Annotated in this window: 59 protein-coding genes (2 of these 59 only partly in view); 20 read left to right on the top strand and 39 right to left on the bottom strand. The window is 68.8% G+C overall.

All coding sequences use genetic code 11. The features are described from left to right. Both ACIQF0_RS21710 and ACIQF0_RS21705 read left to right on the top strand, forming a co-directional pair. Positions 1–105 carry the final stretch of a mycothione reductase gene (locus ACIQF0_RS21710; RefSeq protein WP_401031826.1) on the top strand. It extends 1,269 nt beyond the left edge of the window, so the window shows 105 of its 1,374 coding nt (coding positions 1,270–1,374); its start codon lies beyond the left edge, outside the window; the stop codon is at positions 103–105. 63 nt (positions 106–168) lie between these two features. After that, a complete protein-coding gene (locus ACIQF0_RS21705; protein WP_360047301.1) occupies positions 169–582 on the top strand; it encodes a hypothetical protein in 414 nt (137 codons plus the stop codon). On the opposite strand, the gene ACIQF0_RS21700 is transcribed toward ACIQF0_RS21705, so the two are convergent. Further along, positions 579–983 carry a VOC family protein gene (locus ACIQF0_RS21700; protein WP_401031823.1) on the bottom strand — a complete coding sequence of 135 codons (405 nt, stop codon included), beginning with the start codon at positions 981–983 and terminating at the stop codon, positions 579–581. The two genes, ACIQF0_RS21705 and ACIQF0_RS21700, sit on opposite strands and share 4 nt — an antisense overlap. 48 nt (positions 984–1,031) lie before the next feature. Further along, complete coding sequence (locus ACIQF0_RS21695; protein WP_360047303.1) at positions 1,032–2,207, bottom strand: MFS transporter; 1,176 nt, start codon at positions 2,205–2,207, stop codon at positions 1,032–1,034. A 117-nt stretch (positions 2,208–2,324) separates the two neighbouring features. Here ACIQF0_RS21695 and ACIQF0_RS21690 point away from each other — a divergent pair, with 117 nt between their 5' ends. The 3 genes from ACIQF0_RS21690 to ACIQF0_RS21680 are packed head-to-tail and all read left to right on the top strand — an operon-like array spanning position 2,325 to position 5,240. Beyond that, positions 2,325–2,996, top strand: a complete 672-nt coding sequence (locus tag ACIQF0_RS21690; RefSeq protein WP_360047304.1) for a FadR/GntR family transcriptional regulator — start codon at positions 2,325–2,327, stop codon at positions 2,994–2,996. 52 nt (positions 2,997–3,048) lie between these two features. Continuing rightward, on the top strand, positions 3,049–4,152 hold the full coding sequence (locus tag ACIQF0_RS21685; protein ID WP_360047305.1) for an epoxide hydrolase family protein: 1,104 nt from the start codon (positions 3,049–3,051) through the stop codon (positions 4,150–4,152). Beyond that, on the top strand, positions 4,149–5,240 hold the full coding sequence (locus ACIQF0_RS21680; RefSeq protein ID WP_401031820.1) for a winged helix DNA-binding domain-containing protein: 1,092 nt from the start codon (positions 4,149–4,151) through the stop codon (positions 5,238–5,240). Before ACIQF0_RS21685 ends, ACIQF0_RS21680 begins: the two co-directional genes overlap by 4 nt. Here the strand turns inward: ACIQF0_RS21680 and ACIQF0_RS21675 are convergent. Next, positions 5,237–6,127 (bottom strand): LysR family transcriptional regulator, encoded by an 891-nt coding sequence (locus ACIQF0_RS21675; RefSeq protein ID WP_401031818.1) that lies wholly within the window; start codon positions 6,125–6,127, stop codon positions 5,237–5,239. The two genes, ACIQF0_RS21680 and ACIQF0_RS21675, sit on opposite strands and share 4 nt — an antisense overlap. A 73-nt stretch (positions 6,128–6,200) precedes the next feature. Here ACIQF0_RS21675 and ACIQF0_RS21670 point away from each other — a divergent pair, with 73 nt between their 5' ends. Beyond that, positions 6,201–7,094 carry an EamA family transporter gene (locus tag ACIQF0_RS21670; RefSeq protein ID WP_401031815.1) on the top strand — a complete coding sequence of 298 codons (894 nt, stop codon included), beginning with the start codon at positions 6,201–6,203 and terminating at the stop codon, positions 7,092–7,094. On the opposite strand, the gene ACIQF0_RS21665 is transcribed toward ACIQF0_RS21670, so the two are convergent. Further along, entirely contained in the window at positions 7,018–8,517 is a 1,500-nt protein-coding gene (locus ACIQF0_RS21665) for a cobyric acid synthase (protein ID WP_401032802.1), read from the bottom strand. The genes ACIQF0_RS21670 and ACIQF0_RS21665 overlap by 77 nt on opposite strands. Before the next feature lie 28 nt (positions 8,518–8,545). Here ACIQF0_RS21665 and ACIQF0_RS21660 point away from each other — a divergent pair, with 28 nt between their 5' ends. Beyond that, positions 8,546–9,226: a hypothetical protein gene (locus ACIQF0_RS21660; protein ID WP_360047309.1), complete on the top strand. Its 681-nt coding sequence runs from the start codon at positions 8,546–8,548 to the stop codon at positions 9,224–9,226. Positions 9,227–9,263: 37 nt separating this feature from the next. On the opposite strand, the gene ACIQF0_RS21655 is transcribed toward ACIQF0_RS21660, so the two are convergent. The 8 genes from ACIQF0_RS21655 to dxr all read right to left on the bottom strand — a co-directional run bounded on the left by ACIQF0_RS21655 (position 9,264) and on the right by dxr (position 17,846). Next, entirely contained in the window at positions 9,264–10,493 is a 1,230-nt protein-coding gene (locus ACIQF0_RS21655; protein WP_401031811.1) for an RNA-guided endonuclease InsQ/TnpB family protein, read from the bottom strand. Positions 10,494–10,542: 49 nt separating this feature from the next. Next, the gene (map, locus tag ACIQF0_RS21650) at positions 10,543–11,400 is read right to left on the bottom strand and encodes a type I methionyl aminopeptidase (RefSeq protein ID WP_360047310.1); all 858 of its coding nucleotides are present in this window, start codon (positions 11,398–11,400) and stop codon (positions 10,543–10,545) included. A 10-nt stretch (positions 11,401–11,410) separates the two neighbouring features. Then, positions 11,411–11,539 (bottom strand): hypothetical protein, encoded by a 129-nt coding sequence (locus tag ACIQF0_RS21645; protein WP_330273146.1) that lies wholly within the window; start codon positions 11,537–11,539, stop codon positions 11,411–11,413. Then, positions 11,539–13,329, bottom strand: a complete 1,791-nt coding sequence (locus ACIQF0_RS21640; RefSeq protein ID WP_401031807.1) for a penicillin-binding transpeptidase domain-containing protein — start codon at positions 13,327–13,329, stop codon at positions 11,539–11,541. The genes ACIQF0_RS21645 and ACIQF0_RS21640 overlap by 1 nt, the downstream gene beginning before the upstream one ends. A gap of 18 nt (positions 13,330–13,347) precedes the next feature. Beyond that, positions 13,348–14,199: a GNAT family N-acetyltransferase gene (locus tag ACIQF0_RS21635; RefSeq protein ID WP_330273144.1), complete on the bottom strand. Its 852-nt coding sequence runs from the start codon at positions 14,197–14,199 to the stop codon at positions 13,348–13,350. A gap of 116 nt (positions 14,200–14,315) precedes the next feature. Then, complete coding sequence (ispG, locus tag ACIQF0_RS21630; RefSeq protein WP_036016096.1) at positions 14,316–15,446, bottom strand: flavodoxin-dependent (E)-4-hydroxy-3-methylbut-2-enyl-diphosphate synthase; 1,131 nt, start codon at positions 15,444–15,446, stop codon at positions 14,316–14,318. 50 nt (positions 15,447–15,496) lie between these two features. Next, positions 15,497–16,708 (bottom strand): site-2 protease family protein, encoded by a 1,212-nt coding sequence (locus ACIQF0_RS21625; protein WP_360047312.1) that lies wholly within the window; start codon positions 16,706–16,708, stop codon positions 15,497–15,499. Between the two features lie 7 nt (positions 16,709–16,715). Continuing rightward, a complete protein-coding gene (gene dxr / locus ACIQF0_RS21620; RefSeq protein ID WP_401031804.1) occupies positions 16,716–17,846 on the bottom strand; it encodes a 1-deoxy-D-xylulose-5-phosphate reductoisomerase in 1,131 nt (376 codons plus the stop codon). Between the two features lie 135 nt (positions 17,847–17,981). Here dxr and ACIQF0_RS21615 point away from each other — a divergent pair, with 135 nt between their 5' ends. After that, on the top strand, positions 17,982–18,248 hold the full coding sequence (locus ACIQF0_RS21615) for a GlsB/YeaQ/YmgE family stress response membrane protein (protein WP_191303020.1): 267 nt from the start codon (positions 17,982–17,984) through the stop codon (positions 18,246–18,248). Between the two features lie 60 nt (positions 18,249–18,308). Here ACIQF0_RS21615 and ACIQF0_RS21610 read toward each other — a convergent pair whose 3' ends face one another. After that, positions 18,309–18,959, bottom strand: a complete 651-nt coding sequence (locus ACIQF0_RS21610; protein WP_030479625.1) for a response regulator transcription factor — start codon at positions 18,957–18,959, stop codon at positions 18,309–18,311. After that, the gene (locus ACIQF0_RS21605; RefSeq protein WP_401031800.1) at positions 18,956–20,560 is read right to left on the bottom strand and encodes a sensor histidine kinase; all 1,605 of its coding nucleotides are present in this window, start codon (positions 20,558–20,560) and stop codon (positions 18,956–18,958) included. Before ACIQF0_RS21605 ends, ACIQF0_RS21610 begins: the two co-directional genes overlap by 4 nt. A gap of 185 nt (positions 20,561–20,745) precedes the next feature. On the opposite strand from ACIQF0_RS21605, the gene ACIQF0_RS21600 reads away from it, so the two are divergent. Then, positions 20,746–21,207: a hypothetical protein gene (locus ACIQF0_RS21600; protein ID WP_360047316.1), complete on the top strand. Its 462-nt coding sequence runs from the start codon at positions 20,746–20,748 to the stop codon at positions 21,205–21,207. A 67-nt stretch (positions 21,208–21,274) separates the two neighbouring features. On the opposite strand, the gene ACIQF0_RS21595 is transcribed toward ACIQF0_RS21600, so the two are convergent. The 3 genes from ACIQF0_RS21595 to ACIQF0_RS21585 all read right to left on the bottom strand — a co-directional run bounded on the left by ACIQF0_RS21595 (position 21,275) and on the right by ACIQF0_RS21585 (position 23,804). Beyond that, a complete protein-coding gene (locus tag ACIQF0_RS21595; protein ID WP_401031795.1) occupies positions 21,275–22,084 on the bottom strand; it encodes an ArsR/SmtB family transcription factor in 810 nt (269 codons plus the stop codon). Positions 22,085–22,161: 77 nt separating this feature from the next. Continuing rightward, the gene (locus tag ACIQF0_RS21590; protein WP_401031793.1) at positions 22,162–22,968 is read right to left on the bottom strand and encodes an ABC transporter permease; all 807 of its coding nucleotides are present in this window, start codon (positions 22,966–22,968) and stop codon (positions 22,162–22,164) included. Then, complete coding sequence (locus ACIQF0_RS21585; protein WP_401031790.1) at positions 22,965–23,804, bottom strand: ABC transporter permease; 840 nt, start codon at positions 23,802–23,804, stop codon at positions 22,965–22,967. The genes ACIQF0_RS21590 and ACIQF0_RS21585 overlap by 4 nt, the downstream gene beginning before the upstream one ends. A gap of 55 nt (positions 23,805–23,859) precedes the next feature. Here ACIQF0_RS21585 and ACIQF0_RS21580 point away from each other — a divergent pair, with 55 nt between their 5' ends. After that, positions 23,860–24,399, top strand: a complete 540-nt coding sequence (locus tag ACIQF0_RS21580; protein ID WP_401031787.1) for a TetR/AcrR family transcriptional regulator — start codon at positions 23,860–23,862, stop codon at positions 24,397–24,399. Beyond that, positions 24,374–25,486, top strand: a complete 1,113-nt coding sequence (locus ACIQF0_RS21575; protein WP_401031785.1) for a cytochrome P450 — start codon at positions 24,374–24,376, stop codon at positions 25,484–25,486. The genes ACIQF0_RS21580 and ACIQF0_RS21575 overlap by 26 nt, the downstream gene beginning before the upstream one ends. Here the strand turns inward: ACIQF0_RS21575 and ACIQF0_RS21570 are convergent. After that, entirely contained in the window at positions 25,473–26,606 is a 1,134-nt protein-coding gene (locus ACIQF0_RS21570) for a spermidine/putrescine ABC transporter substrate-binding protein (protein WP_401031782.1), read from the bottom strand. The two genes, ACIQF0_RS21575 and ACIQF0_RS21570, sit on opposite strands and share 14 nt — an antisense overlap. Further along, a complete protein-coding gene (locus tag ACIQF0_RS21565; protein ID WP_401031779.1) occupies positions 26,599–27,738 on the bottom strand; it encodes an ABC transporter ATP-binding protein in 1,140 nt (379 codons plus the stop codon). Before ACIQF0_RS21565 ends, ACIQF0_RS21570 begins: the two co-directional genes overlap by 8 nt. Before the next feature lie 155 nt (positions 27,739–27,893). On the opposite strand from ACIQF0_RS21565, the gene ACIQF0_RS21560 reads away from it, so the two are divergent. After that, positions 27,894–28,151 (top strand): DUF2631 domain-containing protein, encoded by a 258-nt coding sequence (locus ACIQF0_RS21560; RefSeq protein WP_360047324.1) that lies wholly within the window; start codon positions 27,894–27,896, stop codon positions 28,149–28,151. Here ACIQF0_RS21560 and ACIQF0_RS21555 read toward each other — a convergent pair. Next, positions 28,148–29,047, bottom strand: coding sequence for an NADP-dependent oxidoreductase (locus tag ACIQF0_RS21555; RefSeq protein WP_401031775.1), 900 nt, complete (start codon positions 29,045–29,047; stop codon positions 28,148–28,150). The two genes, ACIQF0_RS21560 and ACIQF0_RS21555, sit on opposite strands and share 4 nt — an antisense overlap. 103 nt (positions 29,048–29,150) lie before the next feature. Here ACIQF0_RS21555 and ACIQF0_RS21550 point away from each other — a divergent pair, with 103 nt between their 5' ends. Beyond that, entirely contained in the window at positions 29,151–29,513 is a 363-nt protein-coding gene (locus ACIQF0_RS21550; protein ID WP_401032800.1) for a winged helix-turn-helix transcriptional regulator, read from the top strand. Here the strand turns inward: ACIQF0_RS21550 and ACIQF0_RS21545 are convergent. Beyond that, positions 29,503–31,059, bottom strand: a complete 1,557-nt coding sequence (locus ACIQF0_RS21545; protein ID WP_401031772.1) for a serine/threonine-protein kinase — start codon at positions 31,057–31,059, stop codon at positions 29,503–29,505. The two genes, ACIQF0_RS21550 and ACIQF0_RS21545, sit on opposite strands and share 11 nt — an antisense overlap. 136 nt (positions 31,060–31,195) lie before the next feature. On the opposite strand from ACIQF0_RS21545, the gene ACIQF0_RS21540 reads away from it, so the two are divergent. Together ACIQF0_RS21540 and ACIQF0_RS21535 are read left to right on the top strand one after the other, a co-directional pair. Then, positions 31,196–32,389 (top strand): ricin-type beta-trefoil lectin domain protein, encoded by a 1,194-nt coding sequence (locus tag ACIQF0_RS21540; protein WP_401031771.1) that lies wholly within the window; start codon positions 31,196–31,198, stop codon positions 32,387–32,389. Between the two features lie 117 nt (positions 32,390–32,506). Beyond that, positions 32,507–32,998: a beta-class carbonic anhydrase gene (locus ACIQF0_RS21535; RefSeq protein ID WP_401031768.1), complete on the top strand. Its 492-nt coding sequence runs from the start codon at positions 32,507–32,509 to the stop codon at positions 32,996–32,998. Here ACIQF0_RS21535 and ACIQF0_RS21530 read toward each other — a convergent pair. From ACIQF0_RS21530 to rlmN, 3 genes are read right to left on the bottom strand one after another with little or no spacing between them, the layout of a single operon-like run. Next, complete coding sequence (locus ACIQF0_RS21530) at positions 32,995–33,417, bottom strand: hypothetical protein (RefSeq protein WP_401031766.1); 423 nt, start codon at positions 33,415–33,417, stop codon at positions 32,995–32,997. The two genes, ACIQF0_RS21535 and ACIQF0_RS21530, sit on opposite strands and share 4 nt — an antisense overlap. A gap of 23 nt (positions 33,418–33,440) precedes the next feature. Further along, the gene (locus ACIQF0_RS21525; protein ID WP_401031763.1) at positions 33,441–34,082 is read right to left on the bottom strand and encodes a hypothetical protein; all 642 of its coding nucleotides are present in this window, start codon (positions 34,080–34,082) and stop codon (positions 33,441–33,443) included. 44 nt (positions 34,083–34,126) lie between these two features. Further along, a complete protein-coding gene (gene rlmN, locus ACIQF0_RS21520; RefSeq protein ID WP_401031760.1) occupies positions 34,127–35,233 on the bottom strand; it encodes a 23S rRNA (adenine(2503)-C(2))-methyltransferase RlmN in 1,107 nt (368 codons plus the stop codon). Positions 35,234–35,310: 77 nt separating this feature from the next. On the opposite strand from rlmN, the gene ACIQF0_RS21515 reads away from it, so the two are divergent. Next, on the top strand, positions 35,311–35,814 hold the full coding sequence (locus ACIQF0_RS21515) for a PadR family transcriptional regulator (RefSeq protein WP_401031757.1): 504 nt from the start codon (positions 35,311–35,313) through the stop codon (positions 35,812–35,814). A 1-nt stretch (position 35,815) separates the two neighbouring features. On the opposite strand, the gene ACIQF0_RS21510 is transcribed toward ACIQF0_RS21515, so the two are convergent. Continuing rightward, the gene (locus ACIQF0_RS21510) at positions 35,816–36,793 is read right to left on the bottom strand and encodes an aldo/keto reductase (RefSeq protein WP_401031754.1); all 978 of its coding nucleotides are present in this window, start codon (positions 36,791–36,793) and stop codon (positions 35,816–35,818) included. A gap of 21 nt (positions 36,794–36,814) precedes the next feature. Beyond that, a complete protein-coding gene (locus ACIQF0_RS21505; RefSeq protein ID WP_401031751.1) occupies positions 36,815–37,558 on the bottom strand; it encodes a class I SAM-dependent methyltransferase in 744 nt (247 codons plus the stop codon). A gap of 95 nt (positions 37,559–37,653) precedes the next feature. Here ACIQF0_RS21505 and ACIQF0_RS21500 point away from each other — a divergent pair, with 95 nt between their 5' ends. Continuing rightward, positions 37,654–38,472 carry a VOC family protein gene (locus ACIQF0_RS21500; protein ID WP_360047338.1) on the top strand — a complete coding sequence of 273 codons (819 nt, stop codon included), beginning with the start codon at positions 37,654–37,656 and terminating at the stop codon, positions 38,470–38,472. An 8-nt stretch (positions 38,473–38,480) separates the two neighbouring features. Here ACIQF0_RS21500 and ACIQF0_RS21495 read toward each other — a convergent pair whose 3' ends face one another. The 5 genes from ACIQF0_RS21495 to rpsB form a co-directional block, all read right to left on the bottom strand. Beyond that, positions 38,481–39,335: a phosphatidate cytidylyltransferase gene (locus ACIQF0_RS21495; RefSeq protein WP_360047339.1), complete on the bottom strand. Its 855-nt coding sequence runs from the start codon at positions 39,333–39,335 to the stop codon at positions 38,481–38,483. 68 nt (positions 39,336–39,403) lie between these two features. Continuing rightward, positions 39,404–39,961 (bottom strand): ribosome recycling factor, encoded by a 558-nt coding sequence (gene frr / locus ACIQF0_RS21490; protein WP_090066386.1) that lies wholly within the window; start codon positions 39,959–39,961, stop codon positions 39,404–39,406. Positions 39,962–40,022: 61 nt separating this feature from the next. Beyond that, on the bottom strand, positions 40,023–40,733 hold the full coding sequence (pyrH, locus tag ACIQF0_RS21485; RefSeq protein ID WP_396426237.1) for a UMP kinase: 711 nt from the start codon (positions 40,731–40,733) through the stop codon (positions 40,023–40,025). 126 nt (positions 40,734–40,859) lie between these two features. Next, positions 40,860–41,675: a translation elongation factor Ts gene (gene tsf / locus ACIQF0_RS21480; protein ID WP_093593403.1), complete on the bottom strand. Its 816-nt coding sequence runs from the start codon at positions 41,673–41,675 to the stop codon at positions 40,860–40,862. A 71-nt stretch (positions 41,676–41,746) separates the two neighbouring features. Then, positions 41,747–42,589 (bottom strand): 30S ribosomal protein S2, encoded by an 843-nt coding sequence (gene rpsB / locus ACIQF0_RS21475; RefSeq protein WP_360047340.1) that lies wholly within the window; start codon positions 42,587–42,589, stop codon positions 41,747–41,749. A gap of 373 nt (positions 42,590–42,962) precedes the next feature. Between rpsB and ACIQF0_RS21470 the strand changes: the two genes are divergently transcribed. Next, positions 42,963–43,436: a M23 family metallopeptidase gene (locus tag ACIQF0_RS21470; protein ID WP_401031745.1), complete on the top strand. Its 474-nt coding sequence runs from the start codon at positions 42,963–42,965 to the stop codon at positions 43,434–43,436. 1,652 nt (positions 43,437–45,088) lie between these two features. Here the strand turns inward: ACIQF0_RS21470 and ACIQF0_RS21465 are convergent. Both ACIQF0_RS21465 and ACIQF0_RS21460 read right to left on the bottom strand, forming a co-directional pair. After that, entirely contained in the window at positions 45,089–46,084 is a 996-nt protein-coding gene (locus ACIQF0_RS21465) for a FliA/WhiG family RNA polymerase sigma factor (RefSeq protein WP_396426188.1), read from the bottom strand. Continuing rightward, positions 46,059–47,036, bottom strand: a complete 978-nt coding sequence (locus ACIQF0_RS21460) for a tyrosine recombinase XerC (RefSeq protein ID WP_360047342.1) — start codon at positions 47,034–47,036, stop codon at positions 46,059–46,061. Before ACIQF0_RS21460 ends, ACIQF0_RS21465 begins: the two co-directional genes overlap by 26 nt. Before the next feature lie 157 nt (positions 47,037–47,193). Here ACIQF0_RS21460 and ACIQF0_RS21455 point away from each other — a divergent pair, with 157 nt between their 5' ends. Both ACIQF0_RS21455 and ACIQF0_RS21450 read left to right on the top strand, forming a co-directional pair. Then, entirely contained in the window at positions 47,194–47,724 is a 531-nt protein-coding gene (locus tag ACIQF0_RS21455; protein WP_401031740.1) for a hypothetical protein, read from the top strand. 44 nt (positions 47,725–47,768) lie between these two features. Then, positions 47,769–49,253, top strand: a complete 1,485-nt coding sequence (locus ACIQF0_RS21450) for a M48 family metalloprotease (RefSeq protein ID WP_401031737.1) — start codon at positions 47,769–47,771, stop codon at positions 49,251–49,253. A 24-nt stretch (positions 49,254–49,277) separates the two neighbouring features. Here the strand turns inward: ACIQF0_RS21450 and dprA are convergent, their stop codons facing one another. From dprA to lepB, 6 genes are all read right to left on the bottom strand, one after another. Then, complete coding sequence (dprA, locus tag ACIQF0_RS21445) at positions 49,278–51,116, bottom strand: DNA-processing protein DprA (protein WP_401031735.1); 1,839 nt, start codon at positions 51,114–51,116, stop codon at positions 49,278–49,280. Between the two features lie 545 nt (positions 51,117–51,661). Further along, entirely contained in the window at positions 51,662–53,182 is a 1,521-nt protein-coding gene (locus tag ACIQF0_RS21440; protein ID WP_401031732.1) for a YifB family Mg chelatase-like AAA ATPase, read from the bottom strand. A 1-nt stretch (position 53,183) separates the two neighbouring features. Beyond that, a complete protein-coding gene (locus ACIQF0_RS21435; protein WP_360047365.1) occupies positions 53,184–53,555 on the bottom strand; it encodes a YraN family protein in 372 nt (123 codons plus the stop codon). Between the two features lie 328 nt (positions 53,556–53,883). Next, positions 53,884–54,207, bottom strand: a complete 324-nt coding sequence (locus tag ACIQF0_RS21430; RefSeq protein ID WP_030468024.1) for a DUF2469 domain-containing protein — start codon at positions 54,205–54,207, stop codon at positions 53,884–53,886. Then, positions 54,207–54,998: a ribonuclease HII gene (locus ACIQF0_RS21425; protein WP_360047366.1), complete on the bottom strand. Its 792-nt coding sequence runs from the start codon at positions 54,996–54,998 to the stop codon at positions 54,207–54,209. The genes ACIQF0_RS21430 and ACIQF0_RS21425 overlap by 1 nt, the downstream gene beginning before the upstream one ends. After that, a protein-coding gene (gene lepB, locus ACIQF0_RS21420) for a signal peptidase I (protein ID WP_360047367.1) crosses the window boundary here: on the bottom strand, positions 54,995–55,368 show its end. 490 nt of this gene lie beyond the right edge of the window; the window shows 374 of its 864 coding nt (coding positions 491–864); its start codon lies off the right edge, out of view; it ends in the stop codon at positions 54,995–54,997. The genes ACIQF0_RS21425 and lepB overlap by 4 nt, the downstream gene beginning before the upstream one ends.

Here is a 55,368-nt window from a genome sequence, read left to right as displayed (position 1 = left end):
AGCTTCGGGCTGGACGCGAAGTCCATGGCACAGGGCCAGTACTGGATCCATCCCGCGATGCCCGAACTGGTCGAGAACGCGTTGCTGAACCTGCCGCTGGACTGAAGTCCTTGAACGACAGGACTTCTGCCGCTGCCGCGAACGGGATTCACCGACCAGGATGCAGCGATGACAGACAAAGTCCTCGTCGCCTACACCTCTGAAGTCGCCGCCACCGACGAGATCGCCCGGATCATCGGCACCGAACTCGCGGGCTGCGGACTGCGAGTCATCGTGCTCCCGGTCACCGCGGCCGAAACGCTGTACGGGTTCGGTGCCGTGATTCTGGGTGACGCCGCCACGCGCGATGCGCATCGGTTCGTGCGGCGGCACAAGGTTTCTCTCAAGCACACGCCCGTGTGGTTGTTCCACCGCGGCACGCCCCCGGTGCCGAACGACGTCACGCGGATGGCCCGGAAGCTCAACGCCCACGGGCCGATCAGCTTCGGCGGGGCGGCACCGGACTGGGACCGGGCGAAGGCGTGGGCGCGCTACCTCGCCGACCAGCTCACGGTGCTGCACCGCGGGTTCGTCTCCAACTAGGCCTGCTGGATCCGGACGGTGTTGCCGGCCGGGTCCCGGAACACGCAGTTGCGCACGCCCCACGGCTGATCAGCGGGCTCCTGCACGACGTCCGCGCCACCGGCCTGGAGCTTGTCGAACACGCCGTCGAGATCGGGCGTGGACAGGTTGATGAACGCGTACGAGCCGTTCTCGATCATCTCGGCGATCGCGGTGCGCTGAACGTCCGTCAGCCCCTCGGCCATGGCGGGCGGTTCCAGCACCACGGCGGAGGCCGAACCGACGGGCGCGACCGTGATCCACCGCATCGTGCCCTGGCCGACGTCGGCGCGGACCTCCCAGCCGAGCAGGTCGCGGTAGAACGCGAGCGAGGCGTCGGGATCGGTGTGCGGGAGGAACGTGGTGTGAATGCTGATGTCCATGCCGACAACGCTAGGACCAGCGAGAACGCCGTGCTTCTCGATTCCTGACTAGATGTACCGGGGACGCCCGGCGATCATGCCCAGCACGGTCAACGCGGCCAGCAGGACCAGCTGCAGCGTCAACGACACGGTCCACGTGCCGGTGGCCTCGCGGAGCACGCCGAACGCGAACGGCCCGGAGGCCGCGATCAGGTAGCCGATGCTCTGCGCCATGGCCGACAGCCGCGCGGTGTCCGAAGTGGACTTCGTGCGCAACGACATGACGAGCAGCGCCAGCGGGAACATGCCCATGCCGAACCCGATCAGCACCACCCAGAGTCCGGGCGCGGCGGCGGGCGCCACCAGCATGCCCAGAATCCCGGCGAACGACAGCACTCCCAGCGCCAGCACCACCGGCGCCTGGCTCGAGAACCGGGCGGCGATCGGCGGCACGAACAGGCTCACCGGAACGCTCAGCAGCATCGAACCGGCGAGCAGCATCCCGGCGGTGTTCCGGTCGACGCCGGAGTCGACGAGCATCGCGGGCAGCCAGCCCATGACGGTGTAGGCGAACAACGACTGCAGGCCGAAGAACACCGTGATCACCCACGCCAGCGGGCTGCGCAGCAACGACCGCTTCTCGACGGGCGCGGCCGACCGCACGACCGAAGCCGCGGAACCGTGGCGGGCACCGGCGAACCAGACGACGACCGCTCCCAGCGACAGCAACGCCCACGCGCCGACGGCGAGACGCCACGAGCCGAGCCAGTCCTCCAGCCGAGGCGTCAACGCGGCGGCCAGAGCAGCACCCGCGGACAGCGTTCCCGTGTAGACGCCGGTGATCAGGCCGACCTTCGTGGGGAAGGACGCCTTCACCACCACCGGGATCAGCACGTTGGACACCGCGATGCCCGCGCACGCGATGAAGGTGCCGCCCAGCACGACCCACGGACCGTCGATCACGCGCAGCACGAGGCCGAGCGTGAGCACCCCCAGTGAAAGTCCGATCGCACGAGCCATGCCGAGGCGGCGACCCAGCCAGGGGGCCGCGAAGGCCGCGAAGCCGAAGCAAAGCGCCGGAACGGCCGTCAGCGCACTGGTCCAAGCGGCCGAAACCCCAAGGGCGGCGCGGACATCACCGAGCACCGAGGCCAGACTGGTCACCGCAGGACGGAGATTCGCGGCAGCGAGGGCGACCCCGATCGCGAGCAACGCGGACCCGACCAGCGGAACGTGACGATTCATGACGACCGTCACCCTGCGACCTGGATCGGTGGCAGTCTGTGCGGCAAGAGTCGTCTGCTTCATCGTCACGGGCACCACTATCGCAGACGTAGGATGTTCGGATGAAAGGATGACGCTGTGCCGTTGGCCACTACCCGACGGGCGGGCCTCGTCGACCAGGTGATCGAGCAGATGCGCAGCGCGATCACGACTGGTGAATGGCCCGTCGGGCAGCGCATCCCGCCCGAGCCCGAGCTGGTCACCGCGCTCGGGGTGGGTCGGAACACGGTCAGAGAGGCCGTGCGCGCGCTTTCCCACGCCGGACTGCTGGAGGTGCGGCAGGGCGACGGCACGTTCGTCCGCGCGACCAGCGAGCTCTCCGGCGCGGTCCGCCGCATGTGCGGGACGGAGCTGAAGGAGGTGCTCCAGGTCCGCCGCACCCTCGAGATGGAGGGCGCGCGCCTGGCCGCGAAGCACCGCACGGACGCCGAACTGGCACGCCTCACCGAGTTGCTGCAGAAGCGCGACGCGGCGATGGAGGACGAGCAGTGGGCCGAGGTGATCGAGCACGACACCGCGTTCCACGTGCTGCTCGTGCAGTGCTCGCACAACACGCTTCTAGCCGAGCTCTACCAGGGCTTGACCGAGGCCGTCAAAGCTTCGGTGGCGGCGTCTGTCGACACCAGTCAGCCTGGTACCGACCAGGTGTCGCACACCGGGCTGCTGCACGCGGTCCGGGACGGTGACCAGGAGAAGGCGGCGATCGAGGCGGGCGGTTTCTTCGAGGAGCTGATCGAGAAGTTCTGCTGAGTCGCGCAACCGCGGACAATGGCTGTCCGCATGAGCTCATAGCGTGGGGGCCATGGAGATCACGCCGTTCCGCATCGAGATCCCGCAGACCGACGTCGACGACCTCCGCTCGCGCCTGGCCGGCACCCGCTGGCCGGAGGACGACCTGCCCGGTGTCGGCTGGTCCTACGGCATCCCGCTGAGCTACCTGCGCCCGCTGGCCGAGTACTGGCGCGACGGGTTCGACTGGCGCGCGCAGGAAGAGCTGCTCAACTCCTTCCCGCAGTTCACGACCGAGATCAGCGGGCAGCGCATCCACTTCCTGCACGTCCGCTCCCAGAACCCGGACGCGACGCCGTTGCTGCTGATCCACGGCTGGCCCGGCTCGTTCGTCGAGTTCCTGAACGTGATCGGGCCGCTGTCGGAGGACTTCCACCTCGTCATCCCGTCGATCCCCGGCTTCGGCTTCTCGGGGACGGTGAAGAAGCCCGGCTGGAACGTCCTGCGCGTCGCGTGGGCGTTCGCGAAGCTGATGGAGGGCCTGGGGTACGACCGCTACGGCACGCAGGGCGGCGACTGGGGTTCGGGCATCGCGCAGGAGATCGGCCGGGTGTTCCCCGAGCAGGTCATCGGCGTGCACGTGAACATGCTGCAGACGTTCCGGCCACAGGGCGTGAACGACCTATCGCCGGAAGAACTGCGGGCGCTGGAGTCTCTCGACCACTACCAGAAGGACCTCTCCGGCTACATGCACCTGCAACGCAGCCGGCCGCGCACACTCTCCTACGCGCTGACGGACTCGGCCGTCGGGCAGCTGGCGTGGATCGCGGAGAAGTTCCACGACTGGACGGACAACGAGGGCGCGCCCGAGGACGCGGTGGACCGCGACCAGATGCTGACCAACGTGTCCGTGTACTGGTTCACCGGCACGGCGGGCTCGTCGGCGGCGCTGTACAAGGAACAGTCGGCGACCTGGGGTCAGCAGCAGCCGTCGACGGTGCCGACCGGCGTCGCGGTCTTCCCGCACGACCTGAGCCTGCCGGTGCGGTCGCTGGCGGAGAAGATGATCCCGTCGATCGTGCACTGGACCGAGTTCGACCGCGGCGGTCACTTCGCCGCGATGGAGGAGCCGGACCTTCTGGTCCAAGACATCAGGAAGTTCTTCGGATCACTGTGAGCACAACACTTTCCACCCGCACCCTCAACCGCACGCTGCTCGCGCGGCAGCTGCTGCTGGAGCGGACGTCCATGCCGATCGTGGAGGCCGTCGAGCACCTCGGCGGACTTCAGGCCCAGGCACCGATTCCGCCGTACCTCGCGCTGTGGACTCGGCTCAAGCCGTACAAGGTCGACGCGCTGAGCAAGCTCATCATCGACCGCTCGCTGGTCCGGATGACGTTGTGGCGCGGCACTTTGCACCTGATCTCGGCCAACGACGTGTACCTGATGCGCACGGCGTTGCAGCCGGAGCTCAACAAGTGGGCGAAGATCGTGATGCCGCCGGCCACCCGCGTCGAGATCGACCTCGACAAGCTGGCCCGCATCACGCGTGAGTACATCGACGCCGAACCGCGCACGGTCGCGGAGATCGGCGCGCACCTGGAGGAGCACTTCCCCGAGGCCAAGGCGCGCGAGATGTCCACGCAGGCGCAGATGCTGGTGCCGATGATCCAGGTGCCGCCGCGCGGGATCTGGGGCGTGGGCGGCGTTCCGCAGAACGTCGCGATGGCGTCGTGGCTGGGGCGGGAACTGCCGTCCGAAGCAGCCGTGCCGGAGCTGATCAAGCGGTACCTGCGGGCGTTCGGACCGGCAACGCTCGCGGACATGCAGGCCTGGTCGCGGTTGATCGGACTCAAGGCGCACGCGGCGGACCTCGACCTGGTGGAGTACAAGAACGAGGAAGGCAAGGTGCTGCTGGACGTGCCGGACGGCGTGATCGTGTCCGAGGACGTACCGGCGCCCGCACGGCTGCTGCCCGCGTTCGACAACGTGCTGCTGGGCCACGCCGACCGGAAGCGGATCATGAGCGAGGACGCGCGGTCGCGGTGGGGCGCGGTGCGCAACGGCGTGTTCCCGCCGACGTTCCTCGTGGACGGGTTCCTGCGCGGCACGTGGAACGTGGTGGAGAACAAGGACGCGGCGACGCTGACGATCGAGCCGTACTTCAAGACCACGAAGAAGGACATGGCCGGCGTCATTCGCGAGGCCAAGGCGGTGCTGAAGGTGATGTCCCCCAAGAAACCGCACGTGATCCTCGCGCCCTAGGAAAGCTGCTTGATCACGTCGAGCGCCGCGGTGATGGCGGGCCTGCGCGAAGCCTGGGTCCGCCACACCGCGTACAGCCGCCGGGTGGGCGTGGGCCGCAGCGGCACGGCACGGACGCTGTCCGGCACCTCACCCCTGCCGAGTTGAGGGATCAGCGCGACCCCGATTCCCTTGGCCAGCAACGCGATCTGCGTCCGGTACTCGCTGATGTGGTACGCCACCACGGGTTCGATGCCCGCGCCGTGGAACGTCCGCACCAGCCAGTCGTAGCAGATCGACCCTTCGGTCTGGCAGATCCACCGCTCGCCGGCGAGGTCGGCGGGTTCGAGGAACTCCCTGCGCGACAACGGGTTCGTCACCGGGATCAGCACCTCGGCGACGTCGTCGGCGATGAACACGCGGGACAGCGACGCCGGCACCGGCAGCGGCGTGTTCGCCCAGTCGTGCACGATCGCCAGGTCGAGCTCACCGCGGGCGACGGCCTCGGTGGCGTTGGGCGGGTCGATCTCCGTGAGCCGCACGTCGAGAGCCGGGTGCTGGTCGATCAGGTCCGCCAGGACGCCGGGGAGCAGTCCCCGCGCGGCCGTGGCGAACGCGCCGATGCAGAGGCGGCCGATCGCGGCGCCCCGCTGTTCCTCCAGCGCCACCTCGGCCTCCTCGACGAGCTTGAGGACCTGGCTCGCGGTGTCGGCGAGCAGCCGGGCGGCGTCGGTGAGGCGGACGCCGCGACCACTGCGTTCCAGCAGCGTGGTGCGGGTCTCGCGTTCGAGTTTGGCGATCTGCTGCGACACCGCGGACGGCGTGTAGCCGAGCACCTCGGCCGCGGCGCCAACCGTGCCGTGCACGGCGACGGCGTTCAGGGCCTTCAGCCTTCCCAGATCGAGCATGTAGCGATGCTAAACCCAAAGCCTTAGGAATCGGAACTGGTGCTAAATAGTTGTCGGGCACAAGCTTGATGGCATGAGTCCCCGTCACCTCCTGCTCGCTGTGCTGGTCGCCGCCATCTGGGGCTTCAACTTCGTCGTGCTCAAGGTCGGCCTGGACGAGTTCCCGCCGATCCTGTTCTCCGCGCTGAGGTTCCTCGCGGCGGCGGTGCCCGCGATCTTCTTCGTCGGCCGGCCGTCGGTGCCGTGGCGCTGGATCATCTCGGTCGGGCTGGTGCTGGGCGTCGCGAAGTTCAGCTTCCTGTTCATCGGGCTCAAGGCCGGCATGCCGTCCGGGCTGTCGAGCCTGGTGCTGCAGAGCCAGGTGATCTTCACGACGGTGTTCGCGGCGATCGTGCTGCGCGAACGGCCGAAGCCCGTGCAGATCACCGGCATCGCCCTGGCGGTCGCGGGCATCGGGGTGATCGCGTGGGACTACGGCCTCTCGTCGCCGCTGCTCGGGTTCGCGCTGATCATCGCGGCGGCTGCCTGCTGGGGCGTGTCGAACGTGCTGATGCGGTACGCGCGGCCCGCGGACACGCTGCGGTTCATGGTCTGGGTCAGCGCGGTGGCGGTGCTGCCGTTGTTCGCACTCTCGGCACTGACCGAGGACATGAGCGCGCTCGGCCGCCTGGACTGGAGCGGAGCAGCCGCCGTCGGGTACGTCGCGTGGATCTCGACGCTGCTCGGATTCGGCATCTGGGGATTCCTGCTGCGCCAGTACGAGTCGTCGGTCGTGGCGCCGTTCTCGTTGCTGGTGCCGGTGTTCGGGATGCTCTCGGCGTGGGCGTTCCTCGGCGAGGACCTCAGCTGGCTGCAGGCCGCCGCCGGTGGGCTGGTGCTGGCCGGGCTCGCTATTCCGCTGCTGCTGGGGCGCCGGGCGGCACGAACGGCAGTCCTGCCGGGGCCCCTCGTTCCAGCAGGTCGATGACGGCCGACGTGTCGAGGTGATCGGCGACCAGGTCGCCCAGCAGGTCCAGCTGGGCCTCGCGGGCGGCCTGGAAGCTCACGTCACCCGGTTCGAAGTCACGGCCCGCGCGCTCGGCCGCCCAGCGCAGGAACCTCCGGCGGAACGCGTCGTTCTCCAGCAGGCCGTGCCAGTGGGTGCCGAGGACCCGTTCGGTCTGGGCGCCTTCCGTTCCGATCAACGGCTCCTCGGTGCTGCGGACGACCTGGCCGTGGTGGATCTCGTAGCCGGTGACGGGTTCGTCCCACGCGGTGCCCGACGGCGTGGCGAGGGTCTTGCGCGACTGGAAGCGGATGTCGACGTCGAGCAGGCCGAGTCCGTCGACCGTGCCGCGCCCCGACTCCACGTCGTCCTCGATGCGCTTCGACAGCATCTGAAAGCCGCCGCAGATGCCGAGAACCGGGCCGTCGAAGCGCCGGATCGCCTGGGCCAGGCCTGTTTCCCCGAGCCACGCGAGGTCGGAGACGGTGGCCTTGGAGCCGGGCAGCACGACCAGGTCCGCGTCGGCCAGCCGGGACGGCTCGGTCACGAACCGCACGGAGACACCGGGCTCGCAGGCCAGCGCCTCGACGTCGGTGGCGTTCGAGATGCGCGGCAACCGGATCACGGCGACGCGCAACCAGTCGCGCTTCGGTGGCTGCGGCCTGCCGATCACGCCGTCCGCGTTGTAGGACAACGAGTCCTCGGCGTCGAGCCAGAGTTCCTCACGCCACGGCAGCACACCGAGCACCGGCCGTCCGGTCAACGCCTTGAGCTGGTGCAGGCCCGGTTCGAGGAGCCTGGCGTCGCCGCGGAACTTGTTGACGACGAAGCCGGAGATCAACGCCTGGTCCGCCGCGTCCAGCACCGCGACCGTGCCGAAGAGGTGCGCGAACACACCGCCGCGGTCGATGTCGCCGACGACGAGCACCGGCAGGTTGGCGTTGACGGCCAGGCCCATGTTCGCGATGTCGTTGGGGCGCAGGTTGATTTCGGCCGGCGAGCCCGCACCTTCGCAGATGACGACCTCGTGATCGCGCCGCAGCCCGTCCAAAGTGGACAAAACGGTGCCGAGCAGCTGCTGCTTGCGTTCGCGGTAGCTCAGCGCGGACACCTCGCCGACCGCCTGGCCGAGGACGACGACCTGGGACGTGCGGTCGCTGCCGGGCTTGAGCAGCACCGGGTTGAACCGGACGCTGGGCTCCTTGAACGCCGCCCGCGCCTGCACCGCCTGAGCACGCCCGATCTCGCCACCATCGAGTGTGACGAACGAGTTGTTCGACATGTTCTGAGCCTTGAAGGGCACGACGTCAACGCCCTGGCGTGCCAGAAAGCGGCACAGACCGGCGACCAGGACGCTCTTGCCCGCGTCCGAGGTCGTCCCACAGATCAACATCGCGCCCCGCATGGACGCCAATGCTGCCATCATCACCCCCATGCTCACCGTCGTGCTCATGCACAGCCCGTTCCTCGGCCCGTCGAGCATGCGTCCGCTCGCCGACGAACTGGCCTCCGACGGGATGGCCGTCCTGCTGGTCGACCTGCAGATGACGATCAACGAGGCACCGGTGCACCAGCGGCTGATCGGCGCCTTCGCCGACGCCCTGGAGGACTCCGGCGTCGGCGGCCCGCTGGTGCTCGTGGGCCACAGCGGCGCGGGCCCGTTGCTGCCGTGCTTCGCCGACGCGCTCGAGACGGAGGTGGCAGGCCTCGTTTTCCTCGACTCCGACCTGCCGACGCCGGGCAGGTCGTGGCGCGAGACCGTCGATCCCGCCCTCGTGAACAAGGTCAAGGCATCGGTGCGGGACGGCAAGCTGCCGCGCTGGGACCGCTGGTTCGACTCGGACCCGTTGGTCCTCGTGCCCGCCGGTCTGCGCGAGGAGATGCGTGACGAGGCACCCGAGGTGCCGTGGGAGTTCCTGAAGGAGCAGCGCCCGAGCGTCGAGTGGTCCGGGGCGTGCGGGTACGTGCAGCTGTCGCCGGTCTACGAGGACGCGGCGGCCAAGGCCACCGACCTCGGCTGGCCGGTCGAACGCCTGGAGTCGCACCACTTGGCGGCCGCGACGTCGCCGTCGGCTGTCGCGGCCGCGCTGAAGGCGGTCATCAGCAAACTTTGACTTCCTCTCCGCTGTCGCAGCGGAGAGTCCTACACGTTCAACAACGTGTCGCGCGGAGTGCGCCACACCTCACGGTGCGGGTTTCCTGTTTCGCCGCCGACCGCGACAAGAGCTCGCCTCGTCGTCTTACATCGGCTCCACAGGCCTCACCCGAAGCAGAACTTCGAGCTACCGCTCGACCAGCGGCAAGGATGTTCTTCGCCGCATTGACATCCCGATCGTGGCGGGTGCAGCAGACCTGGCACGTCCAGCACCGGGTCGAAAGTGCCAGGTTCGCAAGCACGTGCCCGCATGAACTGCAGGTCTTGCTGGACGGGTACCACCGGTCGATCACGGCCAGCGTTCGGCCGGCCCTTGCGGCTTTGTAACCCAGCATCACCCGGAATTCGCCCCACCCAGCGTCGGATATGGCACGGGCGAGGCTGCGGTTGCGGACCATGTTCTTCACCACCAGGTCCTCGATTGCCACCAGGTCATGGTCGCGAACCACCCGCGCACTGATCCGGTGCAGGAAATCTCGGCGGACGTTGCGAACCTTGCGATGTGCCGCAGCGACCTTCCGCCTGGCTTTCTCGCGGTTCCTGGAGCCTGGCAGACAACGACTCATGCGTCGCTGGTACCTGGCGAGATTGCGGCCCTTGCGTTCAAGACAGTGGGGATTGGCGATCTTTTGTCCGGTGCTGGTGGCCGCGAAAACGGCGATGCCAAGGTCCAACCCCACCTCACGGTGAGTTTCGGGCATCGGATCCGGTTGAGCGGCGTCCACTGCGAACGTCACGTACCAGCGACCGTCTGGTTCGCGGGCGACGATCACCGTCGTCGGGTTGATGCTCACCAGCTCAATACCGGGCCAAGACCACACGAGCTCCAAAGGCGCGCTGGTCCTGGCCAGCCAAAGCTTCCCGTCGCGCATGCGGAACGCCGAACGTGTGTAGTGAGCAGACTGACGGCCTCTGCGGGACTTGAACCGCGGATAGCGGGCGCGGCCAGCGAAGAAGTTGCCGAATGCGGTGTGCTGGTGCCGCAATGCCTGTTGCAGCGGCACACTCGACACTTCGCTCAAGAACTCGAACTCGGTGGTCTTCTTCCATGCCGTCAGTGCCGCATCGGTCTCTCGGTACGTGGTCGCCGCACCGCAAGTCCGATACCTGGCCTGACGTTCAGCAAGCGCCTTGTTCCACACGAAACGCGCGCACCCAAAAGTGCGGTTCAGCGCAGTCATCTGTTCAGGCGTCGGGTAGGCCCGGCACCGGTATGCCGTCCGCACAACAGCAACGTTGCTGACCGCCGTCTCTCACGAAAGAGACACCTGGAGGTCAGCAAACTGTGAGGATCTCCGAGCCGGTCTCGGTCACGACGATCGTGTGCTCGAACTGAGCGGTCCAGCTCTTGTCCTTCGTGGTGACGGTCCAGCCGTCGTCCCACATCTCGCCCTCGAAGTCCCCGAGGGTGATCATCGGCTCGATCGTGAACGTCATGCCGGGCTCCAGCACGGTCTTCACCGACGGCTCGTCGTAGTGCAGGACCACGAGCCCGCTGTGGAACGTGCGGCCGATGCCGTGGCCGGTGAAGTCGCGCACCACGCCGTAGTTGAACCGGTTCGCGTACGCCTCGATGACGCGGCCGACGACGTTGAGCTCACGGCCGGGCTTCACGGCCTTGATGGCGCGCATGGTCGCCTCGTGCGTGCGCTCGACGAGGAGCTTGGCCTCCTCGGAGACGTCGCCCGCGAGGAACGTGGCGTTCGTGTCCCCGTGCACGCCACCGATGAACGCGGTGACGTCGATGTTCACGATGTCGCCGTCCTCGACGACCGTCGTGTCCGGGATGCCGTGGCAGATGACCTCGTTGAGCGAGGTGCAGCACGACTTCGGGAAGCCGCGGTAGCCCAGCGTCGATGGGTACGCGCCGTTGTCGCACAGGAACTCGTGCGCCACGGCGTCGATCTCGTCCGTCGTCACGCCCGGCACGACGACCTTGCCGGCCTCCTGCAGCGCCTGGGCCGCGAGGCGCCCGGCGATCCGCATGGCCTCGATGATCTCCGGCGTCTGCACCCACGGGTCGGTGCCGCGCTGCGGCGCGGGCTTGTCGACGTACTCGGGACGCACGATGCGCGAAGGCACCTGACGCCGCGGAGATTGCACACCAGGCTGCAGAGGGGCACGAACAGGCATGCGTTCCAGATTAGCCGCCCAGTCGCGTGCTGCCCCGAACCTGGTCCTCCGCCCGCGGCTCCGGCACCCGCGGCGCCGGCAGCAGGATGCCCGCCCGGAGCAGGCGTTCACGCATGGTCAGATCCTTGGTCTTGCTCATCACGGCACCGCCTTGAGGAACCTCGCCGCCACGTCCACGGCTGGAGTTGAAGTCTCTCCACTGAGCACCAAGGTCGCGAACGCGAGATCGCCTCGGTAGCCCATGAACCACCCGTGTGAGTGCACGCCGTCACCGAACTGCGCGGTACCAGTCTTGCCGCGCACGTCTCCGTACGGCTTGAGTTGCGGTGCAGTGCCCGACTCGATGACCTCGCGCATCATCGCGCGCACCGGATCCAGTGCGGCCACGGGCGGTGCGGCGGGCTGTTTGTCCGCTTTGGTCTCCTTGCCGCGCACCAGTTGCGGCACGGGCATCGAGCCCTTCGCGATGGACGCCCCGACCAGCGCCATGCCGAACGGCGACGAGAGCACCTTGCCCTGGCCGAACGCGTCCTCGGCCCGTTCCACGACGTCGGTCGCGGGCGGGACGGAACCGGTGATCGTAGTGAGGCCCGCGATGTCGAAGTCGACGCCGAGTCCGAGCGACAGCGCGGCGTTCGGCAGCAGCTCCGGCGTCATGTCGACGGCGAGCGTCGCGAACGTGGTGTTGCAGGAGAACGCGAACGCCGAGTGCAGCGGGATCGTGCCCTTGTCGAACTCGCTGGAGTTCGGCACGATCCGGCGGCCGTCGATGGTCGTCTTGCCGGGGCACGGCACCGGGGTGTCGGCGTTGACCTTGCCGGACTGGATCACGGCCAGCGCGGAGACAGCCTTCATCGTGGAGCCCGGCGGGAAGCGGCCGGTCAGCGCGAGGGCGCCCTGGGCGTCGGCGGGGTCGTTCTGCGCGACGGCCAGGATGTCGCCGGTCGACGGCTGGATGGCGACGAGGATCGCGGGCTGCGTGACCGGTTCGACGGCGTCCTCGGCGGCGGCCTGGATCGCCCGTGACAGCGCGATGTTCACGGCCTTGGCGGGCTCGGGGGCCTTGGAGTGCAGTTCCTCGACCTCGGTGCCCTGCGCGTCGACCGTGCTGACCCGGAAGCCCGCGTTGCCGGCGATGTCGTTCTCGACCAGCTTGCGCACGGCGGGCAGCACCTGGGTGGCGAAGTTGCGGCTCGGTGCCAGCAACGACGTCTGCGAGCTGAACCGCACGCCGGGCAGTTCGTAGATCAGCGGCTTCACGGACTGGTAGTCCGGGTCGCGCAGCGCCGCCACCTGGTAGGCCTGACCCTCCGGGGTCTTGGCCACTCCGTCGGTGATGGTCTGCTGGGTGATGGCCTTGTCGAGCGGGTTCAGCGCGTCCGCGAGGCTCTTCGTGACGGCCGCGACGTCGCCGGCCTCCTTCGCGACGAGCATCACCGAGACGACGCGTTCCGGTGCGAGCAACGGCGTGCCGTCGCGGTCGAGCACCGGCGCCGGGTCCGGGGTGAGCTCGGCGAGCTTGACGGACTGCTGCGGGGCGAGCTTCGGATGCGCCACCGACGACGCCCAGTGCACCTTCCACGTGTCGCCTTCCTGGCGCACGTCGAACTTGGTCGAGTACGTCCAGTGGCGGTTCTTGCCGAGGTTCCAGTCGAGCGTGACGGACGCCTCCGACGCCAGCTCGCCGTTCTTGCGGATCTGGTCGACCTTGCTGGTCAGGCCTTCCGGTTTGAGCGCTCCCCGGAACTTGTCCAGGGTCTCCTTGGCGTCGTTCGGGTTGTCGGTCATCCCTGCGGCACCCTGCACGTCACCGGACGCGAGCTTCGCCAGGAAGTCGTTGGTGATCTCCGGAGCCCCCGGTTCCGACTTGAACAGCCCACAGCCGCTCACCGTCACCAGCAACACCGTGATCGTCGCGAGAAGTCGCACTCGCGCGAGTATGCCCGTTCAGAAGAGGACAGTGGCGTATTGCCCGACTTGTTCGAAACCGATTCGCCGGTAGGCGGCCTGGGCCACGTGGTTGTAGCCGTTGACGTAGAGGCTGGCCGTGCGGTTGAGGACTCGGGTGAGCCGGTCCGCCACGGCGGCCGTTCCGGCGGTGCCGATGCCCTCGCCCCTGCGGTCAGGACGGACCCAGACGCCCTGGATCTGGCCGACGCGGGACGACATGGCGCCGATCTCGGCCTTGAACACGACCTCGCCGTGCTCGAACCGCGCGAACGCACGGCCCGCGGCGATCAGTTCCGACACACGAGCCCGATAGCCCGCACCGCCGTCCTCGGCGCACGGATCGATGCCGACCTCTTCGATGAACATGGAGATCGCGGCCGGCAGGTAGCGGCCGATCTCGCTGGGACGGACCTGGCGCACCAGCGGGTCCGGGGTGATCTTCGGGCTCGACGAGATGGCCATCAACGGCTGGTCGCCGCGCACCTCGCGGGCGGGGCCCCAGTCGGGCTGGAGCTCGTCCCAGAGCGTCAGGACCTGCTCGGCAGGCCCCACGAGGCTCGAGCACATGCGGCCCCTGCGGCGGGCGCGGTCCGCGAACATGCGCATCGCCGACGCGCTGCCCTTGAGCGGGATCAGGTTCGGCCCGGAGAAGCACAGGCCGTCGACCCGGCCGCGCAGAGGCCGGGAGTCCGAGCCCCACATCTCGCCGCCCAGACGCCACGGGTCGAGGCCGGCCACCTCCACCCTTGCCGCGACCATGCACGCGGCTACGGGGTCGTTGTCGAAGACCCCGCGCACATCGATCAGGTCGCGTTCGTCGAGAACGCGCGCTCCGGCCAGCCTCAGCACGGCTCCAGCGTGCCAGATGAACGGCGAATGTGGCATCAGCCAACAGTGCGCCTGTGCATGGACACACGGTGAGGGGCGGCACACACGTCGTGCGCCGCCCCTCAGTCGTTCAGGTACTAGCCAACGGTGACGGCGGGAGTCCCGCCCTCGACCGGTTCCATCTCCTCGGCGAGGCGCATGGCCTCCTCGATGAGGGTCTCCACGATCGCGTGCTCGGGCACGGTCTTGATGACCTTGCCCTTCACGAAGATCTGGCCCTTGCCGTTGCCGGACGCGACGCCCAGGTCGGCCTCGCGAGCCTCACCGGGGCCGTTCACGACGCAGCCCATGACGGCGACGCGCAGCGGCACCTCCATGCCCTCCAGACCGGCCGTGACCTGCTCCGCGAGCGTGTACACGTCCACCTGCGCGCGACCGCAGGACGGGCAGGAGACGATCTCCAGCTTGCGCGGCCGCAGGTTGAGCGACTGCAGGATCTGGTGACCGACCTTGATCTCCTCGACCGGCGGGGCGGACAGCGACACCCGGATGGTGTCGCCGATGCCCTGGCGCAGCAGCGCGCCGAACGCGACGGCCGACTTGATGGTCCCCTGGAACGCGGGACCGGCCTCCGTGACGCCCAGGTGCAGCGGGTAGTCGCACTGCTCGGCCAGCAGTTCGTACGCGCGCACCATGACGACCGGGTCGTTGTGCTTGACGGAGATCTTGATGTCGTGGAAGTCGTGCTCGGCGAAGAGCGACGCCTCCCACATCGCCGACTCGGCCAGCGCCTCGGGCGTGGCCTTGCCGTACTTCTTGAGCAGGCGCGGGTCGAGCGAACCGGCGTTGACGCCGATCCGGATCGGGGTGCCGTGGTCCTTGGCGGCGGCCGCGATCTCCTTCACCTGGTCGTCGAACTTGCGGATGTTGCCCGGGTTGACCCGGACCGCGGCACAACCAGCCTCGATGGCGGCGAAGACGTACTTCGGCTGGAAGTGGATGTCGGCGATCACCGGGATCTGGGACTTCCTGGCGATCGCGGGCAGAGCGTCAGCGTCGTCCTGCGACGGGCAGGCGACGCGCACGATGTCACAGCCGGACGCCGTCAGCTCCGCGATCTGCTGCAGAGTCGCGTTGACGTCGGACGTCAACGTGGTCGTCATCGACTGGACTGAGACGGGGAACTCGCTGCCGACACCGACGTTGCCGACCATCAGCTGCCTGGTCTTGCGACGTTCCGACAGCACCGGCGGCGGCAGTGCCGGCATTCCGAGCATCACGCCGTCACTCATGGGTTGTGCACCTTTCCGTGGATCACTTATTGCAACCTGATCGGGTTGACGATGTCGGCGGTCACGGTCAGCAGCGTGATGGCGCCGCCGATGAAGATGACCACGTAGGTGAGCGGCAACAGGCGCATGTAGTTGACCGGGGCGCCGGCGGGCTTCCCGCGCAGCTTCCTCAACCAGTCTCGCACCCGTTCGTACAGGTTGACGGCGATGTGACCACCGTCAAGGGGGAGCAACGGCAGGAGGTTGAACACACCGACGAAGAAGTTCAGGCCCGCCAGCATGAGGATGAAGAACGCCCACAGGCCTCGCTCCGCGGCGTCACCGCCCAGGCGGGACGCACCGACGACGGAGATCGGGGTGTCGAGGTCGCGCTCGCCGCCGCCGATGGCCTTGACCACGGCCGGGATGCGCTCCGGGAAGCGCATGAGGCCCTTCCAGGTGTTCACGAACATGTCGCCGGTGAACGCCAGGGACGCCGGGACCGCCGCGAGCGGGCTGTACTCGAAGTTCTGCTGCCAGGTGACGCCGATGGCGCCGACCTCCTTGACCTCGCGGCCGCCCTTGCCGTCCGTCACCTCGCGGGTGACCTTCGGCACGTTCACCGTGAGCGCCAGTTCCTTGCCGTCGCGCAGGACCTTGAACTCGGTCGGGCCGCTCAGGTCACGGGTGATCTTGAGCATCTCGGACCAGGTCGAGATCGGCTTGCCCGCGATGGACGTGACCTCGTCGCCGGGCTGCAGGCCCGCGTCCTTGGCCGGAGCCGGGGCACCGGGCTGGCACGGCGCGGTGAGGCCCACGGTGTGGTTCTGCACGCACGGCGTGATCTCGGCGAGAACCGGCAGGTCCTTGTTGTTCGGCAGGCCGAGCGACATCGCGAGGATCAGCAGGATGACGAAGCCGAGGATGAAGTGCGTGATCGAGCCGGCGGACAGCACGACGACGCGCTTCCACACCTTCTGGTTGTAGAAGGCGCGCTTGCGGTCGTCCGGGTGCACCTCGTCCAGCGCCGTCATGCCGGTGATCTCGCAGAAGCCACCGGCAGGGATCGCCTTCAGGCCGTACTCGGTCTCGCCCTTGCGGAACGAGAAGAGCTTCGGGCCGAAGCCGATGAAGTAGCGGGTGACCTTCATGCCGAAGGCCTTCGCGGTCAGCAGGTGCCCGAACTCGTGCAGCGCGATGGACACCGCGATGCCGGTCGCGAACAGCAGCACCCCGAGGATGTTGATGAATGTGTTCACGGAAAGCTCAGTTCCTTCCAACCAGCTCGCGGGCACGTGCGCGTGCCCAGTCCTCGGCGGCCAGGACCTCCGCGACGTCCGCGGGGTCGTTCTGCCAGTCATTCGCCTCGCCGAGAACCTGGCCGATGGTGTCCACGATCGACAGGAACGACGTGTCGCCGGCGACGAAGGAGGCGAGTGCCTCCTCGTTCGCGGCGTTGTAGATCGCAGGCAGGCAACCACCGGTGGTGCCTGCCTGCCGCGCGAGCTCGACCGCCGGGAACGTGACGCTGTCCAGGGGTTCGAACGTCCACGAGGTGGCGGTGTCAAAGGTACAGGCGGACGCGGCACCCGCGACGCGCTCGGGCCACCCCAGCCCCAGTGAGATCGGCAGCCGCATGTCCGGAGGCGACGCCTGCGCGAGCGTCGAGCCGTCCGTGAAGGTGACCATGGAGTGGATGATGGACTGAGGGTGCACCACGACGTCGACGCGGTCGTAGGGGACCCCGAACAGCAGGTGCGCCTCGATCAGCTCCAGGCCCTTGTTGACCAGGTTCGCCGAGTTGATCGTGACGACCTGGCCCATCGACCAGGTCGGGTGCGCCATCGCCTGCTGCACGGTGATGGCCTCGAGCTCTTTGCGGCTCTTCCCGCGAAACGGCCCGCCGGAGGCCGTGAGCACCAGCTTGTGCACCTCGTTCTGGGTGCCACCGCGAAGGCACTGCGCGAGCGCCGAGTGCTCGGAGTCGACCGGCACGATCTGGTCGGGCTTGGCCGCCTTCAGCACGAGCGCCCCGCCCGCGATGAGCGACTCCTTGTTCGCGAGCGCGAGCACGGCCCCGGTCTCCAGGGCCTTCAACGACGGCTCCAGCCCCCTGGACCCGTCCATGCCGTTGAGGACGACGTCCGCGGGCGCCGCCTCGATCAGGTCGACCATGCTGGTCAGCGTCCTGACACCGGGCACCTCGGCGCCGTTGGCCACGGCGACCGTCTTCACGTCGAACTCCGCCGCCTGCTCCGCGAGCAGGTCGAGCTGACGTCCACCCGCGCCGAGTCCGACGACCTTGAAGCGGTCGCGGTTGCGCCGGATGACGTCGAGCGCCTGGGTGCCGACAGAGCCGGTCGAGCCCAGGATCAGGACAGTGCGTGGAGTACTCATCGCCCCTCATTGTTCCGGAGAGTGCCTGAGAGCCCGGCACAGCCCGTTACTTTGATAACGGAGTGGTCTTGAAGGTGTGAAGTCGCCAGTTCGAGGGCATTCCTCCGACGTCAAGTCGTTGGAAGGAGACTCTCCGTGGGCATCCTCGGATGGATCGTGCTCGGTCTGCTTGCCGGAGCCATTGCCAAGGCCATCATGCCGGGCAAGGACCCGGGCGGAATCATCATCACGATGCTGATCGGCATCGTCGGCGCGATCTTGGGCGGATTCATCGGATCTGCGGTGTTCGGGACCGATCTGGGCTCGTTCTTCGATCTCCGGACCTGGCTGCTGGCCATCGTCGGATCGTTGATCCTGCTGGGCATCTACCGCCTGGTCACGGGTCGACGCAGTCACGCTTAGCCGTACTGACGTTTGAGGCCGTTCGGGTGACACCCGAACGGCCTTTTCGTTTGTGCTAGGTCAGGTCGCGATGCCCGCGTCCCGAGCCAGCAGGGCAGCCTGCACCCGGTTCGTGAGCCCCAGCTTGGCCAGCAACCGCGACACGTACGTCTTCACCGTCGCCTCCGACATGTGCAGCTTCGCGCCGACGTCGGCGTTCGACATGCCCTGCCCGAGCAGCGCGAGCACCTCGACCTCGCGGTCGGTCAGCCCCTCGACGGCCTTCTGGGCCTCCTGCCGCTTCGGCTGGCCGGAGGTCGCCACCATGCCGACGACGCGTGAGGTGACCATCGGCGAGAGGTAGGCCTCGCCGTTGTTGACGGCACGCACGGCGCGGAGAAGTTCCTCGGGTGCGGAGTCCTTCAAGAGAAACCCAGCGGCACCGTCGGACAGCGCGCGCACGATGTTGTCGTCCTCGCCGAACGTCGTCAGCATGACGACGCGCACGGACGGTGCGACGACGCGCAGTTCCTTGGCGCACGCGAGGCCGTCCATGCGGGGCATGCGGATGTCGAGCACGGCCACGTCGACTCGGCGCTCGCGGACGATCTGCAGCGCCTCGCGGCCGTCGCCTGCCTCCGCCACGAGCTCGATGTCGTCGGCGGTGCCGAGGATGGCCTTGATGCCGGCGCGCATCAGCGGCTCGTCGTCGGCGATGAGCACCCGGATCATTGACCTGTCCTCTGCACGTGGATCTTCTTCTCGACCAGCTTGCCGTCTCGGAAGCAGAAACGCACCACTCGGGTGCCCTTCGCGAGGTACGACTGCTCGTCGGTGATGTGGTAGACGCAGCGCGCGCCTGGCGGTTCGGGGCCGGCCTGCGACTTGCGTTCGCCGTCCGCCACCAGGGGTTCGTCGCCTGCCGGGAGCAACGCGAGCACGTCGGCCTCGGACTGGCCCTCCTGGATCCGGTCGAGGTTCTCCTGCGACACGACCTCGGTCACCGGCTGCGCGCCGAGGTAGGTGAAGCCGCCGATGATGGTCGTCAGCACCAGGGACGCGCCCGCGATGGAGCCGACGCCCGCCCATTTGCGGATGCCGCGCGGCGACTCGGTCTCGTCCTGCTCGTCCTCGGGCTCGTCCGGGAGCGGCGTCTCCTCGTACGGCAGCACGGCGGCGATCCGGAAGCCACCGGACGGCAGCGCGCCGACGTGCAGGATTCCGCCGGCCACGCGGACGCGTTCGGTGAGGCCGATCAGCCCGACGCCCGGCTCCTGGACCGGGGAGCCGTTGCGCGACGGGTTGTTCCGCACCTCCACGACCAGGGCGTCCGGCTCGTACTTCACCGTCACCTGCACCGCGGCGCCCGGCGCGTGCTTGGCGGCGTTGGTCAGGCCTTCCTGCGCCACGCGATAGGCGGCGTGAGAGACACGTGACGGCAACGGGTGTGCCTGCCCGCCGCGCACCAGACTGACCAGAACACCGGCCTTGCGCGCGTCGCTCACCAACGAGTCGATGGACTCCGCGGTCCGTGTCGCGGGGTCGTCGTCGGGACCGTCTTCTGCCCGCAGCACGCCGATGATCGACCGCAGCTCCCCCATGCCGGTCAACGCGGCCGAGCGCAGCACCCCGATCGCCTCGCGCTGCTTGTCCCCCAGCGACGGGTCCAGCGCCAGCGCGCCGGCGTGCACGGAGATCAGCGACAGCCGGTGGCCGAGGCTGTCGTGCATGTCCTGGGCGATGCGGCTGCGTTCGCGCAGACGGACCTGCCGCGACAGCATCTTGTGCTCGCCGCGCATGCGGGCCTCGCGGTCCTGCATGGCCTGGATCAGCGCCTCGCGTTGCGCCAGATACCGCCCGACGAGGAACGGCAGGGCCACGCCCACGCCGAAGATCGTGACCAGGATCAGCATCCCGTAGACGGGTTCGATGTCGAGCGGCCGGGAGTCCCAGTCCCACAGCAGCACGACGACGATGAACGTGAGCGTGGTCGACACGACCGCCTTGACCCACGACTCGAGCCGGCGGCCGGCCGTGTAGCTCAGCACGACCATGATCGCCGGTCCGAGGAACGGGATCGCCGCGCCGGCGATCATGGCCGTCGCCGGGAACAGGTGCCGCAGCGGCAGCAGCACGACGTAGACGGCGGCGTACGCGACGATCGTCCAGCCCGTCGCCTTCGCCTCGGCCCACGGCCCCGGCCACACGTCCAGCAGGATCGCGCCGACCACGACGAGCAGGTCGCCGATGAGCCGCACCGGCGTCAGCGCCCGGAACCGGGCCAGGGTGTCGGCGCGGAACGCCTCGGCCCTGGCCCGCACAGCAGTAATCACGCCCTCAAGCTACGAGACGTCCCACGTCCGCGCGGCACGCTGGAGTATCGAATTCACACGACGAAAGTTGACGCCGCGGTCGATCCAGGTCGCGTGGAACCCCTTAGACGAGGTTCGAAGTACCCGTTCCACCCATGATCGTCTCGGCATGCTCCGCCCCCTGCACATCAATCTCAGGGGGAAACATGAGAAAAGCGTTGTGTGTGCTGTTCGCCGCCGCCTTGGCGCTGATGACGTTGCTGGGGACGACGTCAGCAGCGGTCGCGAAGCCGGCCGAGATCAATCTGAGCGGTCCGGCGGAGGTGGGCGCGCCGGTGCCCGACGTCTCGGCTCAGGCCTTGTCGTGCGGCAGCGGCAACATGTGCGCGTGGCCGGTCGGTGACGGCAGCAGCAGCCGCTGCAGCTGGGGCGTCGCCGACCCCGACTGGCAGGGCGGGGACATCCGGTGTTCCTGGTCGGGTTCCCGCGCGGTGCGTGCCGTCGAGAACGCCGGGGCCAGCACGGCCTACGCCAGGGTGTGCCTGTATCCGGGCGCGAACTACACCGGGAGCGTCGCGTACTACGTCGTGCGAGGCGCGGAGGCTCCGAACTTCCCGAACGTGCTGATCCGCTCCCACAAGTGGGTCACCGGGAACACCTGCTGGTGATCTGAAGCCGAGGGCCGTCGCGCCGGTGTCCGGAATGGACGCTCGTCGCGGCGGCCCTCGGTCGCGTTCAGCGCTCCGCGGCGAGCATCCGCAGTCCCAGCGGGGTGATCAGATGCAGGGCGAAGTTCTCCTCGCGTTCGGTCGCGATGAGGCCAGCCTCGCGCAGCACGCCGGTGTGATGGCTCACCGTGGCGGGGGCGACGCCCACCAGCCTCGCCAGCCTGGTGGTGGTGCTCCCGCCGACCACCGACCGCAGGATCGACGCCCTGGTGGCGCCCAGCAGTGCGGTCAGCTGGTCACCGCCCGCGCGCCCGCCGGGCGGCAGGCGGGACTCGGTCCGGATCGGGAAGACCAGCGCCGGCGGATCGGCCAGGGCCACCGGGTGGTGCGGGGCGAAATAACAGGGGATCAACGTGAGACCCCGTCCGTCGAGACGCAGGACCCGGTCGTGCGGGTGGTCGACGGACAGCACGGGCGGATGCCAGCGGGTGGCGGCCCCGAGCGTGCTCAGCAGTCCTTCCGGGCCGCGGTGCAGGTACTGGTGGATCCTGACCGCCGCGTCGGTGCACAGCCCGCCCTCGATGATCGGCAGGTACGGCTCGATCGCGCGGCTGCGGTAGACCCGCAAAGCCTGGCGCACAGCGCTCTGGTCGACGCGAGGCAGATCTTCGAGCAGGGTGTGCAGCGCGCTCCGCAGGTCCCGGTCGTGTGCGGCGAGCGCGCGCACGTGGCGACGCCATGGACCGAAGCACAGAGCGCCCTCACCGTGTTGCAGGACCTGGACGCTCCCGGCGATCTCCCACATCAGGTCGGTTTCCAGTTTCAACCGCGTGTGCGCGACGTCCCGATCAGTGAAATGGATGTGCAGCTGCGGCACGTCGTCCTCCCCCAAGGAACTGGCCTCCACTGGAGAAGTCGTCCGCGCCGAGGCGGAGATACAGCCCTGGCGGGAAGTTAGGCCAGCCGAGCGACAGCCCCCGCCTTGCGAGCGCGCCACGACGCGATGACCACACCGATGATCAAAAGCAGTGCCGTCGCGGTCACCATCAACGTCGACAGCGCCACGATCTCCGGCGAGATCCCGCGCTTCGACGCCTGCGCGTAGACGAACACCGGCAACGTCGTCGATCCGACGCCGGTCAGGTACGACGAGATCACCACGTCGTCGAACGACAGCAGGAACGCGAACGCCGCCCCCGCCACCACCGCGGGCGCCACCAGCGGCAGCGTCACGGTCCGGAAGGCCACGAACGGCGACGCCCCGAGATCGGCCGCGGCCTCCTCCATCCGAACGTCCATTCCGGACACCCGCGACCGCACCACCACGACCACGAAGCTCAGCGAGAACGCCACGTGCGCGAACAACAGCGCACCGAACCCGAGTGGAATCCCGGCGAGCCGAACGAAGAACCCCAGCATCGCCACACCCATGACGACCTCGGGCACCACCAACGGCAGCGACAGCAGCACCGTCCACAGCCCGCGGCCGGGAAACGCGCGGCGCAGTCCGAACGCCGCCAGCGTCCCGATCACCGTGGAGATCGCCGCCGACGCCAGCGCCAGTTGCAAGGTCAGCTGCAACGACGCGAAGACGCGCGTGTCGTCGAGCAGTTCCGCGTACCACTGCAACGAGAACCCGCTGATCCGCGACAACGACCGCGACGAGTTGAACGACGCGATGGCGAGCCACGCGATCGGTGCGTACAAGAACAGGAAGACCAGGGCCACGACAGCGCCGAGCGCCCACGGACGACGGTTCACAGCACGTCCTCCCCACGCCGCCCGCGCAGCACGAGCACGAACACCACCAGCACGAGCAGCAGCACGGCCATCGCCGAACCCAGCGGCCAGTTGTTGCCGCCGCGGAACTGGTCGTCGATCACCGACCCGAACGTCGACTGCTCGACCCCGCCGAGCAGCTTCGGCGTCACGAAGTCACCGGCCGCGGGCACCAGCACCAGCAACGACCCGGCCAGCACACCGCTCAGAACCCCCGGCAGCACCACGCGGAAGAACGTCGACACGCGCCCGTGCCCGAGGTCGTACGACGCCTCCATCAACCGGACGTCGAACCGCTCGCACGCCACGTACAGCGGCAACACCATGAACGGCAGAAAGCCGTACGTCAGCCCGAGAACCACCGCTCCGTGCGTGAGCAGGAATCCACCGTCACGGTCCAGCCCGACCCACCCGAGCACGGTGTTCACGAGCCCTTCGCCGTCCAGCAGCGCCTTCCACGCGTAGATCCGCGCGAGGTAGCTCGACCAGAACGGGATCAGCACCGCCGCGAGCAACGCCGTGCGGTACCGGCCGCCGTGCCGCGCGATGAACCACGCCAGCGGGAAACCGAGCAGCAGACAGGCGACGGTCGTGGCGCCGGCGTAGAGCAGGGTCCGTCCGAAGATCGGCAGGAACGCCGGGTCCAGCGCCGTCAGGTACGCCTGCGCCGTCCACGGCAGCACCGCGCGGGCGACCCCGGTGTTGCGGGTCGCGAAGCTGAACTCGACGACCACGACGAGCGGCGCGATCAGGAAGAACCCCAGCCAGAGCCCGGTCGGGGCGAGGAGGGCGTTGGCCTTCAGCCAGCGTCGAAGCACGGATCCACATCCTGCCACCACCTACCCGGGCGAACATCTGTGTACCGTTGTGAACATGAGTGTTCACCTGCTGCAGACGGCGACATCCGTGCTGCTCAAGGACCCGACCGCGTCCCTGGGCGACGTAGCGCGGGCCGCCGGTGTCGGCAGGACCACACTCCACAAGCGCTTTCCCACCCGGACGGCACTGGTCCGCGCCCTCGCGAGCGACGCGCTGGACCTGATCGACTCGGTGGCGTGCCACGTCGACTTCGGCAGCGACGACGCACTGGAAGACCTCATGACGCGCCTGGTCGCGCTCGGCCCGCGGGTGGAGTTCCTGCTCCGCTTCCCCGGCCTCGACCACGACGAGGAGCTGGCCACCCGCATCCGCGAGATGGACCGGCCCGTGCTCGACCTGATCACCCGGCTGCAGGGCTCCAAGCTGCGCCGCGACCTGCCCGCGTGGTGGATCCTCAACACCCTCTACGCCGGGCTCTTCAACGCCTGGGAGGCGATCAGCGACGGCCGTCTCGCGCCGCTGGACGCTCCCCGGTTCGTGCTGACCACGGTGTTCGAGGGGGTAAGTGATGTTCGAGCAGTTGACCGCACATGAAGACCCGAACCCGATCTACGAACGGATGCGCGCGCTCGGGCCGCTGAGCGGTGACGGTGGCCTCTGGTTCACGACGAGCCACTCGGTGGCCAACACGATCCTGCGCGACCGGCGGTTCGGCATGCGGTTCTCCGACGGGAGCCGTCCGGCCAACGGCAGTCTGCTGGCCGAGTCGTTCCTGGAAGCCGACCCGCCGGACCACACCCGGCTGCGCAGGATCGCGACGCCGGCGTTCAGCCCGAAGAAGATCAACGAGTACCGCTCGCGCGTCGAGAAGGTCGCCGACGCGCTGCTCGACCGCGACGAGTTCGACCTGATCGAGGACTTCGCGGCGCCGCTGCCGATCTCGGTGATCAGCGACCTGCTGGGCGTCCCGGACGCCGACACGGCCGAGTTCGCGGACTACGGCGCGCTCGTCGCCGCGTCGATCGACTCCGGCGTCACCCCGGAGATGGCCGACGCCAACGACAAGGTGCTCGAACTGTTCGACCGGCTCATCGCGCAACGCCGCCGGACGCCGGGTGACGACGTGATCAGTTCCCTGATCGCCGCCGAGGCCGAGAAGAAGCTCGTCCCGCAGGAGATGCTCAGCACCTTGGTGTTGCTGCTGGTCGCGGGCTTCGAGACCACGGTCAACCTGATCGGCAACGGCACGCGCGCGCTGCTCGACCACCCGTCGCAGTGGAAGCTCTTCCAGGCCAACCCGGAACTCGCGTCCGCGGTGGTCGAGGAGACGCTGCGGTGGGCGCCGCCGGTGCACATGACCAGCCGGATCGCGCACGAGCAGGTCCACCGGATAGGCAAGGACGAGGTCGTGACGCTGCTGCTCGCCGCCGCGAACCGCGACCCGGAGGTCTACCCGGAGCCGCACAAGTTCGACGTGATGCGCGTGCACAAGCCGGAGCACCTCGCGTTCTCCAGCGGCATCCACTACTGCCTGGGCGCGACGCTCGCCCGCATGGAGGGCGAGGTGGCGTTCCGCGCGCTGGCCCGCCGGATGCCCGAGCTGCGGCAGACGGGTCCGGTCCGGTTTCGCGACTCGGTGGTGATCCGCGGGATGAAGTCGTTCCCCGTCAGCCGGTCTTGACCTTCGTCCACGCGTCGGCGTAGAGCGCTTCGGCGTCGCCGCCGAGGTCCTTGGTGAACGGGAGTCTCTTCAGCTGGTCCTCCGGCGGGTAGACCACCGGGTCGTTCAGCAGTTCCTTGTCGATCAACGGCTTCGCGGCCGCGTTGGGGCTGCCGTACCGGACGGCGTTGGACAGCGCCGCACCCGCTTCCGCGCCGAGGACGTAGTCGATGAACCGGTGCGCGTTCGCGGCGTGCGGCGCGTCCTTCGGGATGACGAGCAGGTCCACGTAGGACAGTCCTCCCTCGGTCGGGATGGCGTACCCGATGTCGTCGTTGGCGGCACGCGCCTGGAAAGCGTCGCCGGAGTACGACTGCGCGAGCCGCACCTGGCCCGAGGTCAGCGGTTCGATCACGTCGGAGGTGATCTGGCCGAGCTTCTTCTTCAACGACAGCAGGAAGTTCGCCGCGTCGTCGATCTGCTTCGCGTCAGTGGTGTTCGGATCGTGGCCGAGCTTGAGCAGTCCGATCGCCATGCCGTCGCGGGCCTCGTCGAGGATCGAACTGCGGCCCTGCGCGTTCGGCAGGTCGAAGGCGTCGAACCCGGTGACCTCGCCACCGATCTGCGACTTCGAGTACGCCAGGCCCGTGGTGCCCCATGCCCACGGCACCGAGTACCGGTTGCCGGGGTCGTACTCGGCCTCGGCGAACCGCTGCTCCAGGTTGCGCAGGTTGCCGATCGCGTCGTGGTCGAGCGGCTGGAGCAGGCCGGAGCGCAGGAACCGGCGCAGGAAGTTGTCGCTCGGCACCACCAGGTCGTAGCCCGCTTGACCGGACGCGATCTTGGCTTCCATCTCGTCGTTGGTGGAGAAGTTGTCGTACGTGACCTCGATGCCGCTCACGGCCGTGAAGCCCGGCAGCGTCTCCGGCGCGATGTAGTCGGTCCAGTTGTAGAAGTTGAGCTTGGGCTCGTCGGTCAGGTTGACCGCCCTGCCCTCGCTCGGACCGCCGGTGTTCGTGGGCGCGGGGCCGACCGCGCAGGCGGCGAGCGCGAAGAACGCCATCGAGCCCAGCATCGTGCGGCGGGTCACCCGAGGGCTGTCGACGTCCCACAGCCGGGCGATCCGTACCTGCTCAGCCATCGCCCGACTCCAGCAGCACGGTGAACTCGGGGTCCCAGGCCATCCGCACGGTCTGGCCGGGCGCGCCCGCGTCGTCGATGCGCTGGGCGTTCTGCACGAACGCCGTGAGCACGCCACCAGGGGTGTCGACCACGAACTGCGTGGACACGCCCGTGTAGACGACGTCCTGAACGACGCCTTGGAGCACGCACCAGCCCGTCGGCGGCTCGGCGGTCTCGTTGAACAGGTGCACCTTCTCCGGCCGCACCGTCGCGGCGACCTTCTTGCCGTGGCTGATGCCGCCGGAGAACTTGGCGCGCAGGTTCGTGGCGCCGGGAGCCGTCAGCGCGGCGAACTCACCGTCCACACCGGACACCTCGGCGTCGAGGATGTTGGACGTGCCGATGAACCCGGCGACGAACCGGGTCGCGGGCCGTTCGTAGACGTCCTCGGGGTAGCCGACCTGCTCGATCTTGCCCGCGTTCATCACGGCGATGCGGTGCGAGAGGACCAGTGCCTCTTCCTGGTCGTGCGTGACGTAGAGGAACGTCGTGCCGACCTCGCGCTGGATGCGCATCAGCTCGATCTGCAACTCCTTGCGGAGCTTGGCGTCCAGCGCGCCGAGCGGTTCGTCGAGCAGAAGCAGTTGCGGACCGGCGGCGAGCGCACGGGCGATGGCGACGCGCTGCTGCTGACCACCGGAGAGCTGCGTGGGCCTGCGCTTGGCGAACTGCGACAACCGCACGAGCTCGAGGTGCTCGCCGACGCGTTTCTTCAGCTCGTCGCCGCGGATCTTCTTGCGCTTGAGGCCGTACGCGACGTTGTCCCACACCGACATGTGCGGGAACAGCGCGTACGACTGGAAGACGGTGTTGACGTCCCGCCGATAGGGAGGGACGCCCACCATGTCGTTGCCGTCGAGCTCGATGCGGCCCTCGTCCGGGTCGACGAAACCGGCGATCATGCGCAGGACCGTGGTCTTGCCGCAGCCCGACGGGCCGAGCACCGAGAAGAACTCGCCCTCGTGGACGTTCAGCGAGACGCCGTCGACCGCCACCTGGTCGGAGAAGCGCTTGCGCACACCGTGGAGACCGATCTCGACGGGGGCGAACGTGTCCGGGGTGGAGGCCTCGGCGGGAGAGAAGCCGGTCAAGTCGAGGCGCCTTCGCAAGATCGAACGGGTAGGCCTCGAAGAGCCTAAACCCGTCCGACCTCGCTCGTCAGTCGTGCGCGCGCGACCTCACACCTCCGTGCTCGTCGTCATGTGCGACGATGACCTCGTAATCCGGATGAGCAGTGGAGGAAACCGTGGCTACGTCCTCGGAACTGGACAAGCGTCCTGCCGTCGACCCTCACGAGGAACCGTCGCACGAGTGGGGCTGGCACGGCACGTTCCCCAAGGGCACCCGCATCGCGGGCTGGCTCTCGGCGGGCTTCTGCTTCCTGATGCTGATCGGCAACCACCACGGTAAGACCGAGAACATCTTCCTCATCGCCACCGGCGTCACGATCATCGCGTTCCTGGTGTGGGACACGGCTCGCCGCCGCACGTCCTGGCGCCGCTAGAGCGTCTCGAGCACGATCTTGCCCTGGGTGCGGCCCGTCTCGCCCAGGGCATGTGCTTTTCCGGCGTCTTCCAGGGGGAACGTCGCGTCGACGTGCACCTTGAGCTCGCCCGACTCGACCAGCGCCGCGATCGCCTCCAGGCCCGCGCGGTCGGGTTCGACCAGGATCGGACTGGTCCTGATGTCGTCGCGCATCGGCCTGTCCACTCCGGACGGCACGCCGACGAACAACCCACCGGGCCGCACCGACTCCGGTGACGAGCCGCCGACGAGATCGACGAACACGTCGACGTCAGTCCCGGCGTAGTCGCCCACCGTGTAGTCGATCACCTCGTCGGCGCCGATCTCCTTCAGGAACGCGTGCTTGGGCTCACGCGCGGTGCCGATGACGTACGCGCCACGCGCCTTCGCGATCTGGACCGCGAGGTGGCCGACGCCGCCGCCCGCGGCCGTGATCAGCACCTTCTGCCCCGGCTGCACGTCCGCCGTGTCGACGAGGACCTGCCATGCGGTGAGCGCGGCCAGCGGGAGTGCGGCCGCCTCGACGTGGGTGAGGCTCTTCGGCTTCTTCGCGAAGTGGCGGGATGGCGCGGTGACGTACTCGGCGTAGGCGCTCGCGGCGCGCGGGAACCACGGCATGCCGTAGACCTCGTCACCGGGCTTGAGGGTCGTGACGCCGAAACCGACCTCCTCGACCACACCGGAGACGTCCCAGCCGTTGATGAACGGCAAGGTCTGCATCCCGGCCATGCCGCTGCCGGCGCGGGTCTTCCAGTCGACCGGGTTGACGCCGGCCGCGTGCACCCTGACCAGGACCTCCGTCGGAAGCGGCGCGGGCTTGGACACGTCGCCGAGGGTGAGAGGGCCGCCGAACTCGTTCTGGATGATCGCTCGCATGCTGTCAAGCATGGGAGAGTTGGTCACCCTTCGCAATTAGGCACTATCTTGTGCACTAGGTACCTGATAGAAACTAGCTGTGATCAGGGACGTTTATCTCAAGATGTGTCCGTGCCGCGACCTGCTGGACATGGTCGCGTCGAAGTGGACGGCGCTGGTGATCGGTGACCTCGAGGACGGGCCCAAGCGGTTCGGTGAGCTCAAGCGCCGGCTGGAGGGCGTCAGCCAGAAGATGCTCACGCAGACGTTGCGCACGTTGGAGCGCGATGGGCTCGTCACGCGCACGGTCTACCCCTCGGTGCCGTTGCGCGTCGAGTACGAACTGACCGAACTCGGGCGCAGCGTCACCGAGCCGCTGGCCGCGCTGCGGTTGTGGGCGCAGAAGAACTACGAGTCCGTGGCCGAGGCGCGCGAGACGTTCGACAGTTCCGAACCCGTCGGCCTGGAACCCGCCACTAGCCGGTGACGACCCAGCCGTAGGACCACTCCGGCTTCTGGCCCTCGCACTTCGGGTCGAGCGAGTCGAAGTGCGCGCCCTCGAAGATGCAGCGGTACAGCTGCAACGCGGGGACGTCGGCCGGCTTGTCGTTGAAGACGTAGCCGAGGTCCCAGAGCTTGTCGTGCCCTTCGCAGTCCGGCCACGGTGACGTCATGTGGTCGCCCGAGCCCTTCACGCGGCACGCGACCAGCGGTTTGGTCCCCGGTTCCGGGTTCACCAGCAGCCTGCCGAGCCCTCCGGTGTTCTCGGCGGTGAACCCCGCGGGAGGCCCCGCGCCCGGCACTCCGCTGAAGTGGAACGGCGTGCCCTGCTTGATGTAGCGGGTGATCGCGACCGTCTTGCGCTCCGGCTTCGGCTGCGTCGTCTGCGGAGGCAGGGCCTGCGCCTGGGTCGGCTTCGAGGCGCTCGACGGCGCGGAGCTCGACGCCTGGCTGCTGCTCGGGGCGGCGGAACTGCTGCTCGGCGCCTCGCTCGACGACGAGGCCGTGGTGGTCGTCGCGCCGATGTTCTGCTGGGCGGCGGCGATCCCCTTCTGGGCATCGGGTTTGAGCAGGAACACGGCGACGAGCGCGATCACCACGAGCACGGCCGCGGCACCGGCGAACACACCGATCTTCTTGCGGGACCTGGGTTTCTCGTCCCAGTCCGCGTGCGTCGGCGTGTTCGGCGTGACGTAGCTCGTGACCGGTTCGATGACGACGGTCTGCTCGGACGGCGTCAGCGGCTTGACCGTGGTGGTGGCACCGCTGAGTCGTTCCCGCAGTTGGGCGGCCGTGAGCCGGCGGGTGTCGTCCTGGCTGAGCAGCGCCATGATCGTGTCGGCGAGCGGGCCCCTGGTCCGGTGCAGGACCGGCTCCTCGTACATGATCGCGTGCATGGTGGCCGCGGTCGTGTCGCGCTGGAACGGCGAACGGCCCTCGATCGCGTGGAACATGGTGGCGCCCAACGCCCACAGGTCGCTCGCCGGTGACGGCTGCTTGCCCGCGAACAACTCCGGCGCCATGTAGCCGGGCGAACCCATGATGCCGCCGGTCGCGGTCAGTCCCGGATCGTCCATCGCGCGGGCGATGCCGAAGTCGGCGAGCTTCACACGTCCGTCGGGCAGCACCATGATGTTGCTGGGCTTGACGTCCCGGTGCACGATGCCCGCCGCGTGCGCCGCTTCGAGCGCGTTGAGCGTCTGCAGACCGATGTCCGCTACCTCGTCCTCGGTGAGGGCCCTGCGGGTCATGACCTCGGAGAGCGTGGGCGCCTCGACGAGCTCCATGACCAGGTACGTCGCGCCGTGCTCGACGATGACGTCGTAGATGCCGACGACGTTCGGACTGTTCAGGCGGCCTGCCGTGCGGGCCTCCCGGAGCACCCGCTCGGTCTCGGTGGTCCGCAGCTCCTTGAGCGCGACCTGCCGTCCGATGACCCGGTCCTCGGCGAGCCAGACGACCCCCATGCCGCCCCGGCCCAGCTCTCTGAGCGTCGCGTATCTGCCCGCGACCAGCCTTGTCTCTTCCCCCACGAGGCCGCATGGTAGCCGGACGCCCGTGCCGTCCGGTTTCCTGTCCGGTTCTGTCCGCTGACAGTGCGTGCCGGGTTCGCTACCGTTCGAGATGGTCTAGACCGCTTCCCTGTCATCGCGTTGAAGGCGGTCTCTCATGTCTTTTGGCGTGTTGCTCGTGGCGTTGTCCCTGCTCAGTCCCATCGTGGACGACCTGCCGGACGAGTTCCGGCAGCCTTCCCCCGGTTTTTCGGTCCAGTCCGTCGTGTGTGAAGGCGACGGCGTGAGCGGCAAGCGCGTTCAGGCCGTGTACGTGCGCGGCGACCAGTCCGCGGACCGGTATCCGCAGCTCGTGGGTCAGTTCCAGACGTTCGCCGACCAGATCGACAACTCGTTCGTCGAGGCCGCTTCACGCCTGGGCGGCGGCGTTCGGCACGTGCGTTTCGTGACGCAGGCCGACTGCCGCGCGAAGGTGGACAACGTTGTCGTTTCTCAGTCGGCGATGTCCTCCCCTTCGGCCGTCGCGGATCAGCTGGCTGCTCGTGGCTACAACCGCACTGATCGCAAGTACCTGTTCTGGCACGACTCCGACGGCTGCGGCGTGGCGTGGGGCGCGCCGGGCGACGACCGGCCCGGCGCTGAGAACGGCTACAACTCCGGACCTTCTTACGCCGCAGTGGGAACGGGCTGCTGGACGTGGCAGGCCAGTGGCCACGAACTGCTGCACACGCTGGGCGCCGTGCAGCGTTCGGCACCGCACTCCACGGCGTTCGGTCACTGCTGGGACGACCAGGACATCATGTGTTACAACGACGGCGGCATCCCGAACCCGCCCGGCGGCCTGGTGAACGTCTGCCCTGGCGCCCCGGAGAACCAGCTCGACTGCGGCGGTGACGACTACTTCCACACCAACCCCGCTTCTGGTTCGTACCTGGCGACGCACTGGAACGTGGCGCGCAGTCAGTTCCTGACCTCGTCGGGGTCCGGCGCGATCGTGGGCATCGGCGGGAAGTGCGTCGACATCAGCAACTCCGGCACCGCCGACGGCACCGCGATCCAGCTCTGGGGCTGCAACGGCAGTGGCGCCCAGCAGTGGTCGCGCGTCGGGGACACGTTGCGCGCCTTGGGAAAGTGCATGGACGTCAACGGGTCCGGCGTTGCGGACGGGACGGTCGTGCACCTGTGGACGTGCAACGGAACCGGCGCCCAGGTGTGGTCGCGCGTCGGCACCACGTTGCGCAACCCGCAGTCCGGCAAGTGCCTCGACGCGGTCGGCAACTCCTCCGCTGACGGCACGAAGCTGAACATCTGGACGTGCACGGGTGGTGCGAACCAGAACTGGCAGCTGTAGATGTGTCGGCCCCCGCTTGTGTCTGAGTGGGGGCCTTTCTCACCTTTCGGGCGCGGTTGCAGGTATGCGCATACAACAGTTTGCTCACCTATACATCCAGGTGAGAGGACATGAACCATGTCGGTGACCGACGAACTGCTCGCCAACAACGCTTCGTACGCCGCCCAGTTCTCCGGCCCGCTCCCGCTGCCACCGGCCAAGCACGTGGCCGTACTGGCGTGCATGGACGCCCGCATCGACGTGTACCGCGTGCTGGGGCTTCAGGAGGGCGAGGCGCACGTCATCCGCAACGCCGGCGGCGTCGTGACCGAGGACGAGATCCGTTCGCTCGCCATCAGCCAGCGCCTGCTCGGCACGCGCGAGATCATCCTCATCCACCACACCGACTGCGGCATGCTGACGTTCACCGACGACGAGTTCAAGCGCTCGATCCAGGACGAGGTTGGCATCAAGCCCGCCTGGTCCGCCGAGGCGTTCGGCGACCTGGAGGAGGACGTGCGCCAGTCACTCGCGCGCATCACCGGCAACCCGTTCGTGCCGGTGAAGGACTCCGTACGCGGCTTCGTCTTCGACGTGGCCACCGGCGTGCTGACCGAGGTGAAGCCCTAGACGCACACCCAGCAGTAGAGCCGTTCCTCGTTCTTGACGGCCTCCGCGGCCAAGTCTCGAAGCTGCCCCAGGACGTCGGCCAGAACGACGGGATCGAACCCCTCCAGCTCTTCGATCTTCGCCCAGGCCGCCGCGATCTCGTACAGCCCACCGGCCGCGGCGAGCCCGTCCCTGAGCCCGTCGGTGACGGTGAGGACCAGCACCTCACCGTCATCCTCGATCGCCAGGTCGTGACCACACCGCGGGTCCTCGAACACCTCGTCGTAGGGCCGGCCGGTGAGCAGCTCCTCCAGTTGCCCCATCACCACGACGGGATCGAGCGACTTGGTCTCGACCGTCCTGAACGGACTGTTCACCGGCCCGCCGTCGATCGTGGCGGCCGCGAGCTCGTCCGACGGCGCGACGAAGTAGTCGTACATCACTCCCACGGTTTCAAGTCCCCTCAGACGTGCACGCGATGATCGTCGCAGTACATCACGTGCAGCCACTCCCAGTGCCGCCGATCCTCGGTGATCTCGGCGCAGCAGTGCCCTCCGGGGTTCTCGTGCATGTACCGGGGACCGTCCTCGACCAGCTCCCGCAGGCGGTGTCCCCCGAGGTGGAAGGCAGGCGCGCTCCCCACGACGAACACGGTCTCGGCCACGACCTCACCACGCAACAGGTCCCGGTTCTCCCGGTCGTACCGCCGGTCGTAGTCGGGCTCCCGCCCGAACCCTTGGCAGACAACGGTGTGCGGCCGCCCACCCCGAAGCCTGGCCCGCACGTCCTTCCACTCCGACAGCCGAAACCCCAGGCTGTGGTGCAACAGCACCAGATCCAGGAACGGCCCGTCGCTGCGCGCACACTCGGTACTGGTCTGCTTCAACGGCAGGTAGACCAACGTGCGCGGCGACCGCATCGCAAACGCCCAAGCCATGGCGATGGTGCGGGCCGCATCCTTGTCCACACACGACTCAACGCCCGCGTACCCCTCGTACAGCGGCGCATGCTTCAACGGCCGGGCCGGCCGCACCACCCGGTACTCGTCCCGCCCCAGCCTCACCGTGCTGACGAGCGTGCGCCAGCGTTCCCCCTCGAGTTTCATCGCGGGAAACGCTAGAACTCACCACCGGGCCGTGGCGACCGATTTCAGCCTTCGGCGGCGAGCTGGCCGCAGGCGGCCGCGATCTCCTGCCCACGCGTGTCCCGCACGGTGCACTCGACACCCTGCTCACGCACGCGCCGCACGAACTCCCGCTCCACCGGCTTCGGCGACGCGTCCCACTTGCTGCCCGGCGTCGGGTTCAGCGGGATCAGGTTCACGTGCACGAGCTGCCCCAGGTACTTGCGCAGCTTCTTGCCGAGAAGATCCGCCCGCCAGCCCTGGTCGTTGATGTCGCGGATCAGCGCGTACTCGATGGACACGCGGCGTCCGGTCTTGTCCGCGTAGGCACGCGCCGCTTCGAGCACCTCGGCGACGTTCCACTTGGTGTTGACCGGTACCAGCGTGTCACGCAGCTCGTCGTCCGGCGTGTGCAGCGACACGGCGAGGCGGACCTGGAGGTTCTCCTCGGTCAGCTTCTTGATCGCGGGCACGAGGCCGACCGTCGACACCGTCACGTGGCGCTGCGAGATGCCCAGGCCGTCCGGCGCCGGGTCGCAGATGCGGTGGACGGCCTCGAGGATGCGCTTGTAGTTCGCGAGCGGCTCGCCCATGCCCATGAACACGATGTTCGACAGCCGGCCGGGGCCGCCGGGCAGGTCGCCGTCACGCATGGCGGCGGCGCCGAGACGCACCTGGTCCACGATCTCCGCGGTCGACAGGTTGCGCTGCAGGCCGCCCTGGCCGGTGGCGCAGAACGGGCACGCCATGCCGCAGCCGGCCTGCGACGAGATGCACAGCGTCGCGCGGTCCGGGTAGCGCATCAGCACGGACTCGATGAGCGTGCCGTCGTGCGCGCGCAGCAGGGTCTTCGACGTCGCGCCCTCGTCTGCCGTGACCTTGCGCACGACCGTGAACAACGGCGGCATCAGGTCGGCGACGAGCTTGTCGCGCGTGGTGGCCGGGATGTCGGTCATCTCGGCGGGGTCGACGGTCAGGCGGCTGAAGTAGTGGTTCGACAGCTGCTTCGCCCGGAACGGCTTCTCCCCCAGGGCCGCAACGGCTTCCGCGCGTTGGGCGGGCGAGAGGTCGACCAGGTGGCGCGGCGGCAGGCCGCGCTTGGGCGCGTCGAAGACAAGGGGAAGCGAGGTCATAGCACATCTAGTGTCCCACGAACTTCACCAACACAAGACCGTTGCATCGCGATAGATTCCGATATATCGTTAGCGACATGATGATGAAACCACACCACAGAGAGCACCACCACAGGCATCGCCGCGGTCCCTTCGGGGGCGGCGGCAGGGGCGGCCGCCAGAGGCGCGGCAACGTCCGGGCGGCGGTTCTGTCCTTGCTGGCAGAACGGCCGATGCACGGCTACGAGATCATTCAGGAGATCGCCAAGCGCACCGGCGGCGTGTGGAGCCCGAGCCCCGGCTCGGTCTACCCGACGCTGCAGATGCTCGCCGACGAAGGCCTCGTCTCCGCACTGGAAGAAGGAGGCAAGAAGCTGTTCACGCTGACCGAGCACGGCAGGGCGGAGCACACGGCCCCGCCCTGGAACGACATCGACATCCAGCTCGACCCGGTCGACGGCGAACTGCGCACAGCGGTCCGGCTGCTCGGCGCCGCGATGGAGCAGATCTCCCACGCGGGCACGCCCGAGCAGAAGACCCGCGCCGCCGAGCACTACAACGAGCTGCGCCGCAAGCTGTACGCGATCCTCGCCGAGGAGTGACCTACCACCGGTCGTGCACGTGCGGCCGGATCAGCTCGTCGTACACCGCCGCGACGGCCTTGCCGTCCACCGGTCGCAACCCGGCGGCCTGCGAGTTCGCCCGAGCCTGCTCCACGTTGCGAGCACCGGGAATCACCACCGTGACGCCGGACTGGTCCACGATCCACCTGAGCGCGAACTGCGCCATCGTGACACCTTCAGGCACCAGCGGCCGCAGGCGTTCCACCGCCTCCAGGCCCACCTCGTAGGGAACCCCGGAGAAGGTCTCGCCGACGTCGAAGGCCTCGCCGTTGCGGTTGTAGTTGCGGTGATCATCCGCACCGAAAGTCGTCGCCCTGTCGTACTTCCCGGTCAGCAACCCGGACGCGAGCGGCACCCGCGCGATGATCGCGACCCCCGCCTGCGCGGCCTGGGGCAGCACCTCCTCGAGAGGCTTGAGCCGGAACGCGTTCAGGATGATCTGCACGCTGGCCACGTGCGGACGCCTGATCGCCTCCAGCGCCTCCTCGACCTTCTCCACCGACACGCCATAGGCGGCAATCCGTTGCTGCTCAACCATCTCGTCCAAGGTGTCGTACACCTCGTCACGGCTGTACACCGCGGTGGGCGGGCAGTGCAGCTGCACGAGATCCAACGTGTCGACGCCCAGATTGCGGCGGCTCCGGTCGTTCCACGCGAGGAAGTTCTCCCGGCTGTACCCCTCCGCGACCTGCGCCGGCAGCCGCCGCCCCATCTTCGTGGCGACGAAGATCCCGTCGTCCTTGCGCTCCTTGAGGAACCGCCCGACGAGCGTCTCACTACGACCGTCGCCGTACACGTCGGCGGTGTCGAAGAAGTCGACCCCCGTGTCGGCCGCGGCGTGCAGCAACGCGAGCGCGTCGCTCTCGTCCACCTCGCCCCAGTCCGCGCCGAGCTGCCAGCAGCCCAGTCCCACGACGCCGACCTGGCGGTTCAACCTGCCTGCGTTTCGCTTCTCCACGAACCGAAGCCTAGTCGCGGATCACACGATCAGCCCTTTCGGCTTGCGCCGGACGTGCACGCGGTAGCCGACCGGAAAACTCAGTCCGTTCACGGAGGCGATCGCCCGTTCGGCGACCTTCGCGGAGAACTCGATGCGCAGCACGGCCTCCAGGTCCTCCCGCTTCTCGAACCGCCACTCCGCCGTGACGCGTCGCAGCGAGAACCCGTTGTCCGCGAAGAACTTCTCGACCACGGCCGGGTCGTAGCGCGGCTCGTCGGCGCGCAGCCAGGGGCCGTACGGATCGGCCGAGCCGTCCAGGTCCACGATCGCGAGCACGCCGCCCGGCCGCAGCACGCGGTCCGTTTCGCGCAGTCCCGGTTCGCAGCCCGCTCCGAAGAAGTAGGCGGTGCGGGCGTGCACGACGTCGGCGGAGGCGTCGTCGAGCGGAAGTCGTTGCGCGGGACCGGAAACGACACGCGCATTGGCCAAGCCGGCCGTCCGCTGCCTGGCCCGGACGACCAGAGGCGGGTGCGGTTCCACGCCCGTGACGGACTTCGCGGCGCGAGCGATCAGCGGCAAATGGAATCCGTCGCCGCAGCCGACGTCCACCACGTCCCGGCCGCCAAACGGACATTCTTCGCTTAACGCCGCCCAAATCGCGCCGTGGACGTCCTGCGCGCGGTTTTCGACCTCGTAGACGTCAGGCCAGTGCCAGATGTTCGGACTGGGCACGACTTCCGCCGGACGCACCGCGTTCAGCGCCGCTCGCACGAATCCCCTCACGAAGACACTGTAGGGCCTCCATTTGCCGATGACCGTTCGAATTCGTCCAGCTACGGCGTAGCGTTGTGGCACTTCTTTCCCTGCAGGAGGCGGCAGTGTCGATCGCGCCCAACACGCCCCAGCTCGCGCCGTTGCTGTCCGGAAGTCCGTGCTGGGTCGAAAGATCCGTCGACGACCTCAAGGCCGCGATCGAGTTCTACACCGGCCTGTTCGGCTGGCACTACGCCGACGACGACGGCTACACCGTGGCGATGGTGGACGGCATCCCCGTCGCCGGACTGCCGCAGGGTGAACCGGACGCGTGGCGGTTGTACCTGGTCACGCCCCATGCGCGCGCGACCGCGGAGAAGGCTTTCCACCTCGGCGGATCGGTGCTGCGCAACCCGGAGGACGCCGCCGACCACACGCAGAGCACGGTGATCGAGGACCCGACCGGCGCCGTCGTCGGGTTCCGGCACGTGCCACCGGACTGGCGGTTCGGCACTGGCGGCCACGGCGCCTACGCGTGGGCCGAGCTGAACACCCGTGACGGCGCGGCGGCCGACGAGTTCTTCGGCGAGCTGTGCCACTACGACATCACGCAGATCGGCGACGGGCACCGGCTGGACTACGCGTCGTGGTCCGTCGAGGGCACCGAGGTGATCGGCCGGCAGAAGATGGGGCGCGAGTTCCCCTACGGAGAGCGCTCCCACTGGATGGTCTACTTCAACGCCGCGCCCGAGATCGGCACCGACTCGGTGGCCTACCGGGTGCTGGAACTGGGCGGCCGGGTGACCGTCGAGCCCTACGACACCCCGTTCGGACGCATCACCGTGGTCGAGGACCACGCGGGAATGGCCTTCTCCGTGATCGACCAGTCCCGCGTCATCGAAGCCGAGCCGCGCAGCGAGGTGGACGACCCGTTCGACGACTGAACGCCTGACTACTGCACGAAGAGGTGCAGCAGCAGCCAGGAGGCGACGGCGGACGGGAGGAGCGAGTCCATCCGGTCCATCAGGCCGCCGTGGCCGGGCAGCAGCGTGCCCATGTCCTTGATGCCGAGGTCGCGCTTGATCAGCGACTCGACCAGGTCGCCCGCGGTGGCCGTGACGACGAGCACGGCACCGAACAGCGCGCCCTGCCACCACTGGCCGTCGAGCAGCGTCGTCACCGTGATCGCGCCGCCGACCGCACCGGCGGTCAGCGAGCCCGCGAAGCCCTCCCAGGACTTCTTCGGGCTGATCGTCGGTGCCATCGGGTGCTTGCCGAGGAAGACACCGGCCGCGTAGCCGCCGACGTCCGAGAGCACGACTCCGATGATGAACGCGAACGCGCGGCCCGCACCGTCCTCGGGAACGACGAGCATGGCCGCGAACGCCGCGAACAACGGGATGTACGCGACGGTGAACACCGACGCGCTCAGGTCGCGCAGGTAGCCGTCCGAGCCGCCGCGGAACCGCCAGATCATGCACACCAGCACGGTGACCACGAACGCGGTCATCATGCCGGAGCGCTCCAGCGGCCACGACAGCCAGATGATCGCCTGGCCGCCGATCAACGCGGGCCACAGGGCGACGTTGATGCCGGCCTTCTTGAAGGCGTTCGTGATCTCCCACGTCGACACCGCCGCGGCAGCCGCGACGATGCCGATGAAGGTCTCCTTGACGGTCAGCAACGACACCAGGATCAGGGCGCCGAGGCCGACCCCGACCAGGATCGCCGCGCGCAGGTCACGACCCGCGCGCGACGGCTTGGACGTGGGGACGTCCGCGGGACCGCCTGCCACCTGTGCTCCCATCGAGACCTCCGCCCGGCCTGGGCAATCACGCCTGCGGCGACTCGGCCGGGCGAACCATCAGTGGAACATCAGACTTCGAGAAGTTCGGCTTCCTTGTGCTTCACGAGCTCTTCGACCTGCGCGACGTAGCGGTGGGTCAGAGCCTCGAGCTCCTTCTCGCCACGGGCTCCGTCGTCCTCGCCGACCTCGCCGTCCTTGACGAGCTTGTCGATCTCTTCCTTCGCCTTGCGACGGACGCCGCGCAGGGAGACCTTCGCGTCCTCGCCCTTCGACTTCGCGACCTTCACCATGTCCCGGCGGCGCTCCTCGGAGAGCTGCGGGATGACGATGCGGATGATCGCGCCGTCGTTGCTCGGGTTGACGCCCAGGTCGGAGTCCCGGATCGCCTTCTCGATGGCGTTGAGCTGGCCCGCGTCGTACGGCTTGACGACCGCCATGCGAGCCTCGGGAACGGTGATGCTCGCCATCTGGTTCAGCGGCGTCATCGAGCCGTAGTAGTCAATGTGGATTCGGTTGAACATCGAGGGAGTCGCACGACCGGTTCGGACGGAGGAGAGGTTCTCCTTCGCCACCGAAACCGCCTTTTCCATCTTCTCCTCGGCGTCGAGGAGGGTCTCGTCGATCACGACTGCTCCTTGCTCTGCGTGTTCGTGCCCAATTCCCGGTCCTGGAGAGATCCCACCAGGTCTAGAAGGCCGGGCGGCCACCGGGGGTGCTGACCAGAGTGCCGATCTTCTCACCACGCACCGCGCGCGCGATGTTCCCCTCGGTGAGGAGGTTGAAGACGAGGATCGGCATGTTGTTGTCCATGCAGAGGCTGAACGCCGTCGCGTCGGCGACGTTGAGGCCGCGCTCCAGGACCTCGCGGTGGGTGATGTTGTCGAACATCAACGCGTCCGGGTCGATCTTGGGGTCGGCCGTGTAGACGCCGTCGACGGCCTTGGCCATCAGGACGATCTCGCAGCCGATCTCCAGCGCGCGCTGAGCGGCCGTGGTGTCCGTGGAGAAGTACGGCAGACCGGCGCCGCCACCGAAGATCACGACGCGTTCCTTCTCGAGGTGACGCATCGCGCGGCGGGGGATGTACGACTCGGCGACCTGCGTCATCTGGATGGAGGTCTGCACGCGGGTGTCGATGCCGTGCTCGCGCTCGAGGAAGTCCTGCAGCGCCAGGCAGTTCATGACCGTGCCGAGCATGCCCATGTAGTCGGCGCGCGAACGGTCCATCCCGCGCTGCTGGAGCTCGGACCCGCGGAAGAAGTTGCCACCACCGATCACGACGGCGACCTGCACGCCGGACTTGTGGACGGCCGCGATCTGCTTGGCCACTGTCTGGACGACATCGGGATCAACACCGACGCCACCGCCGCCGAACATCTCGCCACCGAGCTTGAGCATCACCCGGTTGTAGCCGTGGCTGCCTTCTTCGCTCACAGGTCCTCTCCTCGCGCTTTTGGCCTGGAAACTTCTGTGGACACGCCAAGGGCGGGGTCGCTGGTGCCTGCAACCCCGCCCTCATGCGAATCAGCTCTGGCCGACCTCGAACCGAGCGAAACGGGTAACCGTCACGCCGGCCTCGTCCAGAAGAGCCTTGACCGTCTTCTTGCTGTCCGTCACGGAAGCCTGCTCGGTGAGCACGACGTCCTTGAAGAAGCCGTTCACGCGACCCTCGACGATCTTGGGGAGCGCGCCCTCGGGCTTGCCCTCCTCGCGAGCGGTCTCCTCGGCGATGCGACGCTCGTTGGCGACGAGCTCCTCGGGGACCTCGTCACGCGTGACGTACTTCGGGCGCATCGCGGCGATCTGCATCGCGGCACCCTTGGCGACCTCGGCGTTGTCACCGGTGTACTCGACGAGCACGCCGACGGCGGGCGGCAGGTCGGCAGCACGCTTGTGCAGGTAGACCGAGACGGTGCCGTCGTAGTCGACGGCCTTGGCCAGCTCGAGCTTCTCGCCGATCTTGGCGGAGAACTCCTGGACCAGCGCGTCCACGGTCTTTCCGTCGACCTCGACGGCCTTGAGGGCCTCGACGTCGGCGACCTTGTTCGCCTTGGCGAGCGCGACGATGTCGTCGGCCAGGGCGATGAAGTCGGCGTTCTTGGCGACGAAGTCGGTCTCGCAGCGGAGCTCGACCATCGCGCCGTCCTTGACGGCGACGAGGCCGTTGGACGTGGTGCGCTCGGCGCGCTTGCCGACGTCCTTGGCGCCCTTGATGCGCAGGATCTCGACGGCCTTGTCGAAGTCGCCGTCAGCCTCGTCCAGCGCCTTCTTGCAGTCCATCATGCCGGCGGCGGTCAGCTCGCGGAGCTTCTTGACGTCCGCGGTGGTGTAGTTCGCCATCGTTTTCCTTCTGCGATGTACGCGCTTAGGTCACGAGGTGCCCGCTTGTCGCGGGCACCTCGTGGGGGAAATCAGGACTGGACGGGCTGCTCGGCCGCGGCCGGAGCCGGGGCCTCAGTCGCGACGGCGGCGTTGGTGGTGAGGAGCTCCTGCTCCCACTCCGCCAGCGGCTCGTCGGCGGCGACCTCGGGCTTGTCCTGGCCCTCCGCGGCGTCGCGGCGAGCACCGGAGCGCTGCATGAGACCGGCGGCGGCGGCCTCGGCCACGACCTTGGTCAGCAGTGCGGCGGAACGGATCGCGTCGTCGTTGCCCGGAATCGGGAACTCGACCTCGTCCGGGTCGCAGTTGGTGTCGAGGATCGCGACGATCGGGATGTTCAGCTTGCGAGCCTCACCGACCGCGATGTGCTCCTTCTTGGTGTCCACGATCCACACGGCGCTGGGCACCTTGGACATGTCGCGGATACCGCCGAGCGTGCGCTCCAGCTTGTCCTTCTCGCGGTTCATCATCAGGATTTCCTTCTTGGTGAAACCCTGGAAACCGCCGGTCTGCTCCATCGACTCGAGCTCCTTGAGGCGCTGAAGCCTCTTGTGGACCGTCGAGAAGTTGGTGAGCATGCCGCCCAGCCAGCGCTGGTTCACGTAGGGCATGCCGACGCGGAGCGCCTCGTTGGCGATGGCCTCCTGCGCCTGCTTCTTCGTGCCGATGAACAGGATCGACCCGCCGTGCGCGACCGTTTCCTTCACGAACTCGTAAGCCCGGTCGATGTAGGTCAGCGTCTGCTGCAGGTCGATGATGTAGATGCCGTTGCGCTCAGTGAGGATGTAGCGCTTCATCTTCGGGTTCCAGCGCCGGGTCTGGTGCCCGAAGTGCACGCCGCTGTCAAGCAGCTGCTTCATGGTTACGACGGCCATGGCCGGTTCGCACCTCATCTGTCGGGACGCGCGAGGTCTCGCCTTTGCGCGTCAGTTCGGTTTTCGCTTCCGGCCGGGTTCGGCCTTCAGCCCTGGTGCCGAAGCCGCCGTTCGTACCCACGGAACATCTCTGCTCCGTCGGGACCGTCGAACGTCGTGACTCGACCCAGCTGGGATCAGCCGGTCGGATCTGCGTTGGCACGCGAAGTCGTCCCGCGCACAGACGGGACGCGCCCAAAAGTCTACTCCCCACCCCCGACAAACCTCGAATCGCCCCCATCTCGCAGGGGGTAGTTGTCCACAACCGGCGAGTAATCCACAGATCCCCAATACCCGCTGGTCCCCGCCACGCCCTCCCACCACCGTTGACCCCATGCCCCTCCTCCCCACCGCACTGCTCGTCTCGACGCTCCTGGCCCCCGCCCCGGTCCGGTTCGCCTGGCCGCTGCCACCGCCCCACTCGGTGGTGCGCGCGTTCGAGGCGCCGGCCTCGCCGTTCGGCCCCGGTCACCGAGGCGTGGACCTTTCCGCGCCCGCAGGCACAGCGGTCCTGGCCGCGGACGACGCCACCGTGGTGTTCGCGGGCGCGGTGGCAGCCAGAACCCTGGTGTCCCTAGAACACCGCAACGGCCTGCGCACCACCTACGAACCGATCGCCCCCACCGTCACGCCGGGCCGCCCGGTGCGCCGGGGCGAGGTGATCGGCCACCTGCAGCCGGGCCACTGCCCGTCCCCCTGCCTGCACTGGGGCGCCCGCCGAGCCAACGCGTACCTGGACCCGCTCCGCCTGCTCAGCACGGGCCGCGTCCGCCTGCTCCCCCTGACCACGCCGTCCCGAGGCGGCTAGCCACCTCCGTCGCGCGGCACTGTCCCCCGCGCGACGCTCCGATCGGGCGCCTGCCGCCGTTCCCACGGCGGCAGAGCAGCGGCGCACCCCGACGCGCCGCCGCCAGCGCCCGCCAGGTGGCCGGGAGACGGCCGTGCGCTCACCCCACCCGTCTCCCGGCCACCTGTTCCCCCGCAGCGCAGTTCCCGCGCCGCCCGCCGCCCGCCCGCGGTCCGACCGTCCGCGAGCGGCTCGCCCGTCGCCACCACGACTCGCCAGCCCCACGACCGCTCCCGTTCGCCAGCCCCACGGCGCCCGCGGTCGTGCACTGCCCAGCTCCCGACTCAGGCGTTCGCCCGTAGCTCGGCTCCCGCGACGCCTGGACACGCCACCGCAGCCCCCCAGCCCCACGACTGCTCCCGTTCGGCAGCCCACGGCGCCCGCAGTCGTGCACTACCGGACTCCCAGCTCAGGCGTTCGCCCGTCGCTCGATTCCCGCGGCGCCTAGACACGCGACCGCAGTCCGACTGACGTCGAGCTGCTCGCCGGCCGCAGGACCGCCGCTGTTCCCGTTCAGCATTCGTGCAGCGCTCGGCGCCCGCCGTCGTGCACTGCCCCGGTTCAGGCGTTCGCCCGTGCTCGAGTTCCAGCGGCGCCTGGACACGCGACCGCAGTCCGCTGTCGTCAAGCCGCTCACCTGTCGCCACCGCAGCTAGCCAGCCCTACGACCGCCGCTGTTCCCGTTCCACATCCGCTCGGCGCACCGGTCGTTCGCTGCCCGACTCCCGGTCACCCCCGCCTGCCTCCCCGGCCCACCTGTTCACCCGTTGCCGGTTCCCGCGACGCCTGACCGCCCGCGGCGCGACCGCGGTCCGACCGTCCGCAAGCAGCCCGCTTGTCGACACCGCGGCTCGCCAGCCCCACGACCGCCGCCAGTTCCGTTCGGCATTCGTGCAGCGCTCGGCGCACGCGGTCGTGCTCTGTCCCGGTCCAGGCGCTCGCCCGCTGCCCGGTTCCCGCAGCACCTGGACGCGCGACCGCGGTCCGGCTGGCTTCGGGTTTCCCGCCTGTCGCCGCAGCGGCTCCCCAGTCACACGACCGCTCCCGGCCCCACGGCACCCGCGGCCGTGCACTGCCCAGCTCCCGGTTCAGGCGTTCGCCCGCAGCGCGGTCCCCAGGCGCCTGGATGCCCACCGCGCGACCACGGTCCGACTATCTTCGATCTGCTCGCCAGCCCCACGACCGTCTGTTCCCGTGCGGCATCCACTCGGTGCACCTGGTCGTTCGCTGCCCGACTCCCGGTTCAGGCGTTCGCCTGCTGCCCGGTTCCCGCTGCGCCTGGACACCTACCAGGCGACCGCGGTCCTGCCGTTCGCGAGCTGCTCGCGTTTTGGCACAGCGGTTCGCCCGGAGCACGACGAGCGCCGCTCCCGTTCGGCGCTCAGCGCGCCTGGGCGTTCGGTGCCCGACTGCGGGGTCCGGCGTTCGTCTCGATGCCCGAGTGGGCACAGGGCGTGCTTGGAGCAGGGCCAAGGGCCACCCGTTCGAGTGAATTAGCCCTGGCAACGGACGGAAAGGGGTTCAAGCCGCCTTGAGGAGGCCCCGTACGACTTCTCGGTACGGGTGTCCGGCAGCCCGGCGCTCGCCAGGCTGCTGGATGAGGCGAGGTGCGGTCAGGCCTCGGACTGCTCGTTGAGCTTGGTGCGCAGGCGCAGGACGGCGCGGGTGTGCAGCTGGCAGACCCTGGACTCGGTCACGCCGAGGACCTTGCCGATCTCGGCGAGGGTCAGGTTCTCGAAGTAGTAGAGGGTCACGACCACGCGGTCGCGTTCTGCCAGCTGGGCGATCGCGTCGGCCAGCTGACGGCGGCTGTCCTGGTCGACGAGGCTCGCCACCGGGTCTTCCGCGGCGTCGTCGGGGAGCGATTCGGCCAGGGAGGAGCCGCCCTTGTTCGGGGCGATCAGCTCGTCCAGGGCGACGACGCTGGTGAGCTGGAGCTGGCCGTAGAGCTCGCGCAGTTCGGCCAGGCCGATCTTGAGCTCTGCGGCGAGCTCGCGGTCGGTGGGCGTGCGCTGCAGCTTGGCGCCGAGGCGTTCGAGAGCTCGTTCCACGTCCCGGGCGCGGCTGCGGACCGAGCGCGGAACCCAGTCCTGGGAGCGCAGGTCGTCGAGGATCGCGCCGCGAATGCGCTGCATGGCGTAGGTCTCGAACTTGAGGCCGCGTTCCGGTTCGAACTTCTCGATCGCGTCGACCAGGCCGAAGATGCCGGACTGGATCAGGTCGGCCACGTCCACGTGCGCGGGCAGGCCCGTACCGACGCGGCCGGCGACGTACTTGACCAGCGGCGCGTAGTGCAGCACCAGGCGGTCGCGCTGGCTCTGCTCGCGGGACTCGCCGTAGCTGCGCCACAGCGCGACGATGCCGGCCTCGACGTCGTCACCGGACCGCACGTCCGCGCGCGTCACCGCAGTCGGAACGGCCGCGGGCGTGCCGTTGACATGCGTGTTGGCACCGGGCTCGGGGGTTGCCTCGGTGCGTGGCGCGCCGTTCTGACGGTGCCCGTTGCTCGCCTGCTTCGACACTGGTGCGGGCAGGACGGGTTCAGGGGGCACGGTCGCCGTACGCGATCCTCCCCCTGCGGCGTCAGGAACGGGGGTGGGTTCGGTCATGGATCGCCTTCAGCCGTTCGACAGTGACGTGTGTGTAAAGCTGAGTCGTTGCGAGCGTAGCGTGACCAAGCAGTTCTTGGACGGTGCGCAGGTCCGCTCCTCCTTCCAGCAAATGGGTCGCGGCGGAGTGGCGCAACCCGTGCGGCCCGATGTCCGGCGCGTCCGGTACGACGGCGACGACCTCGTGCACAAGAGTGCGAACGGCTCGCTGGTTCAGCCGGCCGCCACGGGCGCCCAGGAACACCGCCGGTGGCGAATCCGGTGCTACCAGGGCGTTTCTGCCCTCGTCCACCCACCGCCGCAGCGCTCGCTCGGCCGGCACGCCGAACGGCGTGCTGCGCTCGCGTCCACCTTTGCCCAGAACTCGAATCACCCTTAGGGAGTAGTCCACGTCGTCGAGATCAAGACCACAGAGTTCGGCCACGCGGATACCTGTGGCGTACAGCAACTCCACCACGGCCTGATCACGCAGCGCAACCGGATCGCCTTGGGACGCGCCAGAGGATACGGCCCTCATCGCGTCCTTGGCCTGGTCCTCGCGCAACACCGACGGCAACGTCCGATGCGGTCGCGGAGCAGCGAGCCGAGGCCCCGGATCCGAGGCCAAATGCCCAGCTCGGTGCGCCCACGCGGTGAACGTGCGCGCGGCAGCAGCGCGGCGCGCAAGTGTCGTACGACTCGCACCCGCTGTGCGTTGCGCGGCAAGCCATGACCGCAAATTGGTCAGGTCGATGCGCTCGACATCTGCATTTTCCGGAATATTCCCCGCCACGTGTCCAAGCAATGCCACGACGTCGCCGATGTAAGCGCGCACCGTGTGCGGCGACAGATCACGCTCCAACATCAGGTGCCGTTCGTACTGCCGCACCACGTCTTCCACGTTCACCGGCAGTTTTTCGCGCAGGCGAACGAGATCGACACGACGTGTCCGACCATGCGGCGGCGGGGACATAGGCCAAGACGCTGCGCCAGTCGGGGCGTTTGGTCAAGTATCGCCACACCCCCGCCCCATTTGAGAGCGCTCTCATGATCGGGAACACGATAACGTTTCAACTCCCTGTGACGAGCAGGGGTTTGGCGGCACGCACAGATCACCTTTCGGAGTAGTGATGGCAGCCAGCACCACCGTCCGAACAGCCGATGAACTCGCTCGCCGAGTCGTACGCAAGATCGCTCCCGAGGAGCTGTCCTCGTTCGACATCGTCGCCGCTCCCTACCTGGAGAGCCCCAAACAGGCCGAACGCCGCCTGCGCCAGGCTCACGACGACCCGCTGGGCTTCGGTCTGGGCGACATCGTGGCGATGGCGACCCCGGTGATCGCCCTCGTGTCCGGGAGCGTGATCACCGCCGTCTCCGACAACGTCGGCAAGGCCGTCAGCGATGGCACCACCAACGCGGTGCGCAAAGCGTGGCGAAAGCTCCGCGGCAAGCCCGCCACGCCCCTCGAACTGCCGGCCACGCCGCTGACCACGGCCCAACTCGCCGAGGTGCGCCAGACAGCGCTTGAGCGCGCTCTCTCGCTCGGCATGGAGCAGCAGAAGGCCGAAGCGCTCGCGGACGCCGTCATCGCCGCACTCGTGCTTCGCGACAACGACCAGGACAGCGACACCAGACGCGAGGCCGGTGACACCTCCGGATGACGGAAGCGAAGCCGCAGGTCAACCCCAGGGCATTACCATCCGAGATGGTCCTGCTGCTTCTCCTCCTCGCCGTGACGGTGCTGCTCAACGTCTTCTTCGTCGCGAACTGGCTGTCCGGCCTCGAACAGGGCGGCGCAGGTGCCTACCTGCAGAAACTGCAGATGCTCCTGACGCCGGGCCTGGCGGCCTACGGCTTCTACACCGCGGTCCGCATCCGCCGCTCCACACCGATCGCCGACACCGGCCTCCGCGAGGCCGGCAAGGCAGTGGCGGAGCTCGTGCGGCAGGTGAACCCGCCGCGCCACGTGGACGTCCGCCTCGGCAAACGCCTGGGCAGCCGCGCCTACGTCACCGGCGCGCCGCGCAAGCCGATCGTCGTGCTGGGACCGGAACTCCTGGCCCTGCACTCGATGCCCGGCGAACGCAAAGCCGTGTTCGACGCCGTGGTCCGCCACGAACTCGCCCACGTGCACGCGGGCGACCTCTGGTGGTACCAGCTGGCCACCGTCCTGCGGTTCTCGAACCTCTCCACCGGCTTCTTCGCCCTGCTGGTGCTGTGGCTGGATGTCCTGCTCGACCGCGGCGACGTCACCTCCTTCCTCGTGAGCACACTGCGCCTGGCCGCACTGACCCTCGTCACCGAACTGATCGCCCGCGCCTTCCTGCGCGCCCGCGAACACGCCGCCGACCTGCACGCGGCCGAGTTCGGCGTGGAAGGCCTCCTGGCCGCCGTGAAGGCGCACGAGACCGACCAGACCCGCTCGGTGGTCCGCTCCTGGCTGCGCCATCACCCAGGCGCCGACGAACGCTCCCAGGCCCTGACGAACCCGCTGCGCCTGCTGGCCTCACCGATGGGCCAGGTGTCGCTGGGTGCCGCCGCGGCGGGCACGGCCTTCGTGACGCTGCAGGACATGCTCCTCAGCGGCGACGCCGAGGACAGGAGCACCCCGATCATCACCGGCGTGGCGATCGGCATCCCGCTGACGCTGTTCGCGGCCTTCTGCCTGTGGCGCGGCGCCTGGCAGGAAGACCGCAACCGCTTGCGTCCTCTGTTCACCGCCGCCGCGCTGCTCGCCGGCCTGGTGATCGGCAGCCACCTGCCGCTCTACACCCGGATCTTCGACCAGGCTCCGATCGGCGTCCCGATCGCACCATCCGTCCTCCTCGCTCTCGCTCTGGGAACCTTCGGCCTCTGCTGGTGGCTCGACGCCCTCGGCACGTCGTGGCGTCGCACCGACCCGAGCGCTTCTCGAATGCCCTCCTTCCTCACCTATGCCGTGCCTTGCGCCTGCGTGGCCGGCGGCTGGCTGTTCGCGGTCTTGTGGACCTGGTCAGCCAGGCTGCGTGGCGTCTACCTCGGTTGTCCGACCGAGGAGGCCAGGAACCTGCCGATCTGCCAGTCCTCGACGCAGCAGTCCGACGTCGCGGTGACGGTCGCGAGGGACTTCGGCATCACGTTCTGGTCGATCCTCACGGCCGTGGTCGTGGCGGTCGCGCTCGTCGTCCCGCGCTACCTCCGCACCCACTGACTCGACCGTCCACAGTGGACAAAATCACCTCATCTCCAGCTTCTGCCAGCCCTCGTCGAGCTGAAGCGCCAGCCCGGCGAGTTCCAGCTCGGGCAACAGCGCCCGCACCCGCTCCAACGGCACTCCGGACTCGACCGACACGACCTCGTCGCTGACCCCGTTCCGCTTCCCGAGGGCCTCGTACACCCGCATCGCCTCCCCGTGCGGCGCGCCGAGGTCGCTCTCCTTCTCGGCGGGTTCGGTGGCCAGGTCGTCGCCGAACCGCCCCACCGACTCCACGATCTCGGCGACCGAACTCACCGGCACCGCCCGCCCGTCCCGCAACAACTCGTGGCAACCAACAGAACTCGCCGACGTCACAGGCCCAGGCACCACCATCAGCGGCCGCCCCAGCGCGAGCGTGATCGCGGCCGTGTTCTTGGCCCCGCTACGCCGCCCGGCCTCCACGACGACGGTGCCGCCACCCAACGCCGCAATGAGCCTGTTGCGAGTGAGAAACCGATGCCGCGCGGGCATCACGCCGGGCGGGTACTCGCTGACGATCAGGCCTTCGCGCGCGACCTTGGCGAGCAGTCCCTGGTGCCCAGCGGGGTAGGCGACGTCCGCCCCGCACGCCAGCACCGCGATCGTCAGCCCGCCAGCAGCAAACGCACCGCGATGGGCAGCACCGTCAATCCCATACGCGGCACCGGAAACAACGGTCATGCCGGCCAACGCCAGCCCGTGGGCGAACTCGCCAGCAACCTGCTCGCCGTACCCACTGGAGGCCCGCGACCCGACCACGGCCACGGCCCTGTCGACCGCGTCAGCGAGGAAATGCGGCCCACGCACCCACAACGCGAGCGGCTCACCTCCGCACCGCCGAGCGTCCACGTTCTCCAGCTCGAGCAACGGCCAACGCGGCCACTCCTCGTCTTCGGGAACGACCAGCCGCCCACCGGCCTTCGCGATGGCGGCAAGGTCCGCGTGAGCCCGCTCCTCCGTCCGCCGCGCAGACGTCTGGCTGGCCACGGACGGCGAAATTTCGCCGGCGCGCACACGTTCCGCGGCCTCGATCGGCCCGACTTCGGCGACCAGCGCCGCAAGCGCCGCCGGGAAGGGCTCCGCGACGCGGGACAGGTAGGCCCTCGCCAGGCGAACGGCGTCGGGGACCGGGTTGGTCGCTGGGACGGTGGCCTGGCCGGCGGTTGGCGTGGCGGCCTGATGGGCAGTCGGGGCTGCCAGCGATGTGACGGGCCGGGTGGTGATGGGAGATGCAGTGGCCGGGGCACCGACCAGCGGCGCGCCGGGTCGCACGACGCGCACGACGGCCGATTCGGTCGCCAGGTTGGCCGCCGGGACGGTGACCGAGTCGACGGCTCCGGTAGTGGCCGGTGTGGCGGCCTGATGGGCGGCCGGCGCAGCCAGCGATGCGGCGGGCCAGGTGGTGATGGGAGATGCGGTGGCCGGGGTGCTGGCCAGCGGCGCGCCGGGTCGCACGACGCGCACGACGGCCGATTCGGTGGCCAGGTTGGCCGCCGGGACGGTGGCCGGGTCTACGGCTCCGATGGTGGCCGGTGTGGCGGCCTGATGGGCGGGAAGAGCAGCCAGCGACGTGGCGGGCCGGGTGGTGATGGGAGATGCGGAGGGTGGGGCACCGACTAGCGGCGCGCTGGGTGGCACGACGCGCTCGGCGGTGCGTGCGGTGGGCGGCGGCGCGGTGAGTGAGGTGGTTGCGGAGCCGCTTGGCGGGGTTTGGGTCGGGGGCGCGCTGGGTGGCACGGCGGTGGGTTCGGTGGCCAGGTTGGCCGTCGGGACGGTGGCCGGGGCGGCGGGCGCATCTGTCGGCGACGTGGTGTGCGGGGTGGTTGGGGTTCTGGTCACCGGAACCACCACCAGGGCAGCCAGCGGTGCCAGGGGGCGGGGTGCCACGGACTTGGCGGGCTGGCACCGGATGTGCGCTTCCGGACTGTGCACTGCGACTGCGGGAAGGCCGGTACGGCGGCCGTGAAGGGGGTTCCGGCTGGGATCGGGAATGAGGTCATGGTCGGGCTCCTTGTCGAGGGTGCCGAGCGTCGCGAGGTGGTAGGTGAGCGGGTCGCCCGCTGGGGAAAGGGCGGGCGGCCCGCTCGGGACCGGACGTGAGCCGAGGCTCGAGGCTCACGTCCGGTGGTTCGGACGCCTGGGTTGGGACAGACGTCCGAACGTCTCGGTGGAGAGGTGCTGGGCGCGGAGTGGGAGTGGGACTCCGCGCCCAGCTGCATTGGGGGCCGCTGCGGGCGAGCGAGGTGGAGGGTGAGCGGGCGCTCTCAGGGGACGAGCGCCCGCTCTGCTGGGGCCGGACGCGGAGTCGGGGCGTTGAAGCTCCGCGTCCGGCGGATTGGGGCGAGCACGAAGCTCCACGGCTGACGGCCTGGGGATGCTGTGGGTCAGGGGGCTCGGCGTTCTCGGAACTGAAGGGCCGCGGCCACGTGGTCCTGGGTTGGGCGGTCGGCTTCGGCCAGGTCGGCGAGGGTCCAGGCGACCCGTAGGCAGCGGTCTGCGCCTCTGCCCGTCAGGGCGCCTACGGCCAGGGCTCGGTCGAGCAGGGCTGTGGTCGGCCTGGGGAGCGCGAACTCCCGGCGCAGGGCCGGGCCTGGGACCAAGGCGTTGGCCTGCCAGGTGTGGCCGTGGGCCGACCAGCGGGTGGCGGCTCGGGATCTGGCTTTGAGCACTCGTTCGCGGACCACCGACGTCGGTTCTGGCGGGGCGGCGTCGGCGTTGGACATGGCTGTGGTGGCCCTCATCCGGACCCTGAGGTCCACGCGGTCGAGCAGTGGGCCGGAGAGGCGGGACTGGTAGCGGCGGCGGACTGTGGCCGTGCAGATGCAGTCGACTTCCTTCGGCGGGGCGCACGGGCAGGGGTTGGTGGCGAGGATCAGCTGGAACCCGGCCGGGTAGCGGGCTATGCCGTCTCGGCGCGGGATGCGGACTTCACCCTCTTCCAGGGCCGTGCGGAGGGTGTCGATGGTCTTCTGGCCGAACTCGCAGGCCTCGTCCAGGAACAGAACGCCCTTGTGGGCTCGGGAGGCCGCGCCTGGCTTGGCCATTCCGCTGCCGCCGCCTATCAGGGCCGCTATCGACGTCGTGTGGTGGACGTTGACGAACGGCGGGCTGGCCACCAGCGGATAGTCGGAGGACAGGACGCCCGCGACCGAGTGGACGGCGGTCACCGCCAGGGAGTCCTGGCGCGACAGCGGTGGGAGGAGGCCGGGGAGGCGTTCGGCCAGCATCGTCTTGCCGGTGCCCGGCGGGCCCGTCAGGAGGAGGTGGTGGGCGCCTGCGGCGGCCACCTCGAGGGCCCAGCGGGCTTCTGGCTGGCCCACCACGTCGGCCAGGTCCGGAACGTCCGGCAGTGGCGGGTCGACGCAGGCGGGTGGCGGTTGCAGCGTCACGTCCTCGCCGCGCAGCCAGGCCAGGACCTCGCGGAGGGTCTGGGCTCCGTGGAGTTCGATCCCGTCCACCAGGGCGGCCTCCGGCAGGGCGTCGACCGGGACGACGGCCGCCTTGAGGCCTGCTCGGCGGGCGGCCAGCAGGGCGGGCAGAACGCCTCGGACCGCGCGGACTCGGCCGTCCAGGGCCAGCTCGCCCAGCAGGACGGTGGTGGCCAGGCGATCGCACGGGACCGAGCCGGCGGCGGCGAGGGTGGCGCAGGCGATGGCGACGTCGTAGCTGCTGCCGCCCTTGGGCAGGTTCGCCGGGGACAGGCCCAGGACGATGCGCTGCTTCGGCCACTCCTCCTCGCTGTTGCGAACGGCGGCCTTCACGCGCTCCTTCGACTCGTGCAAGGACGCGTCGGGAAGCCCGAGGAGGTGGGTGCGGGGCTGGCCCACGCCCACGTCGGCCTCGATCTCGACCGCCAGGCCGTCGACGCCGTAGAGGGCGACGGACCACGCCTGCGCCAAGCCCATCTCAGGCTCCCCGCAGGTGTTGCAGGCGCGCTTCGCCGGAAGGAGGCCAGGTGACCGAGATCAGGTCGACGCGGACGTTGCACCAGCCGACGCCGTGCGCCGCCAGCCACCGCAGGGCTGTCCGGCGCAGGCGCGAGAGCTTGCGCTCGTCCACCGCCTCGTCCGGACGGCCCCAGGCAGGGCCGGACCTGGTCTTGACCTCGCAGACGACCAGCCGGTCGCCCTCCACGGCCACGACGTCGAGCTCGCCGTCGCGGCACGTCCAGTTCCGCGACAGGACCACCAGGCCCTGCCCCTCCAGGTACCTGCACGCCAGGTCCTCGCCCTGACGCCCCTTCTCCTGCTGCCTGGTCTCGGCCGGTGCCTGTGCCACCACTGCCCTCGCCTCCCTGCGGGTCGTTGGGTACGACCTTGCAGGGCGGGGCGGGAGGGGCGACCGGGCTGAGGGGAATCTGTGGACAACTCAGCGCCTGTGGACAAGTCGGCCGTTGTGGATCTTGGAACGGCGGAATTGTCGGTGGGGTGTGCTAAGGCCCGCATCGAAGCTGGGTTCGACGAGAGCCGCGTCTGAGGTAGTTCCTGGTGGTGCGGCCGAGTAGCCCCGCACCACCAGGTGTCGTACGTGCGCTCTTCGGCCGTGCCCCCAGGGGCCGTCTCAGGCCCGGCTGTCACAGACGAGACTCGATGCAGGCCCTGGTGGCCTACGTGGGGAAGGGCCCGCTTTCCGGCAAACGCAGGTCCGGCTTGTCCAGCTCCTCCACGTTCACGTCCTTGAACGTGATGACACGAACGTTCTTGACGAACCTCGCGGGGCGGTACATGTCCCACACCCACGCGTCCGACATGCGCACCTCGAAGTACACCTCGCCATCGGCGTTGCGCACCTGCACGTCCACCGAGTTGGCCAGGTAGAAACGCCGTTCGGTCTCCACGACGAACGAGAACTGGCTGACGATGTCGCGGTACTCCTTGTACAGCGACAGCTCCATCTCGGTCTCGTACTTCTCGAGATCCTCTGCACTCATTACGCCTCCGCGCGGGTCATCTGCTCCGCGCCCTCACTCGTCGCGAGCTCCCCGGCGTCAGCCGGGGTTGCATCATTCTGGACCACAGCCTGCGCGGTCGTGCCGCGCGCCACCCTGTGCGGCGCGGCGAGACCGTGCTTGACGGCCGCTGCTGCCACATTTACATACGACCAGCGATGCTCCGCACACGGCCCGTGCTCCATCAACGCCGCCGTGTGCTCTGGCGTGCAGTACCCCTTGTGCACGTTGAACCCGTACTGCGGATGACGGGTGTGCAGGTCGGCCATGATCCGGTCCCGCGTGACCTTGGCCAGCACCGATGCCGCCGCCACGCACGCCGCCGCCTGGTCGCCCTTGAGCACCGCCACGTTCGGCGCGGGCATCCCCGGCACCTTGAACCCGTCCGTCAGCACGTAGCCGGGGTGTGTCGCCATCTGCGCGACCGCACGCCTCATGCCCTCGATGTTCATGACGTGGATGCCCAGCCAGTCGATGTCGGCGGGCGACACGACCACGATCGAGTGATCCAGCGCACGCTTGAGCACCAGGTCGTACATCCGATCACGTGCCGCCGCCGTCATCAGCTTCGAGTCGTTCAGCCCTTCGAACCGCGAAGCATCACCCGGTCGAAGGACACACGCGGCGATCACCAACGGGCCGGCGCACGGCCCGCGCCCTGCCTCGTCGACGCCGGCGACGGGCCCCAGACCCCGGCGCTCCAGCGTGCTCTGCAAAGCCCAGTTCCCGGACGAGCCCCGCACCACCGCGCGAGGCGGCATCAGCATGGTCATCGGCGGAATCGGTCTCGCACTCGACGTCCGAGCAGCAGAAGCGGCCACGCTGCGACGATACCGAGCCCCAGCGGGACGTTCTGCTGCCATCCCGGCGCTCCCATCGACACGGTCTGCGGATCGTGGTCCGTCACCCCGCCCCACCTGGACGGAGGCAGCACGATCACGCGCGCCTTGCCGATCACGTCGTCCACCGGCACGAGGCCGTTGAGGCCGCCCTGGCCCTGGCAACGCGAGTCGCACGAGTGGTTGCGGTTGTCACCGAGCACGAACAGCATGCCGTCCGGGATCTTGAGCTCCTCGAACGACTCCTGCTCGGACGGCGTGCCCTCGTCGAAGTGCTTGTACGGCTCGTCCAACGGCTTGCCGT

The sequence above is a fragment of the Lentzea sp. NPDC092896 genome (genome assembly GCF_044754905.1).
GTDB lineage: Bacteria > Actinomycetota > Actinomycetes > Mycobacteriales > Pseudonocardiaceae > Lentzea.
This window is presented reverse-complemented; position numbering and strand designations above follow the sequence as displayed.

Bases quoted from the DNA above. Each gene is read 5' to 3' on its own strand.
- ACIQF0_RS21515 (WP_401031757.1), top strand. From the start codon at position 35,311: ATGATGATGAAACCACACCACAGAGAGCACCACCACAGGCATCGCCGC.
- ACIQF0_RS21600 (WP_360047316.1), top strand. From the start codon at position 20,746: ATGAGAAAAGCGTTGTGTGTGCTGTTCGCCGCCGCCTTGGCGCTGATG.
- ACIQF0_RS21540 (WP_401031771.1), top strand. From the start codon at position 31,196: ATGTCTTTTGGCGTGTTGCTCGTGGCGTTGTCCCTGCTCAGTCCCATC.
- ACIQF0_RS21645 (WP_330273146.1), bottom strand. From the start codon at position 11,539: ATGAGCAAGACCAAGGATCTGACCATGCGTGAACGCCTGCTCCGGGCG.
- ACIQF0_RS21695 (WP_360047303.1), bottom strand. From the start codon at position 2,207: ATGAATCGTCACGTTCCGCTGGTCGGGTCCGCGTTGCTCGCGATCGGG.
- ACIQF0_RS21495 (WP_360047339.1), bottom strand. From the start codon at position 39,335: ATGGGAGCACAGGTGGCAGGCGGTCCCGCGGACGTCCCCACGTCCAAG.
- ACIQF0_RS21700 (WP_401031823.1), bottom strand. From the start codon at position 983: ATGGACATCAGCATTCACACCACGTTCCTCCCGCACACCGATCCCGAC.
- ACIQF0_RS21440 (WP_401031732.1), bottom strand. From the start codon at position 53,182: ATGGGCTTGGCGCAGGCGTGGTCCGTCGCCCTCTACGGCGTCGACGGC.
- ACIQF0_RS21580 (WP_401031787.1), top strand. From the start codon at position 23,860: ATGAGTGTTCACCTGCTGCAGACGGCGACATCCGTGCTGCTCAAGGAC.
- ACIQF0_RS21665 (WP_401032802.1), bottom strand. From the start codon at position 8,517: ATGCGGGGCGCGATGTTGATCTGTGGGACGACCTCGGACGCGGGCAAG.
- ACIQF0_RS21450 (WP_401031737.1), top strand. From the start codon at position 47,769: ATGGTCCTGCTGCTTCTCCTCCTCGCCGTGACGGTGCTGCTCAACGTC.
- map (WP_360047310.1), bottom strand. From the start codon at position 11,400: ATGCCTGTTCGTGCCCCTCTGCAGCCTGGTGTGCAATCTCCGCGGCGT.
- ACIQF0_RS21660 (WP_360047309.1), top strand. From the start codon at position 8,546: ATGCTCACCGTCGTGCTCATGCACAGCCCGTTCCTCGGCCCGTCGAGC.
- tsf (WP_093593403.1), bottom strand. From the start codon at position 41,675: ATGGCGAACTACACCACCGCGGACGTCAAGAAGCTCCGCGAGCTGACC.
- ACIQF0_RS21460 (WP_360047342.1), bottom strand. From the start codon at position 47,036: ATGTCCCCGCCGCCGCATGGTCGGACACGTCGTGTCGATCTCGTTCGC.
- ACIQF0_RS21550 (WP_401032800.1), top strand. From the start codon at position 29,151: ATGTGTCCGTGCCGCGACCTGCTGGACATGGTCGCGTCGAAGTGGACG.
- ACIQF0_RS21705 (WP_360047301.1), top strand. From the start codon at position 169: ATGACAGACAAAGTCCTCGTCGCCTACACCTCTGAAGTCGCCGCCACC.
- rpsB (WP_360047340.1), bottom strand. From the start codon at position 42,589: ATGGCCGTCGTAACCATGAAGCAGCTGCTTGACAGCGGCGTGCACTTC.
- ispG (WP_036016096.1), bottom strand. From the start codon at position 15,446: ATGCCGGCACTGCCGCCGCCGGTGCTGTCGGAACGTCGCAAGACCAGG.
- ACIQF0_RS21575 (WP_401031785.1), top strand. From the start codon at position 24,374: ATGTTCGAGCAGTTGACCGCACATGAAGACCCGAACCCGATCTACGAA.
- ACIQF0_RS21535 (WP_401031768.1), top strand. From the start codon at position 32,507: ATGTCGGTGACCGACGAACTGCTCGCCAACAACGCTTCGTACGCCGCC.
- pyrH (WP_396426237.1), bottom strand. From the start codon at position 40,733: ATGCTCAAGCTCGGTGGCGAGATGTTCGGCGGCGGTGGCGTCGGTGTT.
- ACIQF0_RS21610 (WP_030479625.1), bottom strand. From the start codon at position 18,959: ATGATCCGGGTGCTCATCGCCGACGACGAGCCGCTGATGCGCGCCGGC.
- ACIQF0_RS21555 (WP_401031775.1), bottom strand. From the start codon at position 29,047: ATGCGAGCGATCATCCAGAACGAGTTCGGCGGCCCTCTCACCCTCGGC.
- ACIQF0_RS21430 (WP_030468024.1), bottom strand. From the start codon at position 54,207: ATGAGTGCAGAGGATCTCGAGAAGTACGAGACCGAGATGGAGCTGTCG.
- ACIQF0_RS21455 (WP_401031740.1), top strand. From the start codon at position 47,194: ATGGCAGCCAGCACCACCGTCCGAACAGCCGATGAACTCGCTCGCCGA.
- ACIQF0_RS21530 (WP_401031766.1), bottom strand. From the start codon at position 33,417: ATGTACGACTACTTCGTCGCGCCGTCGGACGAGCTCGCGGCCGCCACG.
- ACIQF0_RS21675 (WP_401031818.1), bottom strand. From the start codon at position 6,127: ATGCTCGATCTGGGAAGGCTGAAGGCCCTGAACGCCGTCGCCGTGCAC.
- ACIQF0_RS21670 (WP_401031815.1), top strand. From the start codon at position 6,201: ATGAGTCCCCGTCACCTCCTGCTCGCTGTGCTGGTCGCCGCCATCTGG.
- ACIQF0_RS21685 (WP_360047305.1), top strand. From the start codon at position 3,049: ATGGAGATCACGCCGTTCCGCATCGAGATCCCGCAGACCGACGTCGAC.
- ACIQF0_RS21525 (WP_401031763.1), bottom strand. From the start codon at position 34,082: ATGAAACTCGAGGGGGAACGCTGGCGCACGCTCGTCAGCACGGTGAGG.
- ACIQF0_RS21425 (WP_360047366.1), bottom strand. From the start codon at position 54,998: ATGACCATGCTGATGCCGCCTCGCGCGGTGGTGCGGGGCTCGTCCGGG.
- rlmN (WP_401031760.1), bottom strand. From the start codon at position 35,233: ATGACCTCGCTTCCCCTTGTCTTCGACGCGCCCAAGCGCGGCCTGCCG.
- dxr (WP_401031804.1), bottom strand. From the start codon at position 17,846: ATGAGTACTCCACGCACTGTCCTGATCCTGGGCTCGACCGGCTCTGTC.
- ACIQF0_RS21570 (WP_401031782.1), bottom strand. From the start codon at position 26,606: ATGGCTGAGCAGGTACGGATCGCCCGGCTGTGGGACGTCGACAGCCCT.
- ACIQF0_RS21470 (WP_401031745.1), top strand. From the start codon at position 42,963: ATGCCCCTCCTCCCCACCGCACTGCTCGTCTCGACGCTCCTGGCCCCC.
- ACIQF0_RS21465 (WP_396426188.1), bottom strand. From the start codon at position 46,084: ATGACCGAACCCACCCCCGTTCCTGACGCCGCAGGGGGAGGATCGCGT.